This is a genomic window from Salinicola halophyticus (assembly GCF_003206695.1).
Taxonomy (GTDB): Bacteria; Pseudomonadota; Gammaproteobacteria; order Pseudomonadales; family Halomonadaceae; genus Salinicola; species Salinicola halophyticus.
Map to the genome: position 1 here is coordinate 115344 of NZ_PZJN01000004.1, position 57671 is coordinate 173014.

The following is a 57671-nucleotide window of genomic DNA, read 5'->3' on the forward strand; positions in this document are numbered from 1 at the left end:
CCAGAGTTTGGCGCCGCCCTCCTCGACCACGAAGCGGTCGCCGCTATTGGCCTGCTTGCGATACTGCGCCTTGCCGCTCTGACGCTCGCGCTGCTTGTAATGAATCTGCTCGGGCCGCACGTCCATCGCCACAGGGATGGCGCTCAACGCGTCCATCAGACGACGCTGCGCCTTGCTCGGGTCGACCGACTTGGGCGCAGCGTACTCCTGCACGTGGATCTGGTGGCCATAGACATCGATGGCCAAGGCGTATTCCGGCATGTCGGCGTCGTAAAGCCGGTAACAGGATTCGCCGGACTTCTTGAGCCACTTGTTCAACCGCTTGCGGTTCTTCTGCAGCCGATTGGCGAACATCTGCGCGCCCTCGCTCAGCGGCGCTTCTTTCGGCACCGCCCGAGATCGCGACTCCTCGGCTTCGGCGGGATCCCGTTCGTCGATGTCGATCAGCAGCAGCTTGCAGTCGAGCGGGCCATTCTTGAACGCGTACTGCTTGTGGGCTCGCAGCCCGAGCCGATGGCCCAGGTCCGGATTGCCGGTGAACAGCGCCAATTGCCAGCCCGGGAACTGCTGGCGCATGCGTTCGCCCAGATCGCTGTAGAGAGCGACCAGTTCGGGCAGCTCCCCCAGGCGTTCGCCGTAGGGCGGATTGGTCACGATCAGCCCCGTCTGCAAGGTTTCGCTGCCATCCGCCGCTTGCGGGCGCTCGAGCGACTTCACCGAGCCGCCATTCAGCGTGATCAACGCCGGGATGCCGGCACGCATGGCGTTGCTTTTGGCGGCACCGATCGCCTGCGGGCTCTGGTCCAGACCGAACAGATGCGAGCGGGCCCCACGCCTGCCGACATCGGCACGCGTCTGAGCCTCGCGACGTAGCGTGTGCCAGATTTCGGCGTCGAAATCGGCCAGTGTCTCCAGGGCAAAACGCTCGCGACTCATTTGCGGAGCGATGTCAGCCGCCATCATCGCCGCTTCGATCAACAGGGTACCGGCCCCGCACATCGGGTCGACCAACGGCTCTCCGCGTTTGGCCCGGGCCGGCCAGTCGGCCCGGACCAGCAGCGCCGCCGCCAAGTTCTCCTTCAGCGGAGCGTGGCCGGCATCGCGCCGGTAGCCCCGCTGATGAAGGCTCGCGCCCACCAGATCGATACCGACCAGCAGCTGGCCCTTGTGCAGATGGGCATAAAGGCGCACGTCCGCCTCTCGCGGATCGATGGAGGGCCTCTCCCAGCCCGTCGCGAGCAGCGCTTCCACCACGCCATCCTTGACGACCTGCGCGCCGAATCGTGTATGGCGAATGGCGGCAGACTGACCATGAAAATCCACGGCCAGAGTCTGCCCGGGCTTCAGCATCTTGGCCCACGGCTGAGATCTGACCGCTTCGACGATCGCCGCGGGCTCCTCGCAACCGGTTTCCCGCCCCAATGTCACGATCACCCGATTGGCCAGGCGTGACCACAGGCAGATGCGATAGGCAGTGGCCCGGTCGGCGCTCGCGTGTAGACCGGCGACCGTAGTTTTTTGTATCTCGGCTCCCAGAGTCGCGACTTCGTCGGCCAGCAGGGACTCGATACCCCAAGGGCAGGTGATGTAGAGATTTAACAGCAAGTTATCGTCCTTCATGGCGGCATCATCGGACCCGTGTATAGCGGTCATATTCCCTTGGAGGCAGTAAAAAAAAGGCTTTATGACAAAACGCCTATCGACATCGTTTCTCATTTCGACTAAAGATGACAGTCGTAGCTACGAAACAACGCATGCGGTTTGCCTGTCCGGACGTTTTCGCGGGCAGCCTGTCGAATTTGGCCTTGTGCCGATCGACTGGCTGTGGTTTTCCCCAGGAGATGCACTTGTTCAGACAAGAGGCTACTACACGATGAAACGACAGAAACGTGATCGCAACCAGCGGGCATTTCTCCACGGCTACAAGGCTGGCATCGTCGGTCGCTCACGCGATGAGTGTCCCAGCCAGGAAGTGAATCTGCGTGAAAACTGGATGAGCGGATGGCGTGAGGGTCGCGGAGACCAGTGGGCCGGAATGACAGGCGTTTCGGGTATCCATAAGAACCCCGCGGTGATGACGTAGCTGCCGCTTACCTCGGCATGATCAAGGCTCGCTACTGGCGGGCCTTTTTATTGCCCGCTTTTTGGCTCGAGTCGGTCGCTTCATTCACCGCCTTACCGCGTACTCCTACCCGTCTCGCTCTTGAAACGCTCTTATCATCGCGTGCCCTTGCCGTCGAACGTATTCGCCCGGGGCTCACGCTGGCTGGCGGTCGTCGTTCTGGGTCGCCCGTACGCACTCGCCGATCAGTTCGGGACCGCGATAGATGAAGCCGGTATAGAGCTGGACCAGATCGGCCCCGGCCTGACATTTTTCGCTCGCCCGAACGCCGCTGTCGATACCGCCCGCACCGATGATCGGCATCGTCGGCAACAGGCGCCTCAATTCCCGGACCACCGCCGTCGAACTCGCGAACAGCGGCGCGCCCGATAATCCTCCCGCCTCGTGGGCGTGCGGCATGCCCGTCACGTGCTCCCGCGACACCGTGGTATTGGTTGCGATGACGCCGTCGATGTCGTTGGCCTGAAGCGTCTCCGCCACCAGGGCGATCTCGTCTCGGGTCATGTCCGGGGCAATCTTGACCGCCAGCGGCACGCGACGGCCGGATTCGGCATCGAGCCTGGACGCCTCGGTCTTCAGCGCCCCGAGCAGGCCGTCGAGATGATCACCGAACTGAAGATTGCGCAGCCCCGGCGTGTTGGGTGAGGAGATATTCACCGTCACGTAGTGTGCAGCGCCATGGGCCTTGCGCAGGCAGGTCACGTAGTCATCCACTGCGCGCTCGACCGGTGTCGTCAGATTCTTGCCGATGTTGATGCCGATGACACCGTTGTAGCGGCTCTTCCGCACATTGGCGACCAGATGGTCGACGCCGGCGTTGTTGAATCCCATCCGGTTGATGATCGCCTGCGGCCCGGCCAATCGAAACAGACGCGGCCTGGGATTGCCCTGCTGCGGCTTGGGGGTCACCGTACCGACTTCGACAAAACCGAAGCCCAGCGCCCCGAGGGCGTCCAGATGGTCGGCATTCTTGTCCAAGCCCGCTGCCAGTCCGACCCGATTCGGAAACGCCAGCCCCATCAACTCGGTGGAGGCCGACGCCACGTAGGCATCGCCCAGCATACTGGTCAGACGCGCCCGATGCGCGGTATCCAGCGCGGTCAGCGTGAGTCGATGAGCGGTCTCGGGTTCTAACCGAAACAACAGGGAGCGAACGAGGGCGTACATGGAAAAATCTCGTCGGTAACGAAAGGGGGCAGTAGCGGCGGGCGAGTATATCCCAACTCGACGCGGCGACACGAATTCGACGCCCAGCAACGACAAGGCCCGGCGACGATGCACCGGGCCGTGTCATGGCACGAGCCGTTATTGCGTGTCGAGTTGCTGAACGCGCAAGGTGTAGTTGTTGGCGCCGTTCATGGCTGAACCGAACCGCTGTCCCTTGACCCAGACGCGATAGCGACCCGGCTGCAGCACGCTCTCGATATCGAAATCGCCGTCGGCAAGAGAGCCCTCGTCGCTGGCCACCGTATTACCATTGGCATCGAGAACCTTAGCCTGGAGGCGATACGTGCCCTCGTTGCCAGGGAACGTCGAGCTGGCGATCGAGACCGTGCCCCGGTCGACGACATCAAAGCTCAACACCTGGCCTTCCTGGCGAATCTCGATATCAGCCACGACCTCGTCGAAAGCATCGGGCAAGTCCGGCTGGTTGTTGCGGGCCCTACTGCTCTCGGAGGCGCTCGAGGCATCTGTCGCAGAGCTCGGTTTTGCCGCCGTGCCGGTGTTGGTGGTGCCGAAGGTGGCGTCATCCTGTCCTGCCGAACCACCCTGCCCAGTCGAACTGCGCTGCCCTGTCGAAGCGCTTTGGGAAGCCGCCCCGCTGGCGCTGACGCTGCTGGCCGCCTTACGTCCCGGCGCGCTCAAGGTCGCGACCTGGTCGCCTTCATCGACGAACGCCGTGGTCCGGCCACTGGGACCAGGCCCGCCGAACATGATGCCGCCGCCGTTGTCGACCCCGCCATCATCGCTGCCGACCACGTTGCCGCTGGCATCCAGTCTCGCGACATCGACGTTGAAACTGTTCCCGCCCGTCTTGGTGGTCCCGAACTTCTGCCCGGAAACCTGCAGCGAGTAATCACCCGGCTCGAGTTCCTGCGTCAGCTTGAGCCCCCCGGTGGAGCCCAATCCCGAACCGCTGGTCAGCACCTTGCCGTTGCTGTCCACGAGTTTGGCCGAGATCTTGTAATCGTCGGACTCCCCCGGCAGCGTCGAACTGGTGAACCGATAGCGTCCCGCCTCGTCGACCGTGAACGGATGCTGGTGGAGGCCCCCGAAGAAGAAGCTCCGGCTGCGCGCATCGGAATCGGATTTGAAAAAGTGGGTCAGATCGACCTTGCTGGCTGCTTCCTGAGCATCCTTCAATGCTTCGCTCTGAGCCAGAACCTGAGTGCTGGCGCCCGCCAGGCTCAACGCCACGAATAAACTGGACAATACGCGATACTTCATGGGGCCTCTCTGCATTCTGCGACCGAATCGGAGCAAAGCATAACAGAGACGCCCACCGACGCACCTTAAAAGGCTGCCGACAGACGTCTTGTCGTCTTGCTACCAGAAAACCTGTGGCCTGACGCGCAGCGAGCAACATCGCTGTTGCTCGTCACGATCATCCAGAGCGGGCGGCCTTGCCGCCCGCCTGCCTGTCGCCACCTTATCCCTCGCTTTCACTCTCGGCAAGGTCGACCAGTTCGCGGATCGCCACTGCCACCAGCGGGAAGCTGATCGATGCGCCCGTTCCGATCTCGGCCAGCAACGCATTCCAGCGCTCGAGCAGCGGCGAGTGCTGTTCCTGCCAATGTTCGACCCGCGGCTCAACCTCACGCGGCGCATCCGTCATCCCCAGCACTTTCACCGTCAATGCCAACTGCTGACGATCCAGATCGTCGCGGAAGGTCTCCCGCGCCTGGGCCTGCCAGCTATCGCGCACCTCGAGGCTATTGATCTGCTGCATCACCCACGGCAGCTCCAGACGCTGACCGATGGCGTAATAGGTCTCGGCAACCCGCTGGATTTTATCGCCACTGGTGCGGGCGGCGCGAATGATCCCGAGTCCGGCGTACAGATTGGACGCCGCGGCAACGATCGAAGCCAACGCTTCCGGCACCTTGGCCTCGACCAGCGCTTCGCAGCGCTTGGCCCAGGCTTCTCGCTCGTCGCCATTGAGGCGATTGCCGATATCTTCCTGCAACTGTGCCAGCTGGGGCGCGTACTGCTCGACACACTCCTTGATGCTGAGCGAGCCTCGGTGACGCAGAAACCAGCGCGTCGCGCGGCGCAGCAGGCGCATCAGGTCGAGCATCATGGCGTACTGCGTCTGACTCTCGACACGATGATCCAGCGCTTCGATCTGCTCCCACAGCTGATTGAACCCGAAGCTGTCGCGCGCAATCACGTAGGCCTGAGCGATCTCCACTCGCGAGGCGCCGGTGGAGTCGCGTAGCTGCCGCACGAAAGTGATACCCATGTGGTCGACCAGGTCGTTGGCGATCTGGGTCGCGACGATCTCGCGCTTGAGGCGGTGCTGGTAGAGATCGTCCGGGTAGCGCTCCGACAGGGTGGCGGGAAACGCCTTCGTCACGTGCTGCTGCAACTGCGGGTCCGCCGGCAGCTCGGCGGCGATCAGATCGCTCTTGAGCGTACTCTTGGCGTAGGAGATCAGCACGCTGAGCTCCGGCAGGGTCAAGCCGCCATCCGCATTGCTGCGCTCGATCAGCTGTTCGTCGCTGGGCAGGAACTCAAGTTCACGATCGAGACTGCCGGCCGCTTCGAGCTCGTTGATGAAGCGACGATACGGGCCAAGCCCCTCCTTGGACTGCAGCTCGGAGAGCGACAGCGCCTGGGTCTGGCGATAGTTGTCGCGCACGACCAGCTCGCCGACCTCCTCGGTCATCTCGACCAGCAGCTGGTTGCGCTGCTTCTCGGTCATGTCGCCACGCTGAACGATACCGTCCAGCAGGATCTTGATGTTGACCTCGTGGTCCGAACAGTTGACGCCACCGGCATTGTCGATGAAATCGGTATTGACGCGGATGCCCTTCTCCGCCGCTTCCATGCGTCCGCGCTGGGTCAGACCCAGGTTGCCACCCTCGCCGACCACGCGGCAGTTGAGATCCCGGCCATCGATCCGCAACCCGTCGTTGGCCTTGTCGCCGACATCCGCATGGCTCTCGCTGGCTGCCTTGACGTAGGTGCCGATGCCGCCATTCCAGACCAGGTCGACCTTCGACTTGAGCATCGCGTTGATCAGATCGTTCGGCGACAGCTTGTCGACCTTGATGCCGAAGACCTTTTTCATTGCCGCGGAGACAGGAATCGACTTGGCATCGCGGGAGAAGATGCCGCCACCTTCGGAGATCGTCTTGTCGTCGTAATCCGACCAGCTCGACCGCGGCAATGCGAACAGGCGCTTGCGCTCGGCAAAGGACTTGGCGGCATCCGGCTTGGGGTCGACGAAGATATGGCGGTGGTTGAAGGCCCCGACCAGCTGAATCTTGTCGGACAGCAGCATGCCGTTACCGAAGACATCGCCGGCCATGTCGCCGATACCCAGTACGCTGAAGGTATCTTCCTGGGTGTTCAGGCCCATCTCCCGGAAATGGCGCTTGACCGACTCCCAGGCACCGCGCGCGGTGATCGCCATGCCCTTGTGGTCATAACCCTGGGCCCCGCCGGAGGCGAAGGCGTCGCGCAGCCAGAAGTCATACTCGATCGAGATCGCGTTGGCATAGTCGGAGAACGTCGCCGTGCCCTTGTCGGCCGCCACCACCAGATACGGGTCATCCGGATCGTGACGGACGACGTTGAGCGGCGGTACCACGGTGGTGCCGTCGAGATTGTCGGTGAGATCCAGCAGGCCCCGGATCAGCGTCCGGTAGCATTCGATCCCTTCGGCCTGGATAGCATCGCGGTCGGCATTTTCCGGCATCCGCTTGCAGATGAACCCACCCTTGGCGCCGACCGGGACGATGACCGAGTTCTTGACCTGCTGCGCTTTCATCAGCCCCAGAATCTCGGTGCGGAAATCCTCGTTGCGATCCGACCAGCGCAAGCCCCCGCGCGCGACCTTGCCGCCGCGCAGGTGAACGCCTTCCATCCGCGGCGAGTAGACGAACACTTCGAACATCGGCCGCGGCTTGGGCATGCCCGGCACCTTGCTCGGCTCCAGCTTGAACGAGATGTAGGCCTTGGTACTGCCGTCTTCGCCCGGCTGGAAGAAGTTGGTCCGCACGGTGGCCTGGATCAGATCGACATAGCGGCGCAGCAGCAGGTCGTCGTTGAGGCTGGCCACCTGATCGAGCATCGCGTTGAGCTCGTCGATGCAGGCCTGGCACTGTTCGTCGCGCTGCTTGGTCGTTTCCGGCGAAAACCGCAGCGAAAACAGCCGCGTCAGACCCCGGGTGATATCGGCGTGGGCAGCCAGCGTGCTGGCGATGTAGGCCTGCGACAGCCCGATCCGCAGCTGCTTCATGTAGTGCGCATAGGCGCGCAGCACCGCCACCTGGCGCCAGTCCAGATCGGCGCCGATGATCAGCCGGTTGTAACGATCGTTCTCGGCATCGCCGACCCAGATCCGGGTGAACGCATCGATGAAGTTGTCGCGCATGTCGCGCAGATCGACCTCGCCCACGCCGCGATATTCAAAGGTGAAATCATGGATCCAGTAGGTCTGGTGTTCGGTGGCGATGCGATAGGGCCGCTCGCTGATGACGCGCAGACCGAGATTCTCGAGCACCGGCAGCATGTCCGAGAGCGGAATCGGGGTCTCGAGATGGTAGAGCTTGAGATTGACGCTCTCCGCCGCACTCTCGGCCAGATGATAGAGGCTGACGCCGATCGGCGCGCCGTCGTCGAGCGCCTCGAGATGACGGATGTCATTGGCGGCAGTGCGTGCCGCGAAGTCGTCGCGATAGCTGCCGGGGAAGGCGTCACGGAAGGTCTGGACCCGGCGGTTGCCCGCCTCCTCGCCGAGGCTTTCGATCAGCGCGCCGTGCAGCTCCTCGCGCCAGTTGCGCGCCAGATTGATGATCTTCTTTTCCAGCGCGCGGCCGTCGAACGCCACCGGCTTGTCGCCATTGAAGCGCAACGTGAACTGGATCCGCGCCAAAATCGACTCGGAGAGGTACGGGTTGAAGTCGGCGAAGGTCGCGTCGAGCTCTTCGCACAGCAGATTCTGAATGCGCAGGCGCAGATCGGTGGAAAAGATATCCCGCGGCACGAAGACCAGGCAGGAGTAGAACTGACCGGCACGATCTTCGCGGACGAACAGACGCACGCGGCGGCGTTCACGAATATTGAGGATGCCGAATGCGGTCCGGCTGAGCTCCTCGGTGGAGCTCTGGAACAGGTCGTCGCGCGGGTGCACTTCCAGCACCTGCAGCAGCAGTTTGCCGTTGTGGCCCTTGGGATTGACGCCGGCGGCGTCGATCACCGCCTGTACCTTGCGCCGCAGAACCGGAACCGTGCGCGGCGACTCGTTGTAGACCAGCGAGGTGAACAAACCGAAGAAACGCCATTCGCCGATCGCCTTGCCCTTGGCGTCATGCCGGGTGATGGCAATGTAGTCCGGGTAGGTTGGACGATGGACGCGTGCATGATAGGCGCTCTTGGCAAAGTGCAGCAGCGCGGAACCCTTGTCCTGCTCGAAGCGCACCGGCTCCCGGTAGCGCGGCTGGTCGAGCTTCAGCACGCCCAGCTCGCTACCGCTGACACGCTCGCCATGGGCCTTTTTGCCACTGCCGACCTGGCGGCTTTCGGCATAGCCCAGAAAGGTGAAGTGTTCGTCCAGCAGCCACTTGAGAAACGCCACGGTCTCCTGCTGATCGTCCTCGGCAACCCCTTCCGAACGTCGTTTTTCCAGCTCGGCGATGATCTCGCGAGCCTTGTCGCGCATCGGATCGAAGTCGACGACGGCCGTGCGTACGTCGAGCAGCACGTCGCGCAGGCCCTGCTCCAGATCGATCAGCGTATCGCTGTCGGTATGGCGGTCGACCTCGATCAGGATGATCGACTCGCGCGCTTCCGGCGCCTTTTCAGCCCGAGTCCCGGTAATCCGCGTGGCGTGGTGGCGCGCGTCTCGTTCGACCGCCAGCACCGCGTTATGGATCGCGTGCAGGGTCAGCCCGCGGCGGTTGAGCTCCATGCGCACGGAGTCGACCAGAAACGGCATGTCGCGATGAAGTACGGCGACGACGGTGTGTGGCGACTGCCAGCCATGCGCTTCGAAATTGGGGTTGAAGACCCGCACCTTGGCCTCGTCGGGATCGAAGGTCCGCATGAAGTGCCAGGCTGCCAGTGTGGCGCCGTAGATGTCATCGAGCTGCCGATCCGCGGCCTCTTCGAAAGGCGCGGTGGCGTAAAGATCCTCGGCGAACGCCGTGATCCGCTTGACCTTGTCTTCGGGGAGGCGCTTGGACAGCTTTTCTTTCAGCTGTTCCAGAAATTCCGTTTTTCCCTCGATCGCGACGTGTTGCATCTATCACCTCGGCTGGCATCGACCGTCAATATGGCGGCCGCATTCAATAGGATGGGAGCTTACGTCAGCGTCACACGGCGCCCCACTCAATTGAAGCTTCGTCATGACGCATGTCGGTTATGCATCGGCGGCGACCCTGCTCGACAGCACTAACGATTGACAATATCGGCCGTCGAGGTTTGATTGCCGGGTTTGGCGGCTATCGACGCTCGAGCAGCACCCCGCACTCACAGTGGTCCGTCCACGGGAATTGGTCAAACAGTGCCATTCGCGTCACGCGATGGGTCTGGCTCAGCTGCTCGAGATTGGCGGCCAGTGTATCGGGATTACAGGAAATATAGACAATACGCTGATAACGCATCAGCGGCTCGCAGCTTTCGGCGTCCAGCCCGGCCCGCGGCGGGTCGACCAGAACGGTCGAGAAATGGCATTCGTCGAGCTGCATGGCGGTGACTCGGCGACCCTGCTTTTCCCCGCTCAGCGCCTGGGCGAACTCCTCTGCCGCCATCCGGGCGACGTGCACGTTGTCGATCGCATTGGCCTCGAGGTTGGCCTGGGCGGAGGCGACCGAGGTCCGCGAAATTTCGGTGGCGACCACGCGGCGAAAGTTCTCTGCAAGCGCCACCGTGAAGTTGCCGTTGCCACAGTAGAGCTCGACCAGATCATCCTGGCCTTCCTGTGTCGCGTCACGAGTCACATCCCGCGACCAGTGCAGCATCGAACGGCAGATCTCGGCATTGGGCTGGGTGAAGCTGTTCTCGACCTGCTGATAGCGAAACTCGCGACCATCCACCTCCAGTCGCTCCCAGACGTAGTCCCGATCCAGCACCAGCCGCTGCTTGCGGGAACGCCCGATCAACGACACGCCGAGCTGGGCCTGCAGTTCGCGGGCGCGCGCCTCCCACTCCTCGGTCAGCGGCTTGTGGTAGATCATGGTGACCAGCGCCTCGCCGCTCAGCGTGGTGAGGAACTCGACCTGGAACAACTTGCGACGCATCAGCGGCTCGTCGCGAATTGCGTCCAGCAGTTGCGGCATCAGCGCGTTGATCCGCTCGCTGGCGACCGGGAAGCGATCGACCCGCACGACGCGCTGGGCGACCCGGCCTCGCTGCAGGGGCGCCTCCGGATCAGCCTCGAACATGGCGTAGTAGAGATCATCTCCCTCGTGCCAGATCCGAAACTCGGCGCGCATGCGATAGTGCGATGGCGGCGACGCGAAGACTTCCAGAGTCGGCGGCGAGAACCGGGCGAACTGCCGTTCGATTCGCTCGCGCTTGGCTTCGAGCTGGGCGTCGTAGCGGGAAGGGTCTATATCGAAAATCACCACACCATAAGTCCTTGAAGATAAGTCCTTGGAAGATAGATCCTTGGAAGATAGGTCCTTGAAAATAAGCTCTGGAAATACGTTCTTAAAAAGAAGCCTTTGAAACCCTCGAAAATCGATTCCCAAACCCAGGATCGGAAAAGACGAGCGCCTAAACCGAGACATGAAATCTGGAGCAATCTACCCTGACGGCGGTGAATCGACCTCGAGCATCGTCGGCGGCGCGTAGCCGAATCGTGCCAACGCCAAGGCCAGCCCTACCGCCGAAGCAGCCGTGGCCCAGCTGGCCGCCCCGGGCTCCGCAACGGATGCCTCCGGGAGCCCTGAGACCTCCGGTGGCCACGGGGGTCCGTCACGATCGCCCGCGACGCCAGGTTCGTACAGCACCGCACTCAGGCGTCTGGCAATGGCCTGGCCCGAGTCGATCCAGCGAACGCCCCTCGGCAACAGAGCCTCGAGCGGCTCGCGCAACAGCGGAAAATGGGTGCACCCCAGCACCACTACGTCGAGACCCACCGCGGCCCTCAGCGGCGCGATCGCGGTCGCCAGTGCCGAGGCGTCGATGGGCAGCCCCCGCAACAGACGCTCCGCCTCGATTACCAGCGGGTCCGCCGCCACGCGCACGACCTGGCAATCGACGGCAAACTCTTCGATCAGCCGATCCAGATAAGGCCGATGAACGGTAGCGCTGGTGGCCAGTAATCCGATGATCCGATGCTCGCTCATTGCAGCGGCCGGTTTGATCGCCGGCACGGTACCGATCACTGGAATCGACAGGCGTTGGCGAAGTGCGTCCAGCGCCAGCGTACTGGCCGTGTTGCAGGCGATGACCAGCGCGCGCGGCCGGGCATGTTCGTAGGCGCGTTCGCAGACGCTGACGATTCGCGCCACCAGCCAGGCGTCTTCCCGGGTACCGTACGGCAGCGCCGCGTTGTCACAAACGTAGCCGAGCGAGAGCTGCGGCAGATGTCGGCGAATCTCGGCGCTGACGGAGAGACCGCCGACGCCCGAGTCGAAGATCAGTGCATCAACTCTGGCCCTCGCCGGGGAAATCGGCATCTCATGCGATCGATCCATTCCGCCCTCGCGCGTCGATTCAGCGCCATATTCTACGCAAACGACGACGATCGCGCAGTGGCGATCGTCGTCGTGAGGAGAGGCTGGAGATCGAGGATCCGTGCTGGCAGACGGCCGGGACGATTGCCACCCCGGGGCGCAGCGTCGAAAACGACTATAGCCAAAACAACTATAACGAACACGACTATAGCGAAAACGACTAGAGCGGAGAGGGAGCCTCGCGAAATTCGGTGTACAGCTCCGGATAGGCCTCCTGCAGCCGCGCCAGTTCGGCGCCGGCCTGGGCAGGCATCTCCTCGGCCAGGCGCGCCAGGTCTTCCTCGTCGAAGTGCTCACGTATCAGCGGGAACAGCTCTTCGCGTTCGGCGCGCAGATAGGCGCGATGCGCCTCGAGATAGGAGCGGAGATCTTCGGCAAACTTGTCCATCGGCATGACGCCATCCATCAGGATCATGTCGATATCCTGAGACAGCTGCATCAACTGCTGATGGAGATGCTGGTAGTCATCGGCCAGCCGACTGCTCAGCTCATGGATGTGCGACTCCTTGGCCACCAGCTGTTCGCTGCAGATGCGCTCCAGGGGAATCGTGAATCCGTTCATGTAGTCGAGGATGTAATCGACCACTTCCCGAATCAGCCGAAAATCGGGACGATCTCCAGCGGCCAGTGTCTTGTGTTTGAGTTGCAACACATGCAGCAGGCGCGCCATGTTGGCATGGTCCTGACGCAATTGGGTCAGCATGGGCATGGTGAGACTCCTGTCCGGGAAGCGTGATCTCGATCACGCTGCCTTGTCAGCCTGATGTAATACCAGGTTGGCGCAATGCCAGAATAGCGTACCGCAAGCCAAGTGTAGTTCCAGACTCGTCGGGTGTCAGAACAATAGCGTGATGCCAGAATAGCGTGTTGTGCGAAGACCGTGTTGTGTGAAGAACGTGTTCTGTGAAGAACATGTGTGCGAGGAAACGGTACCCGTGAAGAACCGGATCCAATCGACAGGCAATTGGGCGTATCGCCAACGGCACGCTAGAATTTCCTACCCTAGCGGTTTTCCGAATAAACGCTCTACGCCTAACGTCTGAATCGCTGTAGCGAAATGTACGGTTTCGTTGCCCTCAGCCAGCCTGGATGATGCCATGGATCTCTTCACCGACGATGCCTCGCGAGGCGACACCCAGCCGGATAGCGCGCCTCTTGCCTATCGCATGCGACCGCGCCGACTGGAAGACTACGTCGGCCAGCAGGCACTGGTCGGCCCCGGCAAACCGCTACGCCGAATGGCCGAGACGGCGAGCGTTCGCTCGATGATCCTGTGGGGACCGCCGGGTGTCGGCAAGACGACGCTGGCCGAAATCCTCGCCGAGGCCTCCGGTGCCCGGCTCGAGCAGCTCTCCGCGGTGATGGCCGGGGTCAAGGATATCCGCGCGGCGGTCGAACGCGCCCGCGAAGGACAGATGCGCGAGCGCCAGACTCTGCTCTTTCTCGACGAGATTCACCGTCTCAACAAGAGTCAGCAGGACGCCCTGCTGCCGCACGTCGAATCGGGCCTGCTGACGCTGATCGGCGCGACCACCGAAAATCCCTCCTTCGAGGTCAACTCGGCGCTGCTCTCCCGCGCACGGGTCTACGTGCTCAAGACGCTCGACGACAACGAGCTGATCACGGTGCTGAAGCGCGCCCTGGCCAACGAGACGCTGGGCCTTGGACAGCGCAACATCCGCGCCAGCGACGAGACGCTCTCGATCCTGGCGCGAGCGGCCTCCGGCGACGCCCGGCGCGCCCTGGGCCTGCTCGAAACCGCCTGCGATTTCGTCAAGACCGACGAACACGGAGAGCATCTCGATCGTGACGCGGTGATCGAAGTCATCGGCCACCAGGCCGCCGCCTTCGACAAGCAGGGCGAGCACTATTACGACCTGCTGTCCGCCATCCACAAATCGATTCGCTCCTCGCGCCCCGACGCCGCCCTTCTGTACATGGCCCAGTTCATCAGCGGTGGCGGCGATCCGCTGGATGTCGTCAGACGTCTCGCGGCGATCGCCTCGGAAGACGTGGGCAATGCCGACCCGCGCGCGTTACCGCTGGTGATAGCGGCGTGGGATGCCTACCTGCGACTCGGCGATTACGAAGGCCAGCGCGCCATTGCCCACGCCGCGATCCACCTGGCGATCGCGCCGAAGAGCAACCGCATCGATCAGGCCTGGAGCCAGGCCAAGGCGTACGTCGCCGAACACCCCAACCTCGAAGTGCCGGTCTACCTACGCAACGCCCCTACCAAGCTGATGGCGTCGCTGGGCTATGGTGACGGCTACCGCTACGCTCATGGCGAGCCCAACGGCTATCCAGCCGGCAGTGCCCACGACTGCTGGCCACCAAATCTGCCCAGAATGCACTTCTACGCCGCCAGCGAGTTCGGCCATGAAAAGCGTTTCCAGCAGATGCAGGCGTGGCGCGAGGAGCTGGATCGACAGGCCGATGGCGCGGCCTGATCGAAGAGCTCTGATCGACGGCCCTAATCAACGAGATCCGGTTACCGAACTCTGATTGACGTCCTTGCCTGGCGGAACCAACTCCCTCGGCCCGTTCGGCCGAGCCCGCTGCCGCTGCAGAAAAAATTCGCCCCCGACGTGGGAACCACGGCAGGGGCGAATCAATCGACGAACGAACCGCTTACGGGGTCGCGGGCGACTGCTCGCGGATCACGTCGGCGCCTTCGGGAGGCTGGAACTGGAACTGCGCCGGATCGATATCGGTATTGGTCTCGGCATTGTCGAAGTCGATCGCCGTGCGCTGCCCGGTGCTGTCGGTCATCTGCAGCGCGTCGAGCTGCTCGCTGTAGAAGGTCAGCTTGAGCTGCTCGAACAGGGTGTCATTAGCCTGCGGCACCAGGGTGAAGGTCTCGCTGGCGCCCTGCTGCTGACGTGACACGTCGTAGTTATCGGCCAGCTCCGAAGCGCTCCCCGACAATAGCAGTGCCGGTGTGTGCGTGACGCGGTCATCCAGCGGCTGGATGGTGACCTGCTCCAGATCCGGATCGTACAGCGAGACTTCATCGCCATCGGAGACGACCAGCTGGCGATAGGGCTCGTTCACTTCCCAGCGGAAATGCCCCGGCCGCGACAGCCACATGTGACCGCTGGTGTCCTGCAGGCTCGACCCCGACGCATCCAGAATCTGCTGTTCGAAATCCGCCGAATAAGTCTTCAGCGGCTCCAGCAGATGTGTCAGGCGATCGGCAGAGGCCTGATCGGCCACTGCCGCCTGGGTCATCAATGCCGGCGCCAGCAACACGGCTCCGGCGATAGCCAACGTCTTCATCTTGCGCATGGATATTCCTTTCTTGAAACAGCGAGTCTTGGAACGACGAGCCTCGAACGGCGAGCCTCGAACGGCGAGTCTTGAAACGATGAGTCGTGAATTGGCGAATCTCGGCCGACGATCATCTACCAGTTGTCTTCATTCCCGGTAGCTTTCATCCGGCATGTTGAAGCGTTGGACAGCAAAACGGCCACGGGGTTTAACGCTGCCCCGTGGCCGTAAGCGATCGTTCAGTGGCCGACGGGGGGCGGGGCCAGCACTTCGCGTGAGCCGTTGTTACCCATCGAGGTCACGACGCCGGCCTGTTCCATCGCCTCGACCAGTCGCGCGGCGCGGTTGTAGCCGATCTTGAAACGACGCTGCACAGCGGAAATCGAAGCCCGCCGCGTCTCGGTGACGAACTGTACGGCCTCGTCGTAGAGCGCATCCTGCTCGGCATCGTCACCATCGCCGCCGTCGGCTTCGAGCCCTGCCAGTGCGTCGGCGGAAACGCCGCCCGAAAGAATCTCCTCGATATACTCCGGCTCACCACGACGTTTCCAGTCCTCGACGATACGATGCACTTCATCGTCGTCGACGAACGCACCGTGGACCCGCTGCGGCATGCCGGCACCGGCCGGCAGATATAGCATGTCACCGTGGCCCAGCAGGTTCTCGGCGCCCCCCTGATCGAGGATCGTGCGCGAATCGATCTTGGACGAGACCTGGAACGCCATGCGCGTGGGGATGTTGGCCTTGATCAAGCCGGTGACCACGTCGACCGAAGGCCGCTGGGTCGCCAGGATCAGGTGGATACCCGCCGCTCGCGCCTTCTGGGCCAGACGCGCGATCAGCTCCTCGACCTTCTTGCCGACGATCATGAACATGTCGGCGAATTCGTCGATCACCACCACGATGTAGGGCAGCTTCGCGAGCGTCGGCGGCGGCTGGTGCATCTCCCACGGCTGGGGTTCCCACATCGGGTCCTGAACCTGCGCCCCGTGGCTCTCGGCTTCATCGAGCTTGGCGTTGAAGCCGGCAATGTTGCGCACGCCCATCGCCGCCATCAGCTTGTAGCGCCGCTCCATCTCGGCGACACACCAGCGCAGCGCGTTGGCCGCTTCCTTCATGTCGGTGACGACCGGTGCCAGCAGATGCGGAATGCCGTCGTAGACGGAGAGCTCGAGCATCTTGGGATCGACCATGATCATGCGAACTTCGTCCGGCGTCGCCTTGAGCAACATCGACACCAGCATGGTGTTGATACCCACCGACTTGCCCGAGCCGGTGGTGCCGGCCACCAGGAGATGGGGCATCTTGTTGAGATTGGCGACCACCGGGTTGCCGCCGATATCCTGGCCCAGAGCCAAGGTGACCGGGGACTCCGCGTTCTGATAGACATCGGAATCCAGCACCTGGCGAATGCGAATCATCGCCCGGTTGGGATTGGGAATTTCGATGCCCACCGTGGGCTTGCCGGGAATGATCTCGACCACGCGTACGCTCTTGACCATCAACGAACGCGCCAGATCCTTGGCCAGGTTGCTGATCTTGGAGACCTTCACGCCCGCCGCCGGACGGATCTCGAAGCGGGTGATGACCGGGCCGGGCCAGGTCTCGACCACTTCCGCCTTGACGCCATATTCACGCAGACGCATCTCGAGCAGTTCCGCCATGTCTTCGAGTTGCTCGGGGGTGTAGTTGGGCTGCTCGGGATCGGCGGGTGTGGTCAGGCGAATCGACGGCAGATTGCCACTCGGCTCAGGCATGTCGTCCATCACCGGGCGCTGGCTCTGCAGATGTTCGACCGTCCACAGCGTCGGCTGGTCGCCGGCCGCGGCCCTTGCCTGCGCGGCGGTGGCCACGTTGGGCACGGATGCCGATTCTGACGCTGATGGCGAATGCTGAGGTGCCGGCGCATGCTGAAACGATCGCGCCCCTCCGGCGAGCTCGCTATCGTTGTCGTCCACAGCCTCGGCGTCATCCTCAATATCGAAACGCGGCTCCTGACGTCGGGCCGGGCTTTCGGTCGCGGATCGAGCTGGCCTATCGCTCGGTTCATCGACCGGCTCATTATCCGGGAAGGCCGAAAGCGCCGGGATCTCGCCACCCTCGGCTTCGGCCTTGCGCCAATCGATGCCGGACCGATCTCGCGAAGCGTCCTGCTGCCAGGAAGGCGACGTTTCGAGGGGGCCGGCGACCGATTCGTCATCGGCGTCGTCCTCTGGCTGCCAGGTCGACGCGGGCTCATGACGATCGGCGCTAATGCCCCACTGCTGCGTGGGTGCGTCGTCATCGTCTGCCGCGAGGCCGGAGAAGTGCGGTTCATCTGCCGGTGATACCTGGCGCTCGTCATCCCGAGACGGCCACGACGTCGCTACCGAACTGCGGCCTGCTTCAGGCACCGGATGCCGGTCGGCGTCAGAGCGTCTATCGGGGCCTGAAGTCGTGTCGAAGGTCGCTTCAGCGCCTTGCCTTTCATCAACGCCCCTTTCATCGATGCCCCTTTTATCGATGCCCCTGCCATCGACATTCCTCTCATCAACATTCCTCTCATCGACACCGAGGGAAGCGTCGCCTTGCGAGGAAATCTCAGGATCGACTCTGCCGGCGAAGCCAGAAGGAGCACCAGCAGGGGCCTGAAAGGCGTCCGGAATACGTCGCCGTGTAACGTCGGCACGGAATGCTGAACTGTCCGACTGGGGCTCCGACGACACTCTATCGTTGGCACCGGCTTCGTTCCTGGCGCCTGCCGTTGTCACCGAACTCGCAGCAATACCTGAAACCGGATCGTGGGCGGAGATGCGATTCGACGCCGGCTCGACACCGGACGAACGTACGCCAGCGTCGGTGACCGGACGCGTTGCCGCCGAAGCGCGCCGCGGCGTCGGCTCGCTATCTTGCGCCGGGGTGGCATCCAGCGGTACGGAGCCCAGGGTCGGCTCACGGCTCTCGTCGCGCTGCTGGCGAGCGGTATAGGACGCTTCCGGCCGTTTGGCCGACGGCGTGCGCGCCGGAATGTCCCACGGAATGTCCGTGCGACCATCGTTGCGCCAAAGGGAGGATTCATGACGCTCGCCGCCGTCGGTCACGCCGACGGCGTTTTCCCAGGCGGGTTCCTGACGGCTCTGCCGGGCATAGCCGGCGTCGTCGTCCCACTGCTCCAGATCCGGCGCCCTGTTCCAGGATAACCAGTGCCAGGGCAACCAGCGCGCCCACCACGCCGTCTTGCGTGGCGTGTCATCTTCGCTGACCGAATCTTCCTCATCGTCACGTTCGACACCCGCAGGCTCGATGGACGCTTCGCGACGCGCCTCGGCCCTGTCGATCCGGCGGGTCTCGCGAACCTCACGTCGCTCGCCGGCGCGCGCTTTCGACCAATGGAAGAGGCGGCTGAGCGAACTGCCGAGTTCGTCCATCACCGTCAACCAGGACATCCCGGAAAACAGCGTGAAGCCCGACATGAAAGCGGCAATGGCGATCAGCGTGGTCCCCCTCACCCCCACCAGCGAGGTGAGAGAGCCGGCGATACCCCGCCCCAGAATACCGCCGGCCTGATTGGGCAGTTCGCTGGCCGCACTGTAGAAGTGCAGATCGCCAAGCGTCGTGGTGCTCATCAACAGCAGCAGCAGACCACCGGTGTGAACGGCCAGGGCGACCGGATCCCAGGCGATCTGAACCTGCGCCTGACGCATCAGGCGCCATGCGCCGAGGCCGAACATGCCCGGCCACCACAGCGCGCTGGCGCCGAACAGTGAGTAAAGAACGTCGGATAGCCAGGCGCCGATCGGGCCCATCCAGTTGGAAACGGATTGATCCGGTCCGCTGTGCGACCACCCCGGATCCGTCGGCGTGTAGCTGAACAGCGCCAACAGCAAAAAGACGCAGATGGCGAGCAGCAGGATCACCGCGCCCTCGCGAGTCACACCCTGGAGGCGCATGATCACGTGGCGGGCCTGCTCCCTGGCTTGCGCTTGCGTTGATGAACGACGGCTCTTCTTAGCCGAACTCTTGGCACTCAAATGATCAACCCCCTCGCGCCAGATCTGGCGTGGCGTAGCACAATCAACTGCCACGCCGCTGGCGGCATTCCATTCCGCTCGCGGCATTGGCGATCAGCGGCCGAACCCACTGGCGGGTCCGGCTCTTTCGATTCGCCATCATACCGGGGGCGGGGCCGACATCACAGGGGGCGCCGCGAGCTCGCGGCGTTACGATTGTCGCCCTATCTTGCAGCCTTATCTCGTAACCCTATCTCGCAACCCTATCTCGCAACCTATCGATTCAGGCCGGCAGCGAATCCTCGACCACCGTTCGCTGCCCGGTGCCGGATACCCGCGGAGCCGTCTCGGATTCGTCGGAACCGACCTGAGGCGCGTGACGCAGACGAAACAGGGCGACGGTATCGGCCAGCCCGCGACTCTGCTCGCTAAGCTGCTGGGTCGAGGCGTGGGACTGGCGCACCAGCGCCGCGTTACTCTGCGTACTCTCGTCGATCTGTGAAATCGCCACGTTGATCTGCTCGATCCCGTGGGACTGCTCATCGGAGGCCAGACGGATTTCCGAGATCAGCGTACTGATGCGCTCCACCTGGGAGACGATTTCGGCGACACGTTCGCCTGCTTCGACGGCTCGCAGATTGCCGCTATCGACCTCGTCGACGGTGCGGCCGATCAGCGCCTTGATCTCCTGCGCCGAGGTCGCGCAACGCTCCGCCAGACTCCGCACCTCCTGGGCAACCACGGCAAATCCTCTGCCCTGCTCGCCGGCCCGAGCGGCCTCGACGGAAGCGTTCAAAGCCAGCAGATTGGTCTGAAACGCGATGCCATCGATCACTCCGACGACCTCGGATATCTGACGAGCCATGGCGACGATACGCTGCATGGCGTCGGCCGTGGCCTCGACCGTACTCTGCGCCTCGCCGGCAGCCTGCGCCGTGCGTCGCGCCTGCTCGTCACTTTCCTGCGCTCGCTGCGCGTTCTGGCGCACCGTGGCATTGATCTCTTCGGTACTGGCCGCGGTCTCTTCGAGGCTGGCCGCCTGGGATTCGGTGCGCGATGCCAGTTCGGCATTCCCGGATGCCAGTTCCCGAGTATGATTTTCCGTCAAGGCGACCGCACCGCGCACCTGGCCAACGATACGTTCGAGCCCGTCGCCGATGCCGTTCATGGCGGCGATCAGTTGGCCGATCTCGTCACGTCGGCGTGTATCGATACGCTGCGACAGGTCCCCCTGCGCCAGCGCCTGTGCCAGACCCACCGCACGGTTCATCGGTCGGGTCACCAGCTGCTTGACGATCCAGTAGAGCGTCAGACCCAGCGCCGCGGCCAAGCCCAGTGCGATCAACAGGAAGCGGTCCCGCGCGGCAATGACCCCGGCCTGGATCTCGTCCACCGAGACCGAGCCGGCCACGATCCACTGCCACTCCGGATAGCGGGAGTAGGAGACCAGGCGCTCGTCACCGTCGCTGGCCTGGTAGTCGATCTCACCGGTTGTCTGGTCGAAGAGCGGCGCATAGGTATCGGCCAGCTCGCCGTCCAGCAGATTCTGCCCCTCGTAAGGTCCACCGGCTATGACCTGGCCCCGCGCATCACCTACGGCCGAGATCAGCATGGTGTAGCCGGCATCGCCGATGCCCATTTCGCGAATGCGATTCTGCACCTGTGCCATCTCTGCGCTGACATCGACCCCGACGAAAAGCGCCCCGACTACGTTGCCATCGCTGTCCTGAATCGGCTGGTACTTGGTGATGTAGGAGGTCCCGAATAGATTGGCCAGGCCGATGTAGGGCTCATTCGCCATCAGTTTGGCGTAGCTCTTAGAGTCACGCTTGAGCAACGTTCCCATTGCCCTCTCGCCCGCCTCGTTCTTGAGAGAGGTGGAGATCCGCACGAAATCGTCTCCGTCGCGGGCGAAGATCGTCGCCGGCGTCCCGGTCTGGGCGGTAAAGCGATCGAGCTTCCAGGTGTTGTCGTTGAGCACCTCCAGCCCATCTTTCAACGTCGGAGTCTGGCGCCCGGAGACCTCCACCTGCTGATCCGGACTCAACGAGAACCGGCCCGAATACTGATCGGAAAAGATATTCAGGAAGCGATCGGCCTGCTGCTGCAGGCTGTAATCGAACAGCGACAGCATGTCGGTGATGGAGTCCTGCTGGGTCTGCAGTTCGTGCTGGGTGGCCGCACGCAGCTGCGTCGTGCTTGACTGGGCCATGGCGAAAGCCAGCCCCATCAGCACGGCGACCTGTAACAAGGCAACGATGGAAGCCAGCTTGATACCGATACTGGCATGGCGAAGACGCTGTCGGAGTGCAGCCATGAGTCTTTCCGCGAGTTGAGTAGTCGGACAATCTATCGGCGGCGACAGTGACAATCTTGATAACGCCCACGAGAAAAAATCCGCATCGCGCAAGATGCGACCAGCATTGATATGATGGCTGGCGTTTTCAGCCGCCTTCTCATTCGGTCGTGATGCATGCTCCCCTGGCTACCGCCCCATATCGTCGCTTTTCCTCCGGTCACTCACGCTCTCGATGATCCCGATGGGCTGCTCGCCGCCGGCGGCGCGTTGACGCCCGAGTGGCTGCTGAACGCCTACCGTCATGGCATCTTCCCCTGGTACGCCGAAGGCCAGCCGATTCTGTGGTGGTCGCCCGATCCGCGCATGGTGCTGTTCCCCGAAGAGATTCGGATCCGGAGAAGTCTATCCAAGCGGCTACGCAACGGGGGGTTCAGAGTGACGTTCGACGTCGCCTTCGAACGTGTCATCGCCGCCTGCGCCGAGACTCGCGCCGACACCGATGGCACCTGGATCGACGATGCCATGCGTCGGGCCTACGAGGACCTGCACCGGCTGGGACACGCGCATAGCGTGGAAGTCTGGCACCAGGAGACGCTGGTCGGTGGGCTCTACGGGCTGTCGATCGGTCGGATCTTCTTCGGTGAATCGATGTTCAGCCGCGCCGCCGATGCCTCGAAGATCGCGCTGGTTCATCTGGCACACGAACTCCATCAGCGCGACTTCGCGTTGATCGACTGCCAGATGCACACGCCGCACCTGGCCAGCATGGGGGCGAGAGACATCGCCCGCGAGACGTTCATCAACTATCTTGAGAAAAACGTCAACGCACCCAACCCGGCCGATCTCTGGCCAACGGAGCCAACGTGAGCAGCGACAACGCGAATGGCCCGCAGCGTCAGACACGTGACCTTCGTTTCTTCCTGACGGTGCCACATCCCTGCAGTTATCTGCCGGGACGAGAGGCAACGACGCTGTTTCTCGACCCTCAGGAGACCGTAGCCCCGGAAGTCTACGACGCGCTAACCCTGCTGGGATTCCGGCGCAGCGGCAGCAATCTCTACCGCCCCCACTGTGAGGCCTGCAGCGCCTGCACGTCGGTCAGGATACCGGTGGATGACTTCGTCCCGTCTCGAACGCAGCGCAAGCTGATCAACCGCAACCGGGACCTGACGCTGAGACTGCGGCCGACCGAGTTCGACGAGCAGCACTACGCGCTCTACGCCCGCTATATCGGCGCCCGCCATGCCGATGGCGACATGTTCCCGCCCAGCCGGGAGCAGTACCGGATGTTTCTGACCCAGGCGCATCCGTTCGCCAAGCTGCTGGAGTTTCGACTCGGCGGTCATCTGATGGCGGTGGCCGCCACCGATATCTTGAGTCATGGACTTTCGGCGATCTACACCTTCTTCGACCCCGATCCGATATTCGAACGACGCTCGCTGGGTAGCTTCGCCATCCTCAGCCAGCTCGAACTCGCGCGTGAACGCCATCTGCCCCATGTCTACCTGGGCTACTGGATCCGAGAGAGCCAGAAAATGCGTTACAAGCAGGATTACCAGCCGCTCGAGTACCTCAACGGCGGACGCTGGCAGCGCATGGTTCCGACAGCAGCGCTCTCCTGATCCGACAGTAGCGCCCTCCTGATCCGACAGTAGCGCTCTCCTATCAAAAGCGCCCCAGCGAAACCGGGCTCGGCCATGATGACAAAGCGGTCCGGTCTGGCATTCGCCAGGGGCTTCCGGCTCGATTTCAAGCGTATTTTTGCCTTCCCCGGCGAGATGGCCCATAATATCGCGCACTTCAGAGGCCCAATGGCGGGCTGGCACGATGATAACGTGGACGGCGACACTGCTGTTCGCGTCATATTACGTCGATTGCCGACCGCGAGGCGCCATGCCAGGCCCTCACCAAGCCCTAGCTCAAAACGTCAAGAGGGATCGCCTATATGGCACGAGAAGATCACATCGAAATGGAAGGCGTCGTCGTCGACACGCTTCCCAACACCATGTTCCGCGTCGAACTGGAAAACGGTCATGTCGTGACCGCCCATATTTCCGGCAAGATGCGCAAGAACTACATTCGTATCCTGACCGGTGACAAGGTCAAAGTGGAACTGACTCCTTACGACCTCTCCAAAGGCCGCATCGTCTACCGCTCTCGCTGATATCGCGACTCGCTCGGCCCATCGCGCCAGCGGCCGCTCGCCTCCCTGAACGCATCTGACACGCTGGTTCCACGTCAGGCAGGCGACGCAAACGACGACAGAATCAAAAACGCCTCGCCATGTCGACCATGGCGAGGCGTTGTCGTTTGCCGCTGCTGCGTCAGGCGATTTCGGCTTCGGTCTCGAGCTGCAGCTCGTCGTTTTCGACGCGCACATGCACCAGGCCGCCGTTCTCGGCCAGCTCGCCGAACAGGATCATCTCGGCCAGCGGCTTCTTGAGCTTCTCCTGGATGACGCGGGCCATCGGACGCGCCCCCATCTCCGGGTCGTAGCCCTTCTCGGCAAGCCAAGCACGAGCGTCGTCATCGACATCCAGCTGCACCCGCTTCTCGTCCAGCTGCGCCTGCAATTCGACCAGGAACTTGTCGACGACATTGCGCACGATGGACGGCTCGAGACCATGGAACTGAATGATCCCGTCGAGACGGTTGCGGAACTCCGGCGTGAACGTGCGACGGATCACTTCCATGCCATCGGTCGAATGATCCTGAGTCTGGAAACCGATCGAGCGACGCGAGATCTGCTCGGCCCCGGCGTTCGACGTCATGATCACGATCACGTGACGGAAATCCGCTTCACGGCCGTTGTTGTCGGTCAGACGACCATGGTCCATTACCTGCAGCAGCAGGTTGAAGACTTCCGGATGCGCCTTCTCGATTTCGTCCAGCAGCAGTACGCAGTGAGGCTGCTTGGTGATCGCCTCGGTCAACAGCCCGCCCTGGTCATAGCCGACATAGCCCGGAGGCGCACCGATCAGCCGCGATACCGTGTGGCGCTCCATGTATTCCGACATGTCGAACCGCACCAGCTCGATGCCCATCAGCAGCGACAGCTGCCGCGCCACTTCGGTCTTGCCGACGCCGGTCGGGCCGGAGAACAGGAAGCTGCCCACCGGCTTGTCCGGGGACTTGAGCCCGGCGCGTGACAGCTTGATCGCGGCGGAGAGACTGGTGATCGCTTCGTCCTGACCGAACACCAGCATTTTCAGATCGCGCTCCAGATTGGAGAGCAGTTTGCGATCCGAGCTGGAGACGCTCTTCGGTGGAATGCGCGCGATGGAGGCCACCACGGCCTCGACCTGATCGACATCGATCGTGGCAATGCGCGCTTCCGGCGGCAGCAGACGCTGGTGCGCACCGGCCTCGTCGATGACGTCGATCGCCTTGTCGGGCAGATGGCGATCGTTGATGTAGCGATCCGCCAGCCGCGCGGCGCTCTCCAGCGCCGCATCGGTGTACTTCAGCTGGTGGTGCTCCTCGAAGCGCCCGCGTAGCCCCTTGAGAATATGGATAGTGTCCTCGACGGTCGGCTCCGGCACGTCCACCTTCTGAAAACGCCGTGCCAACGCGCGGTCCTTCTCGAAGATGCCGCGGAATTCCTGGAACGTGGTCGAACCGATACAGCGCAGCTCACCCGAGGAGAGCAACGGCTTGAGCAGATTCGAGGCGTCCATTACCCCGCCGGAAGCGGCGCCGGCGCCGATCACCGTGTGGATTTCGTCGATGAACAGAATCGAGTTGTCCTGCTTGCGCAGATCGGCAAGCAAACCCTTCAGCCGCTTCTCGAAATCGCCGCGATACTTGGTGCCGGCGAGCAATGCGCCCATGTCGAGCGAGTAGACCACTGCGTCGGCGATGACGTCCGGAACGTCTTCCTCGACGATGCGCTTGGCCAGACCTTCGGCGATGGCGGTCTTGCCGACGCCGGCCTCACCTACCAGCAACGGGTTGTTCTTGCGTCGCCGCGCCAGGATCTGCACCACTCGCTCGAGCTCGTGATCGCGGCCGATCAGCGGATCGATCTTGCCCAGGCGCGCCTGATCATTGAGATTGGTGGCGTAGTTGGAGAGCGGGCTCTGACCGTTCTCGCCGGCCGCTTCCTCGCCCTCTTCGGACTCCGGCGACGGCTGCTGTGACTGGCCGTGGCCGGCCACCTTGGAGATGCCGTGGGCGATGTAGTTCACCGCATCCACGCGAGCCACGCTCTGCTGCTTGAGGAAATAGACCGCCTGGCTCTCTTGCTCTGAGAAGAGCGCCACCAGCACATTGGCACCGGTCACTTCGCTCTTGCCGGAGGATTGCACATGAAAGACCGCACGCTGAAGCACACGCTGGAAGCCCAGCGTCGGCTGCGTTTCCCGATCTTCCTGCTCTTCGGGAATCAGCGGGGTCGTGGAATTGATGAAGTCCTGCAGATCGGCACGAAGCTTTTCCAGGTTCGCGCCGCAGGCGTTCAGCACATCGGCTGCCGAGGCATTATCGAGAAGCGCCAGCAACAGGTGCTCCACGGTCATAAACTCGTGTCGCTTCGAGCGCGCCACGGTGAAGGCCGTGTTCAGGGTGAGTTCAAGTTCTTTACTCAACATGGCAGTCCCCTTTTAGCCACTGAGGGCGTCGGTCGGCACTTTCACAATCGGGCACAATTGGCGGTTTCGCAAGTCCTCTGGGACAAATGCGTCAACGATATGTGACCGCTATCGGTTTCTCTACTCTGCGGCATCCACATCACACATGAGGGGATGCTCACACTCTCTGGCATATTCGTTGACCTGATGACACTTGGTCTCCGCGATGTCGCGGGTGAAGATGCCGCAGGTCGCCTTGCCCTGGGTGTGAACGGCAAGCATGATCTGCACCGCTTTCTCGCTGTCCATGACGAAGAATCGCTGCAGGATCTCGACCACGAACTCCATGGGTGTGTAGTCGTCGTTATAAAGCACGACCTTGTACATGGGCGGTGGCGCCAGCTGCGGGTCGGAAACCTGCTCGGCGACGTCGCCCTGCTCCTGATGGTCGGGATCAGGGGGCCGCGTCATACCCATAATCGATGACCTCCGAAACGGATAGGACGATAGTTTTTCTACGATCTCTGACATACGGTTCTTGGCACAATCTGGATGAAGCCCTGGATGCATCGGCTCGGGTACGAGTTGGGACTGAGGTCAGGTATTGGATACCATCGGAGCCCGGAGGTTCCTTGAAGATGCGGCCGACGGGGTTCGTATGCAAGCCCTCGTTCAAACAAGTCCCTATTCAAAATAGTCACGACAGCCCTCGACCGCCACGATGTCGCTCTGTCGAAGGTCATCAACCCATCCGCTCAGAGGCGCGTCGGCGACCGGAATGAGTCGAATCTATCTACTGCACAAGCCCTATCACGTTCTCTGTCAGTTCACTGACGGCCAGGGCCGACCCACCCTGGCCGACCATCTGGATGTGCGAGACGTCTATCCCGCCGGACGCCTCGATTACGATTCCGAAGGCCTGTTGCTGCTGACCGATGACGGCGCCCTGATACACCGCATCAGCGATCCGCGCCACAAGTTGCCGAAACAGTACTGGGTCCAGGTCGAGGGCGAGCCGGACGAGGCCGCCCTCAAGGCACTGCGCGAGGGCGTCACTCTGAAGGATGGCCCGACCCGGCCTGCCCGAGTCAGGCGCCTGGCCGAACCGGAGCCGGCACCGCGCGATCCGCCGGTGCGTTATCGTGAATCGATCCCCACCACCTGGCTGGCGATCGAGCTACGCGAGGGGCGCAATCGTCAGGTTCGCCGGATGACGGCCCACGTGGGCCACCCCACGCTGCGTCTGATTCGTGTCGCGATCGGCCCATGGCGTCTGGACGGCCTGCAGCCCGGTGAGTCGCGCTGGGAAACCGTCAACGTTCCTCGGAGCTCGCCACGTCAGCCCCCGACCGGACGCTCGAGGCCGGGTCGAAGACGCTGACCATATTCGATCCGGCAACGGCTTATCCGCTGGCGGACTTTCGAATTGGCGCAGACCGGGTATGATCGGCGTGAGCCCCGCGGCCCGGTGTCGAGGGCCGCGTATCGAGTTGGGCGTACCAAGTTGGGAGAAATCACATGAATCGCTGGACACCCCGCGTGACCGTCGCCGTGGTCGTGGAACGGGCCGGTCGTTACCTGATGGTGGAAGAGGATCGCGGCGGGCCGTTCAGTCTGTTCAACCAGCCTGCCGGACACCTGGAGCGCGGAGAGCGCCTGATCGCGGCTGCCGAACGTGAGGTCCGTGAAGAGTCGGCCTGGCAGGTCGCCATCACCGACTACCTGGGCCTGTATGTTCACCAGACGCCCGATGGGCTCACCTTCCACAGCCACGCCTTTCTCAGCCTGCCGCTGGCTCATCTGGGCAACACCCTCGACAAAGGCATCATCAGCGCACACTGGCTGACCTTCGACGAGATCGACGATCTCGACCGCGGCCGCCGGCTGCGCACTCCCGTCGTGATGCAGCGCTTGCGCGATGCCCGCGACGGCCGCCGCTATCCCCTCGAGGTCATTCGCGAGCGCTGAGACCGGCTACGCCGTCCGGGCAGGCCGCTCCCGCCAACTGGCTCGTCGCACTCCATCGGATGGACTCGATGCGACAGCCCGCTTTCGGCTATAATCGCCGGTCATTTATTCAGGCAGCAGAAATGCGCCGGGCGCCGATTCCGGCGCTGCCTGCTCATTGTCGTCGGGGAAGTGCCATGACTACAGCCAGCTCATCCAGCGATACCGCGCGCTCGCCCAGCGAAGGCTCTGCGTCGCCGGCTCCCCGCCAGGACGCCCGAAAAGTCATCGTCGGCATGTCGGGCGGCGTCGACTCCTCCGTGACGGCGTTACTGCTGATCCAGCAGGGCTATCACGTCGAAGGCCTGTTCATGAAGAACTGGGACGAGGACGACGGCACCGACTACTGCACCGCGATGGCCGATCTGGCAGACGCCGAGGCGGTCTGCGACACGCTCGGCATCAAACTGCATACGGCCAACTTCGCCGCCGAATACTGGGACAACGTCTTCGAACATTTTCTGGCCGAGTACCAGGCAGGTCGGACGCCCAATCCGGACATCCTGTGCAACCGCGAGATCAAGTTCAAGGTCTTCCTCGACTACGCCGAGATGCTCGGCGCGGACCTCATCGCGACAGGACATTACGTTCGCAAGGACGACGACGGCAATGGCCAGGCTCGGCTGCTCAAGGGGCTCGATGGCAACAAGGATCAGAGCTATTTCCTGCACGCCGTGCCGGGAGCCGCGATCGCCCGTACGCTCTTCCCCGTGGGCGAGCTGGAGAAGCCGGCCGTCAGGGCGCTGGCCGAGCGTCACGGCCTGGTCACGGCGCGCAAGAAGGACTCCACCGGGATCTGTTTCATCGGCGAGCGCCGCTTCAGTGATTTCCTCCGGCAGTATCTGCCGGCGCAACCCGGCCGCATCGAAACCCCGGAAGGCGACGTGGTCGGCGAGCACATGGGGCTGATGTACTACACCCTGGGGCAGCGGCGCGGACTGGGCATTGGCGGCCTCAAGGATCACAGCGAGGACCCCTGGTTCGTTGCCGCCAAGGACCTCGAACGCAACGTGCTGATCGTGGTTCAGGGTGAGCATCCGCTGCTCTACAGCGATGTCGTCTACTGCGAACCGGCGGCCTGGATTGCCGACGAAGCGCCAGCGAAACGCCGTCTGAGTGCCAAGACCCGTTATCGCCAGCAGGATGTCGCTTGCGAGGTAACGCTGCTGGACGACGGCGAACTCGAAGTTCGCTTCGACGACCCGCAGCGCGCCGTCACCCCAGGGCAATCACTGGTGCTCTACGACGGTGAGGTATGTCTTGGCGGCGCGGTCATTCGTGCCACGACCACGGCCGACACGGCGGCCGTTGCCGAGCTGACCGGCACGTCCACCTTTGCCGCTTCCTTTGCCACTTCATTTGCCACTACGGCTAGCGCAGCGACGACCGCAACGACAGGGAGCCAGCGCCCGGCATGAACCCGACGCCCATCCAATCGGCACCGCTCGACAGCACCAGTCGCCAGGCACTTGCCCTGGCCGGCGTTTTTCAGGCCGCTGCCGTGGTCGATCAGCTCGCCCGTACGGGACACTGCGACGAACGCGCCTGGAGCACCTTGATCCATGCCACGCTGGATACCGATCCACCTAGCTTCGAGTCGATCTATGGCGGTCATCACAACAACCTGCGACAGGGCATCGACACTCTGTTGACGGTGATGTCACGACAGAATGCCCAACCGGCGGTAATGCGCTACGGCTTCTCGATGGTTCTGCTGATGCAGAAACTGCGCCAGGACGATGCCATGATGAGTACCCTCGGGCAGCGCCTCGGCCGCGTGCAGGGCCAGGCCGAACATTTCGGCGAAAGCCACGAGAACGTCATCGCCAGCCTGGGCGAGCTCTATCAGGAGACCCTTTCCACTTTCCGCTACCGGATCGTGGTGCAGGGCGAACCGAGCCTGCTGCAGAGCCCCGGCATGCCGGAACGTATCCGCACCGCGCTGCTCGCCGGGGTTCGCTTCGCGCTGCTGTGGCACCAGCAAGGTGGCCGCCGCTGGCGGCTAATATTCCAGCGCGGCGCGATTAAGCGCACCCTTCGCCAGCTCGACACCCATTGACTTCGAGCCGCACGACTTTCTTCACCGCGAACTCTCTGCTCGCGCGACGTTTCGGGAACCCACGATGATCGAACTCTCTGCACTGACCGCCCTCTCACCCGTCGACGGTCGCTATGCCGCCAAAGCCGCGCCGCTGCGTGAACATTTCAGCGAGTTCGGCCTGATCCGCGCCCGTGTGACCGTCGAGGTGCGCTGGCTGGAACGGCTGGCGGCTCACCCGGGCATCGCCGAAGTGCCGCCGCTCTCCGCGTCGTCGCAGGCGTTTCTGGATGCGCTGGTCAAGGATTTCTCGATCGCCGACGCCGAGCGGATCAAGACCATCGAGCGCACCACCAACCATGACGTCAAGGCGGTCGAGTATTTCATCAAGGAAGCGATCGCCGATCAGCCCGAGCTGCACGCCATCACCGAATTCGTGCACTTCGCCTGCACCAGCGAAGACATCAATAACCTTTCCTACGCACTGATGATGCGCGACGGCCTGACCACCCTGCTGCCGACGATGCGCCAGGTGCATGACGCCGTCGCCAGGCTGGCCCACGAGCATGCCGAACAGCCGATGCTGTCGCGAACTCACGGCCAGACCGCCAGCCCCACCACGCTGGGCAAGGAGATGGCCAACGTCGCCTATCGCCTGCAGCGTCAGTTGAAGCAGATCGAATCGGTCGAACTGCTGGGCAAGATTAACGGCGCCGTGGGTAACTACAACGCGCATCTCGCTACCTACCCGGAAATCGACTGGGCCGAAAACGCCGCGGTGTTCGTCGAATCCCTGGGGCTCACCTTCAATCCCTACACTACCCAGATCGAACCTCACGACTATGTCGCCGAGCTGTTCGATGCGATCAGCCGCTTCAACACCATCCTGATCGACTTCGACCGCGATGTGTGGGGCTATATCTCGCTGAGCTACTTCAAGCAGCGCACCGTCGCGGGCGAGATCGGCTCCTCTACGATGCCGCACAAGGTCAACCCGATCGACTTCGAGAACTCCGAGGGCAACCTGGGGCTGGCCAATGCGCTGCTGGATCATCTGGCTCGCAAGCTGCCGATCTCTCGCTGGCAACGCGACCTGACCGATTCCACCGTACTGCGCAATCTGGGCGTCGGTCTGGCGTACGGCCTGATCGCCTATGAAGCCGCACTCAAGGGCATCGGCAAGCTGGAGGCCAACCCGCAGCGCCTCGCCGACGATCTGGATCAGAACTGGGAAGTGCTGGCCGAGCCGATTCAGACCGTGATGCGCCGTTACGGCATCGAAAAGCCCTACGAGAAGCTCAAGGAGCTGACCCGCGGCAAGCGCGTCGATCAGGCCGGCTTTGCCGCCTTCATCGAGACCCTGGCGCTGCCGGACGAGGTCAAGGCCGAACTCAAGACGCTGACCCCGGCCACCTACATCGGCAACGCCGTCGATCAGGCCAGGGCGCTCTGATTCCTCTTACACGAACCTTCCAGGCAGGAGAACGGACATGACGTCGGCCAATACGCCCCGCACGCTGCTCGGCGGCCTCACGCCCGCCCAGTTTCTCAGCCAGCACTGGCAGAAATCACCGCTGTTGATTCGCGGTGCCCTCCCCGATTTCGGCTCGCCGCTCGAGCCGGACGATCTCGCCGGGCTGGCCTGCGAGGAAGGGATCGAGGCCAGGCTGGTGGAAGAGAACGGCCCGGACAAGGCGTGGCAGGTCAGCCATGGCCCGTTCGACGACGAGACGTTCTCGCGCCTGCCCACCAGCGGCTGGTCGTTGCTGGTGCAGGCGGTGGATCACTATGTCCCGGAAGTCGCCGAACTGCTGGAAGCTTTCGATTTCGTGCCGAGCTGGCGGCTCGATGACGTCATGGTCAGTTACGCGCCGCCCGGCGGCAGCGTCGGTGCCCACGTCGATCAATACGATGTCTTTCTACTGCAGGTCAGCGGCAAGCGCCGTTGGCAGCTAGGGGGCAGCCCCGGCGACGAGGCCAGCCTGATCCCCGGAATCGATCTGCGTATCCTGGAAAACTTCAGTGTCGAAGCCGGTCAGGAGTGGGTGCTGGAACCGGGAGATATGCTCTACCTCCCCCCCGGCGTCGCCCATCACGGCGTCAGCGAATCCGACGACTGCATGACCTTCTCCATCGGCTTTCGCGCTCCGTCCGCCGACGAGGTCGTGACCTCTTACGCGGACTATATCGGGGAGCAGCTCGGCGATAGTCAGCGCTACGGCGACGCCGATCTGCAGCCGCCCCTCGATGTCGGAGAACTGGACGATCAGGCCATCGCACGAGTCCGAGATCTGCTGCTTAGCGCCATTGATCGTCCGGAGCAGATGGCCCAGTGGTTCGGCCGCGCGATGACTCAGCCCAAGTATCTGGATCAGGTCGTACCGGCGGAGTCCGCGACGACGCCGGAGGATTTGCGCGCTTCGCTAGAACGCGGTGAGCAGCTGGTTCGCAGCCCGGGCTCGCGCTTCGCCTGGCGGCGCCAGGACGACGCCCGGGCCACGCTGTTCGTGGACGGCGACGCGGTTGTCTGCGATCCAGCGCTGGCCCGGTATCTGGCGGCGAAGTCTCTCATCGATGCCAACGTGCTGGCTTATCCCGACAGCGAGCGCGTGCTCGCCGCACTTCTCGACAGCGGCAGCCTGAGCGGCATCGATGACGAGGAATGACTCGCGGGATGGTAAAGCAAAATCTGCCGGCGCCCCCTACACTCTAGACGGGCAAGATAACCGGACGTGACTCCGTTCCCGATGAGCCAAAAACGCTGGATTGGTTTTAAAACACCGTTTTAGTATGCTGGCTGTCAACGCCTACCTGGATGTTAAGGAGAATTCGATGATGAAACGACTCATTGCCCCCGCACTCGTCATGAGCCTGCTGGCCCTGGCCGGTTGTACCAACACCTCCACGTACTCAGGAGATGTCTATCGCGGGGATCAGGCTGGCACCGCGCAATCCGTCAGCTACGGCACGATCCAGTCGGTGCGCCCGGTACAAATTCAGGGCGGTAACGGTGAGAGCGTTCTGGGCAGCCTGGGCGGCGCCGTTATCGGTGGTCTGCTGGGCAATCAGGTCGGTGGCGGCTCCGGACGCACCATCGCCACGGCCGCTGGCGCTCTCGGCGGCACTATCGCGGGCAGCAAGGTTCAGCAGGCTACCGATCGCGTCGATGGCTACGAGCTGGAGATTCGTCAGGACAGTGGTCAGAGCGTGGTCGTGGTTCAGAAAGCCGATCGCAACTGGCAGGTGGGCCAGCGCGTCAAGCTGGTCGCGAGCGGCTCCAGCGTCAGCGTCGCGCCTTACTGAGTCGACTGCGACGTTTCCGGAGCTGCGACACGGCGACGGAAATGACCATCCCAGAGTCACTACAACGGTATCACCTTCGAACGGTGCCCCTCGGGCGCCGTTTTTTTTGTTAGCGCGTTACCAATTTCGGATGCATCGACACTTTACGTACGTTATTGTATGTTTCAAGTGTCACATCATTCGTTTAAGGGAACAGAACGATTCATGAAAGGGAACCTTTGGACGCACACCGGGTTGGCCATTGTCATGGCTGCGATCTCCAGCTCTGTCTGGGCAGACGGCATTCTGACCCTGAAAACGGAAAACGACATATTCGCCAGCGGTGACGACGGCCATTACACCAACGGCTTCGAGGGAGACTGGTCTTTCAGACCTGGCCCTGATCACTGGACACGGGAGCTGGCCGGCGTCATTCCCGGATGGAGCGCATCCACGCTCGACGGAGCCGCCTACCGCGTAGGCCAGCAGATCTACACGCCGGAAGACATCAGTGAGCGTGGTCTGATCGAGGATGATCGCCCCTATGCCGGCGTACTCTACGCAGGGTTATCGCTGTTCGACGATCAGCAGCTGACGGGATGGAGACGAACCAGCGGACTCTTCTTCGACGTGGGTCTCGTCGGCCCGGGTGCCGGCGGCCATACGGTGCAGCAGAATTTCCATCACTTGATCGACAGTGACGAGCCCAAAGGCTGGCACAATCAGCTTCGCAACGAGCCATTCGTGAATGTCGCCTATCAGACGGCATGGTGGAAGCAGGGTCAGTTGGGCGCTCTGGAAGCGGAGTACGGCCCTTCCGTCGGCGTCGCGGTCGGCAACCTCTATACCTACGGTGCAACGGGGCTCGGTCTGCGCCTGGGCCAGGGACTCGACAAGAGTTTCGGTATCCCTGCGGTGGCGCCCTCCCAAGGCAGTCGGATCTTTTTCGAGAAAAACAGCGGCTTCAACTGGTATCTCTTCGCCAACGTCGAAGGGCGCCTCATGGCTTACAACATGCTGCTCGATGGCAATACGTTCGAAGACAGCCATTCGGTCGATCGCCGTCCTTGGGTGGGAGACGCTCAGCTCGGCCTGGCGCTATCCTGGAACCGCTGGCAGCTGACCTACAGCTCGGTCTGGCGCACCCATGAGTTCGAAAGCCAGGACAATGGCGATCAGTTCGGTTCTCTCACCCTCTCGACCTGGCTCTGACACTTCGTCGGCCGTCGCCTTCATTCCGAATCGGATGATCGAGGCCATGAAAACAGCAGCGGGCGGTGCCTGAAGCACCGCCCGCTGCCGTATCGAGCTGACCGCGAGGGCTCAGCACTACCTTCAGTGCAGCTTGGCTTTGCGCATGCCCCAGCAGGCAAGGCGCTTGCCGACCCACACCCCCAGCGCCAGCAGAATGAGCGTCAGCAGCATGGAAACCGGGTTGATGATGAAAGTGGCGCCCAATACGCCCAGGGCAACGGCCATCACCCAGCGATCCTGAGCGGGATCACCGCGCAGCTGGACCGGCAGCCAACGCATGATCGCGCCGCCGAGCGCGCCATCCCAAGCCTTGAGCGCCAGAAACGACAAGACGATAAAGGCAATCAGCCAAACGATAAAAACGGTCATGACGAACTTCTCCTCAACCGCAGAAAAGAGGGGTTATCCTCGAGGCAGGTTAACCACACCCGAAGGGCTTCGCAACCGCCGCACCCGGCGTTTCCGGCAGCAGATAACCTCGTGTCAGTCGAACTTCTGCCGCATTGCGACCTGACAGAATCGTCTTGGCACGTTAGGATATGGGAGACATGCACAAACGCAAAGGTTTCGAGATGCAAATTGCCCAGAACTCCGTGGTCGCGTTCCACTATACATTGACCAATGATGCGGGAGAGGTACTGGACAGTTCAGAAGGTCGGGATCCCCTGACCTATCTACACGGTTCGGGCAACATCATCCCGGGTCTCGAGAAAGAGCTCGAGGGTCACGGTAGCGGAGACAAGCTCCAGGTCGCGGTCGCTCCGGAAGAAGGTTACGGTGAAGTGCAGCCGGCGCTGGTGCAGGAAGTGCCCCGGGACGCCTTTCAGGGTGTCGACGAAGTGCAGCCCGGCATGCAGTTCCAGGCTCAGACTCAGGAAGGACCGCTCATGGTCACGATCACCAAGGTCGAAGGTGATACCGTAACCGTCGACGGTAACCATCCGCTGGCTGGCGAGAAGCTGAATTTCGACGTCGAAATCGCTGAAGTTCGCGAAGCGACCGAAGAAGAAGTCTCTCACGGTCATGTCCACGGCGAAGGCGGTCACGAGCACTGATCTCCGGACCTTGTCCGGCGAGATCGTTCGTCGATACGCAAAAGGGCAGCCTCTCGGCTGCCCTTTTTAGTGCTACTAGTTAGTGCCACTCTCAGTAACACTTGTTAGTGCCACTTGTTGGTCCCACGACCCACCATCAATAGACTGACTCTGCCCCTCGCTTCAAAGCCTCGACGCTGTCGATACTGAAAAAGTCTGCAAGCGGCATCAAGCTCCCATCAGCGGTTCCGGCTCGATTTCGGCGACCCTCAACCCTCGCTCGCCAGCATCACCCGCTGGGCAAGCTGGGTGCGCTCGACGGGCCTGCGCGCCTGCCAGTAGTATCGCTTCCAGAAGACGTTATCCAGACGCGACAGTTTCACGCCCTGAGACGACGAGGCATGCAGGAAATAACCTTCTCCCACATAGACACCGACATGGTTGTACGGGCCGGGCGGGCGAAAGAAGACCAGATCTCCGGCCTTGAGATTCGACTCGTCAACCCGGTTTCCCTCCAGCACCTGTTCTTCGGTCGTGCGCGGGAGCTCGAGAGCAAAGGCTTCCCCGTATACGTGCTGCATCAACGCCGAGCAATCGATACCGTGATGCGTAGTCCCGCCCAGCACGTAGGGCGTTCCCACCCAACGTTGGTGCTCGTTCAGCAGCGCCCGGCGAATCACCGTCGGCGACACGGGCAGCGGCTTGAAATCGCGGATGGTCTGCGGGGCCGGGGGCGCATTCCGAGGAATATCGACTGCCACGGAACGCGAATTGACCAGTGGAAGTGAATACTGCGCGTTAACCTGTTGTTGTTTTACGGGGGCGGTACAGCCGGATATGGCCATTACCAGTGCCAGCCCCATGGCCGTGCGTCTTAGCATTCAGCGCAACCTCTTTCGCCTGTGAGCCATCACGGGCACGCCTCTCCCGACGACGAAACTGCGGTCGCCCGGCGAAATGAGTCGCTGTGGTGGTGACACTACCGACTTAAGGTGTCACCGCCATAACGGCCAGTTTTCGGCTCGAATTATCGACTAGATGGACAGAAAAAAGCCACGCCCGTCCCAACGGCCGGCGTAGCACAGCGGAGATCATATGTCATCGAATAGTGTTTGGCGAGCCCATCGTGTTATTGAACAGCGTTAATGTAAATGCTGCGGCTCACCGGGAAGTATATCGATGTGAAGCGAGGTCCAATGACCCATGGAGCTACCGGGGAAATCGAGGCTTGCCCAGGCGCCGGCCAGCAGCGGCGAGGCCTCGAGCCAGGCGTCGAGCGCCTGCCGGAAGCGAGCCAGAAACGCGTCTCGCTCTGGCGTATCGTCCATGAAAAACCCGAAGCCACTGTACAGCCCCTCGGCATAATCCTGCCAACTACTGTAGTGACGTTCGGCCAGACGCAGCGCGGCGTCGAGATAGTACGAGAGTCGGTTTTCGTCCAGCCAGTCGAGCTGACGCCCGGCCAGCGCCAGATCGACCAGTTGCGCGACGTCCCAGGCGGTCATGTCCTGATCGTTGCAATGGCAGGCGTTATCCCGAACGTGTTTCAGCCGCAGGAGATGAATTCGCTCCTCGTCGGCGCAGTCGCCCGACTCGAGGATCGCGATCTCGGCATCGAGTCTTGCTCGATTGAGCGTGTAGGGCGCGTAGTTGATCAGATAGTCCTGTCGATCGCCCGACCCGACCAGAAAATCGAGAAAATCCACCAGCCCGGCAGCGCCCTGCAGCGCATACTGGTGTTCTACCCATTCACCCAGATCGGCCCGATCCTGCGGCGACAATGGCTGCGGCGCCTGCCACAACGCTTCATTGAGCGGCCCCGCCAGCGACATCGCGGTGAAACGCGTCAATGTCGGCCTGACGCCAGGCTCTCGCCAGGTGATTGCCCGTGAAGGTGACAACCAGCGGAATGGCGAACCGGGGTCGGCAAGGTGCCAGTCGATGTCATCGGCCAGTGATACTTCCTCCGGCGCCTCATCCTGGCTCAAGACCGTTTCCCAGGCATGCCAGGCGGACAGCAGCCTCAGCGGGCTACTGTAAAAGCGGCTCAGAACATCGCACAGCGAGCGAGCTAGCGCCTCGATCTCTGCCGGCGGATAACGGCCGCTGTCCGCCGCCATTACCAGATAGAAGGCATACTTCTCCGCCATCGTGATCGTCGCCGCATGCTCCGCACAAGCGGCTAGCTGACGCCTGGAGCGTCCGGCGGCTCGGCGGCTCGACGACTGACGGGCATCCGCCGCCAACTGGTTGAGGTGATGAACCTGGGCAGGCATCCAGAAGCGCGACAGTCCGGCGACGCCCTCTTCCTGATGGAGTCCCAGCACTTCGCTGAGATAGCGTTCCGCATCTTCGAGCCTGGACTGGCCTATCGGTTCGGCAAGATGTCGACGGTGAACCAGATCCGGATCCCGGATCGCGGCTATGGCCAACACCCAGCTATCAGCCGCGGCCCGGTGTTGCTGGACGAACGCTCGTGACGAGTCACGCTGAGACGGCTTCAGCGTATCTCGGAGTGATACCTGCCACGGGCTCGCGCTGCCAGCCAGCAGAGGTTCCCAATCGTCCTCGAACGTGTCGCGAAGATCCCTGCCCTCATAGAGGCTGCGCCCTCGCTGATAGGCCTGGACTACCTCCCGCCAGTCCGCGTAGCGCTGCTGCAGAAGATCGACGGCATGGGCGGCGAAAGTCTCCGCCTCGGATGCCGAAAGCCAACCGGCGCAATAGCCGAGAAAGGCTTGGTCGACAAGCCGCAACCAGTCCCACGCCGCCCATTCCAGCGGCTCGCCGTCAGCCAGCAAGCGCAGCAGAACCTGACCGTAATCCCGCTGGTCATTGAGTGACTCAAGCCACTCGACCTGCGCCGCCGGCCCCTGACGGCCAACCCGGGTCGCATCCATGTCCCATCCATATCGATGTCCTTGACCGGCAAGCCAGAACAGCAGCGAGAGCAGCTCATCGCGCCCGCCGACCTCGCCCTGCTCACGCAGCACCGCCTGGCGCTGACGACGTTCATCGGCGGAGCACTCGAAAGGCCATGCCAGCACTGGCGCAATCGCGGCTCTCGCCCGCCAAGGTCCAGCCGACCAGAGGTTGCCCGACCCCGACGGCGTGGACGACTCGATCGGTCGCAGGTCATGTCGAAGCCGGGACCAGGAAACGCCCCGCTGCTGGCGCTCGCGGCTCAACAGTTCGCGGCCCGCCTCGTCCGGAATCGGCTCACCCGCGCGCGCCAATGCCGTCACCCAGCCTCTGAGCGTCGGAAAAGTCGTCACGATGTCGCGAGCCAGCAAGCACAGCCAGGTGTCATCGGACTGGGGATCGGCCCACCCGGCTCGACTGCCGAGTGCCAGCAGCTCCAGGGCCTCGAGACGCGACGATGCCACCTCTTGGGTATTCGTCGCACTGTCCCAGAGTCGCCACGCGAACTCATCCCGATCACCGATCCCCAGGGACTGCAGGCGCACAAATACCTCGTCCGCGCCGAGCGCCTGACGAGGATCGCTGGCAAAGGGCCAACCTCGGAGCGTCAGTTGCTGGGCCCACCACGGGAAAAGAAGTTCGCTCAAGAAAGACCTCGTGACACGGAAGCGGCTAGCGCCGGTCGGCTTGAATCGCGCCGCAGACAGCAGACGCGGCGGCACAGTATACCGGAAAGCCGACCTCACGCCGATGGCCCGAGGACCGACCGCCCCGGCGAGAGACAACCGATCGAACCGAGGCTAGCTCAATTTCTCGGTGTGGGAGCGCGTGGCTTGCCCCAGCAGATGGCGCAGCAGGAATTTTCTGACTCTGACCACGAACTGTTCCTGGAACAGAACGCAGAGGAGCACGGTCATGGCCAGAAACAGCGGATATAGCCACAGATGCAGCTCGCCCGCCGCGGCCAGACAGCCCTTGAAGTTCGTGGAACACAGACCGGGATCGCCGGACAATACTCGTTCGACCCGCGAGAACACGGCGTATAGCGGCACGTGCAAAGCGAACATCGGCAACGACGCGCCCCCTAGCCTGGTCGCCCACCGCATCAGCCGGGGGCTCCGAGGCTCCCCCCAATGCGCGGCGACATAGATCAGTGCCAGCTGCGCCCAGAGCAGCAAACCGTTGTGCAGCGCGTAGTACCAGGCGTGACCCAACCCCAGCAGATAGACCGCGACAACCACGCTGAGCGCCACGATCAATAGCGTCAGGCAGCATTGAGGCAGCGACATCAATCGTCCCTGAGCCTTGCGCTGGGCATAGAAGACATACAGCAGGATCCCGGAGGCGAACTCCGGTAAGCGGATGAGCGGATTGCGATGCAGGATACCGGTTTCCGGTACGCCATAGTCAGTGGTCAGGATGACGTAGAGCGGTGGAATCAGATAGAGGATATTGACCAGCAGGATCGCGCGACGCGGGTGCAATACGCGACGTAATCGCGGCGCCAGCCACGGGAACGTCAGGTAGAAGAAGAATAGCGCGGAAATCGACCAGGACGGCGGATTGAACGTCAGATAAAGCGGGTTCCAGGCGTGCAGCAATGTCAGATTGAGCAGCAAATTGATGCCCGTCTCCACCGACCCCATGGTGTGGTTCAAGCTCTCCCAGTCCAGCTGTCCGACATCGTTATTGACGTCGTAGACCACGAACTGCAGCGAGATATCGCTGTCCCCCGGCGCTATCGCGAGGTAGCCGACCAGAGCCGACACCGCCATGGCGAGAACCAGCGAACCGATGTGAATGGGATAGAGATTGGAGAAGCGTTTGAGCCAGAAGCTTCGGGGCGGTTCCCGCATCTGATGCGACGCATCGAGATAGACGTGTGTCAGCAGAAAGCCCGATAACGCGAAGAAGGCGCTGGTCGAGAAGAATCCGATATCGGTCACATAGTGCGACCAGTCACGAATCGACGGGTAGTTATGCAGCGTGTGGAAAATGACGATGTACAGGCCGAGCAGAAAGCGTAACCACTCGAGCCCGATAAAGCGTTCTTTGCGCATGGCGGTCGTTGAATCAGGCATCCGTTGCAGATCTCTGGCCGTCAAAAGGCGCTAGTGTACCCGATTCTTGCCCGCAATATTCTCGCTTGCCGCCGTCTTATTCGCGCCCTGTTTCCCGAAAGCTGTTTCCCCAAAAGCGGCTTCTCCGAGACTCGGCACCCAGCGGCCTCGCTTTTTACGACATTCTTTTCGGCGGCTTACTTTTCTGGGATCCGCTTTGAGGGCTTGCTTGTCAAAGCCCCATACAGGAAAGCCGCGCATCAGCGCGGCTTTCCGTTTCAGAACCTGGCGCCACGAGACGCGCCTAGGCTTTCTTGACCTTGGCAACGATCCACAACAGGATAATCGCGCCAATGGTCGCAACGACCAGTGAACCGATAAATCCGTTGGAGGACAGCCCCAGCAGGCTGAAGAGGAAGCCGCCGAGCACGGCACCGATGATACCGACTACGATATTTCCCAGAACGCCAAAACCGCCGCCGCGCATGACCTTCCCGGCGATCCAGCCAGCGATCCCGCCAATGATCAGCCACAAGATAAAGCCCATAGTGTTACTCCTTGATTCCCTTCTGCATGGATAGCGCGGGGATAACGTACCGTCATCCCCCTCTAAGCATAGACTCCAATCGAACAATCTTCGAAGTCCTGGAACACGTGAACGACGTCCATCGTGGCACGTTTTTATCGCGGGCCGACCTGCCGCCTCGATCAGGCGAATGCCGGTACTCGGAAAGAGGCCCTGGTCGGCAACCCGTGCTGATGCCACGCTGCATGGGCATCAGCGTCTTCCCAGACTCGCCAATGCAACTGGGACAACATCACCGGATCGTCCAGAAACGCTAATCGCTCCAGGTTACTCATTGATGACGGCCCCTGCCTGACGGCCTGGGTCACCCGCTCGTGGCGGCGGCGCTCGAGCGGCTCGGCGCGAGCATGGCGCGAGGTGCCCAGCGCCGTCGCCAACGCATTGGAAACCGGATCCAGAACCACCTGGACGAAAGTCGGCGCGGGCGCCGCGGCGTTCATCCGGCCCAGATGACGCACCATTCGACGCAGCACTCGTGGTGGATGCGTCTCTTCGGGGATCCGGAACAGGCGCGCCCGGAAGCAGGCTCTGCCGAGCGAGACCCGACTCGATAGCGTCGACACCGGGATCGATATCATCATGGCCCCCACGATCGGCGACAGCCACCACAGGAAAGTCGGTTCCATGCGATAGACCCCCACTGCCCAGACGGCACCGATCAGCGTCTGACTCCAGTGGTTGCGGACCGCATCTCCCCAGGTGGTATCACTGTTCTCACGCGATGGCGATCGCCATTGAATGGCCCAGCCCATGACCGACGTCAACACGAAACGCGTGTGGAACAGCATGCGTACCGGCGCCAGCGCCATCGAGAAAAGTGACTCCAGCACCATGCTCAGCAGCACCTTGAGCGGCCCGCCGAACTGACGACTGCCCTGAACCCACACCAAGATCACGCTCAATACCTTGGGCAGGAACAGCAGTGTCGCCGTGGCGCCGAACAGACCCACGGCAAGCGTCGGGTTCCACTGGGGCCATACCGGAAACATCATTCCCGGTTCGGGGAAGTAATTGGGCGTACTCAGGGTGTGCACCGCCAGTAGCGCGGTCGACAACACAAGGAACAGGAACCAGAGCGGCGCCGAGATGTAGGACATCAGACCGGTCAGGAACACGGCCCGGTGTACCGGGTGGATCCCTTTGGACAAGAACAGCCGGAAGTTCATCAGGTTGCCGTGACACCAGCGCCGGTCGCGACCGAGCTCTTCCAACAGGTTGGGCGGCATTTCCTCGTAGCTGCCTTCCAGCTCGTAGGCGATCCATACCCCCCAACCAGCGCGGCGCATCAACGCGGCCTCGACGAAATCGTGGGACAGGATCTCGCCGGACATCGATCCCTTGCCGGGTAGCGGCGCTAGCATGCAGTGGCGCATGAACGGCGCCATCCGGATGATGGCGTTGTGCCCCCAGTAATGCGACTCCCCCAACTGCCAGAAGTGCAGCCCGGCGGTGAACAGTGGGCCGTAGACGCGCGTGGCGAACTGCTGCATGCGCGCGTAGAGATTCAGGCGCCCGGAAGCCCGCGGCGCCGTCTGCACGATGCCGGCCTCCGAATGCGCTTCCATCATCTGAACCAGGCGAGTCAGGCAGCTCCCCGTCATCACGCTATCGGCATCGAGCACGAGCATATAGCGGTAGAGCGCCCCCCAGCGTCGGCAGAAGTCGTCGAGATTGCCGCTCTTGCGCTTGACGCGTCGCTGACGACGGCGGTAGAAGACCTGGCCGAAGACATCGAGATCCCGACACAGCGCCAACCACGCGTGGGTTTCCTCGATCGCGATGTCGGGATCGAAGGTGTCGCTCAGGATAAAAACGTCGAAATGACGATCGTTACCGCTCTGGCGCAGCGATTCGATCGTTGCCCGCACGCCGGCGAAAACCCGTGGCACATCTTCGTTGCAGATCGGCACCAGCAGCGCGGTGCGTGCGTCGTCCGGAATCGGTTCGTCACCCACCTCGGAATCGATGGCGTAACGGTCCTTGCCACGTAGCAGCTGGAAGAACCCCATCAAGGCGGTCCAGAAGCCGGCCGACACCCACGCGAACAGCAGCACGAACAGCGCGAGAATGGCGATCTCCAGCCACTGCTGCCCCTGATAAGGCAATACCGTGCGCATCTGGTTGGCCGCTACGAAGCTCTGACCGAAGATCAGCACCAGCAGCACCCAGCGGCGAACGGACGCCACCCGCTGCCATCGCGGCGCCGGCCGGGTTTCCCGCTGTCTGCGGCGGAAACCGCGACCCACCCAGTTCTTGAAGCGTTGCCCGTAACGCACGAAAGGGTTGGTCGACCACTGCTCGGGGGCCAGCGCCGTACGCTGCATCGGCGGCGCGGTCCGCAGTCGCGTGACACCGCGCTCGTCGCTGCTCAGGAACTCGGGCGGCGCCAACGGCGGCTGGGCATATGCCAGGGCCAGGCGACGGCCCACCGAACTGGCCGCCGGGTCGTCGCCTTCGACCTCGCCGCCGCCCAGCGCGGCATGCAGAGATGCCATGTCATGCGTATCCAGATCACTGGCCAGCAGCCTGCGCCGCTCCTCGCGATCCTGGGTCTCGAGCGCCAGCCGTTCCAGGTAGTGATCGGCTGACGTCATCCTGGAAGTGGACGTCGCTTCAGCCATTGGCCGGCAGCCGGTAATACCAGGTCTCGGAGACTCGCTTGTCGCCCTGGTTCAGATGGGCGCGAATATCCAGCGGCTGATTCTTGTCGCTGCGCTTGATCTTGACGAACACGCGCCAGCCGCCGGTCGCCGGGTTACGCTCGGCATGACTGTCCACCAGTTCACCGTTGTCACCGACACTGGCTTGAACACTGATGTTGGCATCGTCGCCCAGACCGGACAGCGAAGGTCCGACGAAGTCCAGTACGAAGGCCGTCGAGCCGTCGGCTTCCCGAACCAGGTCGTCCTTGCGAACTTCCCCGCGAGAACGCCGCGTCTGATCCACCCAGGCGAGCGAGGAATCGAGGTAACGACTCTCGTCCTTGGTCACGGTGAGGCGGTAGTCGTAGTCCAACGTCTTGTCGGGCTGGGGTTCGGGCGCAGTTTCCGGCAGCCACATGGAGACGATATTGTCGTTGGTCTCGTTGGGAGTCGGAATCTGGATCAGCTCTACCTTGCCCGCGCCCCATTCGTTCTGGGGTTCGATCCAGGCGCTGGGACGCAAGTCATAACGACTATCGATGTCCTGGTAATTGTCGAAATCATGATCGCGCTGCATCAGACCGTAGCCCCGCAGTCGCGGCGTGGCCTGCTCGTTCATCATCAACTTCGCCGGGTTGGCCAGCGGCCGCCAGGTCCAGCCGTTCTGAGAATCACTGATCAGCAGGCCATTGGAATCGTGGATAGCAGGCCGATAGTTCAGCGTCGAAGACGGCTGTTCCGGGCCGTACAGGTACATGCTGGTCAGCGGCGCCACACCCAGCTTCTCGACAGGGCGGCGCAGGAACAAGCTCGATTTGACGTCCACCACAGTGTCATCGCCCGGACGCAGCACGAAACGGTAGGCGCCGGTGAGGCTGGGCGAATCCAGCAGGGCAAAGATCGTCAGATACTGACTCGCCTTGCTTGGCTTGACGATCCAGAACTCCTTGAAGCGGGGGAACTCTTCGCCGGAGGGCAAGCCGGTATCCACCGCGAGACCACGGCCGGAAACGCCGTAAACCTGATCTTTACCGATGACGCGAAAGTAGCTCGCCCCGAGGAAGACCATGGTTTCGTCCTTGCGATCGGACTGATTGAGCGCGTAATTGACCTTGAACCCGGCGATGCCCAGGCCATCGTTGTTCTTGACGTCATCCGCCAGATCCAGATTGCCATAGGTGAAATCGTCGGCGTTGAACGCGAAATCGTGGACGCCTTGGTCGTCGACGCTATGCAGCTGAATGGCGCTGTCGTAATGCATGCCTTCATGGAAGAAGCTGAGAGTGAAAGGGACTCCTTCATCTCCACTCCAGACATCACGGTCACGCTTATACTGGATCTGCTCGTACTGACCATAATCCAGATTGCGCAGCGCCTCCGGCAAATTTCTCTCAGGTTCGCTGTAACCCTGCTTTGAAAGGTCTTCGGCTTTCTTCGCGACATCATCGAAACCAAAAGCCAACACATTTTGGGCGATACCGCTGAGTAGCAGCCCGGTCAGGGCTACCACCGGAAGAAGCGCCTTGCGTTTTTCAAGGTTACTCCGCCGGATCAATGCACTCACACTCATACTCCTGTCATAGCTATCTTGCCCAATAACCAAGGGCCCGAATCGTTCAAGGCCATGCACGCCATACTGTAAACGGTAAGCCAAGCCAAGCTGAAAAAGCGCCACCGTAGGACGGCGCAACGACACAACTTGCGATGAATAATGACGGGATAGCGAAGCCTCCATGCTTCGTACTCCGTAAGTCTAGCATACGCTACACTGAGGCACGGAAAGTCCTCCTGGCCGGCCCGCGCCGTATCGACGCTTGCCATCTGAATCATCGTTGGATGAGGCCGATGAATGCGTATCGAATCGCACCCCGATCGGATGATCATGCCAGCCGACTTGCCCCGTTGGCTGGGCATAATGGCGTATCTGGCGATTTTCAGCTACCCCCTGGTCCAGGCCGACCAGCTGTATCGCGACGATATCTGGCGAGCCTTTCACGGAGAAATGGGCTGGGTTTCCAACGGTCGTCCGCTCTCCAGTCTGCTCGTTCTGCTCGTCAACGGCGGCCCGCGCCTGGCCGATCTCTCGCCACTGCCATTATGGTTGGGCCTCGCCGCCATCGCGTTCTCGCTTCTGCCATGGCGGCGTCGCCTGCGGCCATTCGACCCGGGTTACGCCTGGTTGGCGATGCTGATTCTGGTCGTACAGCCGTTTTTCCTACAGAACCTCTCCTATCATTTCGATGCCCTGCCCATGAGTCTGGCGCTGGCCTGCGCCGTCACCGGTATCGCCTGCGCGCTGGATCCACGTGAAAACCATCGGTGGCAAACCGGATTTCGCTGGCTGGCGGGTGGCGGGGCGATGCTGGCTTCGCTGTTTTTCTACCAGCCGGCCGCCAACGTCTACTTCGTGCTGCTTGCCTTTCACGTCGCCCTGAGCATAGCGCACCGCGGACGCCCGAACTGGCCCCTCCACCTGGGGGCGCTGGCGATCGGGAGTCTGGCGCTGGTGATATCAAAGATCGTCTCTTCCGGGTTGATCGATGGCGCCTACAGCATGCAGCACAGCAGCCTGGCCCCGCTGGACCAGTTGCCCGGCCACTTGATCGAACAGACGAGACAATTCTGGCATTACGCGGCAGCGACCCTGGACAAGCCGACCTGGTGGCTCGTGATCGGGCTGGCGGTGGTGACGCCGGTCGGGCTGACGGTCGCAGCCTGCCGTCGGCGCAATCCCGCGGGGCTGGCTCTGATGATCGTGATACTGCTCTGCCTGCCGATGAGCGGGCTGGGGTTTCTGTCTGCGCTGGCGAATCCGATCTGGCAACCCCGAGTCATGACGGGGTTCGGCGCGCTGTACGCCGGCCTGCTGTTCTGCGCCCTAGCCGGGCTGGGGCGGCTGCCTCTGTCGCCGATCGGCAGGCGCTGCTTCAGCTGGCCGCTGATCGCCGTGGCGCTCGGCACACCATTGAGCCTGGCCTACGCCTACGGCAACGCCCAGCGTCAGCAGGCACTGTTAACCGACAACGTCTCCATGACGCTGATCGACGATCTCGCCACCCAACCGATCGCCGCACCGTTGATGATCGATGGCGCCCTTCCCTACTCCCGACCCACCCGCAACGCGATTGCCATCCATCCTTTTATCGGTGAACTGATCTCACCCTATCTCGACAACGGCTACTGGTGGGGTTATCAGGACCTCTATCGCCAGGGGCTATCGTCGGCCTTCGAGCTCAACGACGATCCAAAGCTGCGCCAACGATTCGAGGCTCGGTGCCGACAGCTCCAGCCTTTGGCCCGCCACGCCTGGTACACGCTCTACGCGTTCGAGGGGAACTACGTTGCCTCGTTCAACGCCGAGTGCCATCGCGGCCTGACCGCGAGCGAACTTCCGATAGACGACTGAAACGCCGCCGGTGCGCCATCCGGGGCTATTTGTCCGTTTTTGAACTGCCGATCAGCGTCGACATTGTCCAAACGCCTACACATTGGTTTAGCTATGTCAGACAAATGGCGAATAGCGGTTTGATCCGAGTTGTCTGAAACTGCGCGGGTAATGTGGCGCAACCCCAAACAGCGGCCGCCACTGGGATGCATTCAACTAGGACACTCTCTATGCATGCATGGACTCTAATCTCGTTTCTGTTCTTCACGGGGTTGGTCGCCTTGATCACCTGGCGCATTACCCATCGTGACGATCTCAGCAATACTCGCGGCTACTTTCTCGCCGGGCGCAGCCTCAGCTTCCCGCTGATCGCGGGCTCTCTGCTGATGACCAACCTCTCCACGGAACAGATGGTCGGGCTGAATGGCGCAGCCTTCTCCGACGGCTTGAGCGTCATGGCCTGGGAAGTCGTTGCCGTCGTCGCTCTGGTGCTGCTGGCGCTGTTCTTTCTGCCGCGATTTTTGCGCAGCGGTATCGCCACCGTGCCGCAGCTGCTACAGGAACGCTTCGGCCCGACCACCCAGTTGATCTGCAACGTCATCTTTTTGGTCGCCTACGCCGTCATCCTGCTGCCGATCATTCTCTACTCCGGCGCCGTGGGGCTTCAGGGTATGCTCGACCTGCCCGTGCTCACGGGGATCGAATCCAGCACCACGCTGCTGTGGATGACGGTGTGGATCGTCGGCATCATCGGCGCTATCTACGCCCTGTTCGGTGGTCTGCGCACGGTCGCCGTGTCCGATACCATCAACGCCATCGGCCTGTTGGTCGGTGGTTTCCTGATCGTCTACCTGGGGCTCGATGCCGTAGGTGACGGCAACGGCATGGCTGCCGGCTGGCATGCCATTCAGGAAGCGCAACCCGATCGCCTCAACTCGCTGGGCCGTCCGGATCAGCAAGTGCCGTGGCCGGCGCTGTTCACCGGCGTGTTCCTGATCAATCTGTTCTACTGGTCTACCAATCAGCAGATCATCCAGCGTACTTTCGCCGCCAAGAGCCTCTCCGAAGGCCAGAAAGGCGTGCTGCTGACCGGCTTCCTGAAACTGCTGGGGCCGCTTTACCTGGTACTGCCGGGCATCATCGCCTATCAGCTCTATGCCGATGACGGCATTGCCGGCGACCAGGCCTACGGCTATCTGGTATTCCATCTGCTGCCGCCGTGGCTGACCGGCTTCTTCGCCGCCGTCATGGTCGGCGCGATCCTGTCGTCCTTCAACTCGGCACTGAACAGCACCACGACGCTCTTCAGCCTGGGCATCTACAAAGGCATATTCAAAAAGGAGGCCAGCGAGCAGCAGGTCGTCAACGCCGGCAAGATCTTCGGCTGGATCATGGCGGTGGCAGCCATGACGATCGCCCCGCTGCTGGCCGGCCAGGACAGCCTGTTCGACTACCTCCAGACCATGAACGCGATCTACTTCATCCCGATCCTGGCCGTGGTGATCGTGGGTCTGCTGACCAAGCGAGTGCCGGAATCGGCCGCCATCTTCGGTCTTGTCGGTGGGATCGTGCTGATCGCTGCCGGCTACTTCGTACCACCGTTCAACGGCATCTTGGAGATCACCAACCAGTATCACTTCGTTGCCGGCGTGTTCGTGCTGCTCGTGGTGGTCATGCTGCTGATCGGCAAGATCGCGCCGCGCCGCGAAGCCTGGGTCCACGAAGACGTCAAGGCGGTCGACCTGACGCCGTGGAAAGGTGCCGTGCCGGTGGGTATCGTGCTGCTGATCTTGGTCTTCGCGATCTACTTCGCTTTCGCGGGCTGAGGCTGAGTCGACCACAGCATCACTCATCGAGAACGACGCGACTCGACGCGACCCTGACGGCGCCTCGCCACCGTGCGAGGCGTCTTCGTTTCTCGACCCCTCCCTTTTAACGCTCGCGCGCTGTCTCACCGCCCTCACACCCGCTCATATCGTTTACCATGCGCGTAGGCTTTCTTCGGAAAAGAGGCGATGCGCCGACAACTGACTCATGAATTCCAGAATCTGATCGATCGCGGCCGGGATCGCCAGCTACGCCTGGCCGTCACCGGGCTTTCCCGCGCCGGCAAGACGGCGTTTCTGACCTCGCTGGTCAATCAGCTGCGACACGCCGGCATCGATGCGCGCCTGGATCTGCTCAAGTCCGCCCGCGAAGAGCGCCTGCTCGGCGCGCAGCGCGTCTCCCAGCCCGATCTCGGCATCCCGCGGTTTCCTTACGACGAAGCGATGACCTCGCTCGAGGCGTCACCGCCTCAGTGGCCGGAGCCGACGCGCGGCATCAGCGAACTGCGCCTGCAGCTGCGTTACAAGACACGCCGTGCCCGTGGTCTGCTGGGCGATACCGCCACACTGACGCTGGACCTGATCGACTATCCCGGCGAGTGGCTGCTGGATTTGCCACTGCTCGAACATGATTTCCTCAGTTGGAGCGAAGCCCAGCTCAAGGGCATGGGGCCGGCACGCCAGCAGTACGCCCAGGCCTGGCAGGACGCCGTCGCCAAGCATTCAGCCGACGAGACGGTGGAAGAATCTCGGCTGGCCGAACTCGCGGCGCACTACGCCGACTCTCTGCGCCAGGCGCGGGAAGCCGGATTCTCTCATCTGCAGCCGGGCCGATTCCTGTTGCCCGGCGAACTTCAGGGCGCGCCGGTCCTGCAGTTCTTTCCGCTACCCGGCGTCGGCGAAGACGACCGCCAAGCGCTGGAAGCGCTGCCTGCCTCGAGCCTCTATCAGGTGCTCAAGAAGCGCTTTCGCTTCTATCAGCAGCACGTGGTCAAACCCTTCTACCGCGAGTATTTCCGCCGCTTCGATCGGCAGATCGTACTGGTCGATGTGCTCGGTGCGCTCAACGCCGGTCCCGAACGCTTCGAGGATCTGTCTCAGGCCCTCGCCACGTTGATGAGGAGCTTCAACTACGGCAAACGGAGCCTGATGAATCGGCTGTTTTCGCCACGCATCGATCGTCTGGCGATCGCCGCCACCAAGGCCGATCACGTCACCCCGGATCAGCACGCCAACCTGGTGACCCTGCTGGAGTCGCTACTGGCCGAACCGATCAAGGATCTGCGCTTTGCCAACGTGCCGGTACGCGCCTTCTCGTTGGCATCGATTCGAGCGACCGAACCGCGCGAGGTCGAAAGTGATGGCAAGCGCCAGGCCGCCCTGCGGGGTCACGGTCTCGACGGTGAGCCACTGCTGGTCTATCCCGGCGACGTACCGGCCAAGCTGCCGGAACCCGAGTTCTGGCGACGCCAGGGCTTCGCCTTCACGCCTTTCCGACCGGCACCCGCAGGCCCGGAGGCGCTACCCCACATCCGCATGGACGCCGCACTGGAGTGGCTGATGGGAGACAAACTTCGATGAGCGACCCTCGCCCCGGACAACGTTTCACGTTCGATGAACCGCCCACGCCCGCTGAGGATGCTTCGCTACAGGCGGCACGGGCCTATCTGCCGACCCAGGCCAGCGACCCCTACACCGCCGCCGACGATCACGACTCGCCGGCGCTCGACGCCGCGATCAAACCGCCGCGCAAGCGCCGCTGGGGGCTAATGGCGGTCCTGGGCGGCACGCTGGGCCTGGGAACGATCGAGGCGGCACAGTCGCTTTATATCTCCACGCTCGGCGGCGACTGGCTCGCCGGTGCCTGGAGCCTGGTCGGGCTGCTTGCCGTCGGCCTGGGCGCCAAGGCGCTGTGCCGAGAGCTGTGGCGACTGAGAAAGCTGCGACGTCACGCGCGACTGCGCCAGCAGCTTGATGACGAATGGGTCGGTGGCGAAGCCGCAACGGACTCGAACCCGATGACCCTGGCCGATGAGCTACGCAGCCAGATGGGACTCTCCAAGGATCATCCGCACTGGCAGTCCTTTCTCCACGCCCATCAGACGCATCACACCGCGCAGGAAACCCGCGAGCTGATCGCGCACTATCTTCTACACCCGCGCGACCAGGCCGCCCGTCGGCTGGTCACGCGGATGTCGGGAGAAACCGCGGTCATGGTCGCTGTCAGCCCGTTGACGCTGGTCGACATGGCACTGATGGCGTGGCGCAACATCGCCATGCTCGATCGCATCGCCGCGCTTTATGGTCTGCAGCTCGGCTATGCCAGTCGCCTGCGCCTGTTTCGGGAAGTGTTGCGCAACATGGCGTTCGCCGGCGCCAGCGAAATGGTCAGCGACGCCGGCATGGACCTGCTGTCGATGAACCTGGCCGCCAAGCTGTCGACTCGCGCCGGACAGGGCCTGGGCGCCGGACTGCTGACGGCTCGCCTGGGGCTGCGGGCCATGCGCACCACCCGGCCGGTGGCCTTCGAACGCGACGAACAGCCCAAGCTCGCCGACCTGCGCCGCGAAGTCTGGCAGCAGCTGCGCAGGCTGGACGATTCCGCGGAAAAGCGCTGAGCGCTCTCAAGACGGCGTCATCAGTACAGGCTCAGCAAGACTGAGTCAGCGGAACAGCCTCAGCGAAACAGAATACGTCTTGGCGTGTACCGTACCACCGCAGCTCGAATGAGGCCGCGCCGAGATCAATCGAGCGCAAAGAACGTTCGCAGCGTATGCGCCACGGCCGATTCGTGATGAGCGCCGACCCTGTTGGCGCGGGGCAGTTGCTCGATGACTTCCGGGTGAGCGTTGGAGACCACGTAGGCGTTGCCCGCCAGCGTCAGCATCTCGACGTCATTGAAGTTGTCGCCGAATGCCAGCGCCCGCTCGATGGGGAGATCGAGCGCCTTGAGCGCGCGACTCAGCGCGGTGCCCTTGTTCACGCCGCGCTGCATGAGCTCAAGTGAGTTGGCCGCTGAATAGGTGATATGCAGTGCGTCGCCATGGCGTTCCCGCAGGGTTCGCTCCAGCGGCTCGAGCATCGCCGGCTCGCCGATGTAGAGCACCTTGCCGACGCGTTCACGCTCCAGATCGCGCATGTCGTCGACCTGATAGGTGAAGCCGCTCATCGCGTGAAGCGGCAGCAGTTCGGGCGCTTCGGCATCGATCAGCCAGCGATCGTGAGTATAGATGTTGAGTCTCACCGAAGCCGGGCGCGGCAATGCCACCAGCGCCTGCACCTGATCCGTCGGCACCAGTGTTTCACTGACCAGGCGATCGTCGGGATCGTGAACGTGAGCCCCATTGCTGCTGATGATCCAGGCTGGAATCTCCAGTTGCCGACGAATGGCCGCGATGTCGTGATAGTGCCGTCCGGAGGCCAGCACGATCACATGCCCCTGGCCCGACAACGTCCGCAGCGTTTCGCGGGTCAAGGCGTCGACACGATGCTCGGCATTCAGCAGAGTGCTGTCGAGATCGCTGGCAATCAGATACTGGGGCATGGAGTCACCTTGGCTGGACGGCTTGCTTCGAGAGGATTAGCTGGACGGCTTGTTTCAAAGAGCTTGTTTAGAAGTAGACAGTGTCGGGCGGGGACCCGCGGGCGTCAATCGCCCGCTTCCCCGCACCGGATCCTGCGCTCGTCATCAGTGGCCTATGGCTAGCTTCTGCCTCAGGAGCAAACGCTCAGGCCTCGAGACTGTTGGCCACCGCGCCGGCCTGGCGCCCGACGACCAGGTGAACGACCCTGTCGCCCAAGTCCTGAATGCCGGCAGCGCCCAGTGTCTGAAGTGCGGATTCATCGATCCGGCTGCGGTCGCCCAGCTCCACGCGCAGCCGGGTCGCCGCCACGGCAGCGAGGGTGCGAATGTTATCGGCACCACCCAACGCCGCCAGCCACGCCTGACGGGATTCATCGTCGAGCCTGGCATTAGCTAGTGAGGCATCGCTCAGGGCCGCATCGCTCTCGACCGCCACCGGTACTTCCAGCGTCTTGCCGTGATCGCGCACCGCCACCCGAATGTCGTCGGCCACCGCGTCGGCGATCGGCCCCACGATCACCTGCAGGCCGCCGCCGCGCAGATGCAGGATCCCCCGGGCCCCGAGCGCCTTGAGCGACGGCTCGTCGATCGCCGTGTCATCGTTCATCACCAGACGCAAGCGCGTGGTACAGGCACCGACGCTGACTAGGTTGGCCACGCCACCCAGGGCGGTCACGAAGGCAGGCCCCCGTTCACCGGGATCGCGATTGACGTTTGGCGCTGCCACTTCCGGTTCGCGGCCCGGCGTCGGCAGGTCGAAGCGCACGATCGCCCAGCGAAAGATGCCGTAGTAGAGCACGAAGTAGCAGAGCCCTACCGGGATCATCATCCAGCCATTGGTCGAGAGACCGTAGGAGAGCGCGTAGTCGAATGCGCCGGCGGAGAAGGTGAACCCAAGCTTGACGCCGAGCATGTTCATCACCGCCATCGAGATGCCGGTGAGCACCGCGTGAACGGCATACAGCGCCGGTGCCAGGAACATGAACGTGAACTCGATCGGCTCGGTGACGCCGGTCAGAAACGCAGTCAGCGCCAGCGACAGCAACAGGCCGCCGACCTGGGCACGACGTGACGGCGGCGCGGCGCGATACATCGCCAACGCCGCTGCCGGCAGCCCGAACATCATCACCGGGAAGAAGCCGGCCATGAACGAGCCAGCCGACGGATCGCCGGCGAAGAAGCGATTGAGATCGCCGGTGGCGCCGTCGAAGCTGCCGAACACGAACCATACGAAACTGTTGAGCACGTGGTGCAGCCCGGTCACGATCAGAATCCGATTGAGTACGCCGTAGACGAACAGGCCGAGATCACCGGCGTCGATCAGCCACTGCCCCAACTGGTCGATGCCCTGCTGGACCGGTGGCCAGATCAGCCCGAAAATACCGCCGAGTACTACGGCGGAGAGTCCGGTGACGATGGGGATGAAGCGGCGCCCGCCGAAGAAGGCCAGATAGTCCGGCAGTTTGATCGATTTATAACGGTTGTAGAGTATCCCGGCCACACTGCCGATGATGATGCCCGCCAGTACCCCCATATTGATGTCGGGATTCAACGTCTCCAGTACCGCGGTGAGCACGAGATAGCCGATCACCCCGGCCAATCCGGCAGCGCCATTGTCGTCATCGGCGAAACCGACCGCCACGCCGATGGCGAAGATCAATGCCAGGTTGGAGAAGACCGCGTTGCCGGCATTGGCGATGAAGGCAATATCGAGCAGATCCGGCTGGCCCAGCCGCAGCAACAGGCCTGCGACCGGCAGTACCGCAATGGGCAGCATCAGTGAGCGCCCGAGTTTCTGAATGCCGGCCATGAGCCGGGAACCGAAGGTTGTGGTCATGACACGCTCCTCAAGATCTTGTTGTCGTATTGGAGGGACCCGAAGTCGTGCGGCCGACGGTATCGGCGCCTTTCCCGATGTCTTTATCGACGCCTTGCTCGACGCCTTTCTCGATGTCTTGCTCGATGGCTTTCTCGATGCCTTCTGCGCTCGAGTCCGCCACGCCGGGTTCATGTCCACGTTCAGGTTCCAGTATTGTCTTCAGGGCCTGCCTCACGGCGGCGCCATCGGCCAGCGCCAGCAGCGATGGCAACTGCGCCGCAAGCGCCCCGGCATCAAGCCGACGCAGGCCCGCCTTGACGGCGGCGATACGTCCAGATTCGACGGAAAGTTCGTCGACACCCATGGCCGCGAACAGGGCCCCGGCCAGCGGATCCCCCGCCGCCGCGCCACAGACGGCCACCGGACAGTGACCGGCAGCCCCCTGGAGACAGGCGGCGATGAGCCGCAGCACGCCGGGATGGAGCACGTCGCTGCGTAACGCCAGCGACGCCACTTCGCGGTCCATGGCCAGAGCGTACTGGGTCAGATCGTTGGTGCCGATGGAGAGAAAATCGGCCTCGCGAGCGAGGCTGTCGGCACACACCGCCGCCGTCGGCACCTCGATCATCACCCCCAGCGCCGGCAGCCGCTCGATACCCAGCGCGCCAGCGCGCGCCTCGAGCCGCTCCCGCACCCAGCGCAACTCGCCGACATCGGCGACCATCGGCACCATCAGCCGCAACGTCGACAGGCCGTCTTCGCCGAGCGCCAGCTCGCGGCCCGCTTCGAGCAGCGCATCGAGCTGTGTTTCAAAAAGCGCCGGGTGCGTCTGCCACAACCTCACGCCCCGCTCCCCCAGCGCCGGGTTGGGCGATGCCGGTAGCGATAGATAGGGAAGCTGCTTGTCGCCACCGATATCCAGCAGACGGACGATGACCGGCTTGCCCCCCATCGCTTCGACCGCGGCACGATACTCGGCCTGCTGTTCGTCGAGCGACGGCGCCGACTGTCGCTCCAGAAACAGGAATTCACTGCGCATCAGCCCGACGCCGTCGGCGCCCGCCTGGGCAGCCGCCCGGGCGTCTGCGCTTGAGGCAATGTTGGCCCCGACGTGGAGATGATGACCGTCTCGGGTCACTGCGGGATTCTGGGCTTGCGCATGCTCCGCCACCGCCTGCCGATGCCGTCGCGTCCTTTCTTCGTCGATCCTCGTCAGGCGTCGATCGTCGGGTGCCAGCTCCAGCGCTCCGTAAGGCTCGTCCGGGCCGATATCGAGACACGCCTTGTCACTGGCGGCTTCCATCAGCGCATCGCCCATGGCCACCAGACACGGCAACCCCCGCGCTCGCGCCAGAATCGAGACATGCGAGGTCAGCCCGCCGGCGGCCAGACATAGCCCGGCAACTCGATCCGCCACCTCGACGAACTGCGAGGGTGTGAGTTCCTGCGCGATCAGTATGGCCCCGTCGAGGCCTGAGAGGATCGCTGCCGCCTCGACGGCGAAAGGCTGCATGACCTGGCGCTGCAGATCGCGCAGATCGTCCGCCCGCGCCGCCAGCAGCGTATTGGCCCCGCCACGTAGACGTTGAATCTCGCGCTCCAGCGCCAGATACCAGCCACGCCCGGCGCTACGCCCGGCGGCAATTTCCGTCTCGGCCGCCGCACGAAGATCGGGGTCGTCCAGCCACGCCCGATGGGCCTCGAAGATGTCCGCCTCAGCCTGCTGGCCGCGCGCTTTCGCCGCTTGAGTCGATCGTTCCAGCTCGGCATCGACCTCGGCGATGGCAGCGACCAAGGCCCGCTTCTCCTGCTCGGGATCGCTCGCGGTGTCGGCGACACTGGGCAACGCCACTTCGTAGCGAACCAGCGGCCCCACCGCCAATCCCGGACTTGCCGCCAGACCGTTCAACCGGCCGGGCTCGGCAGCGGGCATCCGTGACGCTAAGGGCAGCCCGCTCGCCTGCGCCTCGGGCGGCGTTTCGCGGGGCCGGTCAGCCCCCGGCTCGGGCGTTTCGAGCAATGTCGTTGCCGCCTCGATCGCGGCCTGCGCCCCGGCGCCATGCGCCGAGAAAGTGACCCGGTCGCCCTGAACCAGGCCCAGATTCAGCAGCGCGCTCAGACTGGCGACGTTCGCGGTGGCGGCATCGCGGCTCCCGCCGGCCTTCTCGCCGATTCGTGTCAGCGTCAGCTCGACCGCGTGCTCTCGAGCGATGGCTCGCAGCCGCGCCGCAGGACGCGCATGGAGACCGCTGGCCGCCGCGATGGTGGCATCTCTGCTGGCGCTGGCACGCGGAGCCGAGTCTGCTCGACCGGCTTCGTCGCGACGATCCGCCGCGGCCTGCCACTGCAACAGATTCTCGCCCATCTCGACGATCGTGCCCGGCGCGACCAGCGTTTCCAGGTCGGTATCGGGGCCATTGGTCAGCACGACGGGAGTCACCAGCGCCTTGACTCGCTGCGCCAGACGATCGGCGTCGAACCGGCACAGCGGATCACCGGCGGAGACACGCTCGCCGGTCGCGACCAGCAGCTCGAGCCCGTCACCGTCCAGATCGACGGTGTCGAGTCCGATATGCAAAAGCCATTCATGGCCGCCGTCGTCGCGCAGCGTGATGGCGTGTGCGGTTCGCGCGCAATGGATGATCTCGCCGTTGCAGGGCGCATGCAGCGTCTCCCCCAACGGATCGATGGCAATACCGGGTCCCATGGTGCCTTCGGCAAAGACCGGATCGGGCACTTCCGCCAGCGGAACCACCACCCCGCGCATCGGGGCTCTGAGAAATCGTAATGTGGATGACATGAAGACTCCCAACTTGTTGTTGTTTCGATCCTGTTTCATTCGGCGCGCCAGTTTTGAACATCTGGACCTGGCGGCGTCCCGTCACATCGACTGAGGCGGCTCGCGGCTCGCGGCTCGTGGCTCGTAGCTCGTAGCTCGTAGCTCGTGGTTCGCGCTCAGAGCGTTCGAGTCACCTTCTGCAGATGGCGCGGCCGATCCGGATCACCACCGCGGGCGACCGCGAGTCTGGCCGCCATGACGTAAAAACTCTGGACCACCGATAGCGGCTGCAGAT

At 62.8% G+C, this 57671-nt stretch carries 41 protein-coding genes (2 of these 41 cut by a window edge); 18 read left to right on the plus strand and 23 right to left on the minus strand.

What is annotated here, in order from left to right; all coding sequences use genetic code 11:
- Positions 1 to 1620, minus strand: partial view of a bifunctional 23S rRNA (guanine(2069)-N(7))-methyltransferase RlmK/23S rRNA (guanine(2445)-N(2))-methyltransferase RlmL gene (rlmKL, locus tag DOM58_RS05820; protein ID WP_110692139.1) — the 5' portion only. Its footprint begins 573 nt before the window's first position; 1620 of the gene's 2193 nt are visible here — the first part of the coding sequence; the start codon lies at positions 1618 to 1620; its stop codon lies off the left edge, out of view.
- A 253-nt stretch (positions 1621 to 1873) separates the two neighbouring features.
- Here rlmKL and rmf point away from each other — a divergent pair, with 253 nt between their 5' ends.
- On the plus strand, positions 1874 to 2083 hold the full coding sequence (rmf, locus tag DOM58_RS05825; protein WP_075562540.1) for a ribosome modulation factor: 210 nt from the start codon (positions 1874 to 1876) through the stop codon (positions 2081 to 2083).
- 174 nt (positions 2084 to 2257) lie between these two features.
- Here the strand turns inward: rmf and DOM58_RS05830 are convergent, their stop codons facing one another.
- The 6 genes from DOM58_RS05830 to DOM58_RS05860 form a co-directional block, all read right to left on the minus strand.
- Positions 2258 to 3289, minus strand: coding sequence for a quinone-dependent dihydroorotate dehydrogenase (locus tag DOM58_RS05830; protein ID WP_110692140.1), 1032 nt, complete (start codon positions 3287 to 3289; stop codon positions 2258 to 2260).
- Positions 3290 to 3427: 138 nt separating this feature from the next.
- A complete protein-coding gene (locus DOM58_RS05835; RefSeq protein WP_110692141.1) occupies positions 3428 to 4570 on the minus strand; it encodes a hypothetical protein in 1143 nt (380 codons plus the stop codon).
- A 202-nt stretch (positions 4571 to 4772) separates the two neighbouring features.
- Positions 4773 to 9593, minus strand: a complete 4821-nt coding sequence (locus tag DOM58_RS05840) for an NAD-glutamate dehydrogenase (RefSeq protein WP_110692142.1) — start codon at positions 9591 to 9593, stop codon at positions 4773 to 4775.
- Between the two features lie 199 nt (positions 9594 to 9792).
- Positions 9793 to 10920, minus strand: coding sequence for a tRNA (uridine(54)-C5)-methyltransferase TrmA (trmA, locus tag DOM58_RS05845; protein ID WP_110692143.1), 1128 nt, complete (start codon positions 10918 to 10920; stop codon positions 9793 to 9795).
- Positions 10921 to 11097: 177 nt separating this feature from the next.
- A complete protein-coding gene (gene murI / locus DOM58_RS05850) occupies positions 11098 to 11994 on the minus strand; it encodes a glutamate racemase (protein WP_245392172.1) in 897 nt (298 codons plus the stop codon).
- Between the two features lie 199 nt (positions 11995 to 12193).
- Positions 12194 to 12736, minus strand: coding sequence for a hemerythrin domain-containing protein (locus tag DOM58_RS05860; RefSeq protein ID WP_075562625.1), 543 nt, complete (start codon positions 12734 to 12736; stop codon positions 12194 to 12196).
- A gap of 394 nt (positions 12737 to 13130) precedes the next feature.
- On the opposite strand from DOM58_RS05860, the gene DOM58_RS05865 reads away from it, so the two are divergent.
- The gene (locus DOM58_RS05865; protein ID WP_110692146.1) at positions 13131 to 14483 is read left to right on the plus strand and encodes a replication-associated recombination protein A; all 1353 of its coding nucleotides are present in this window, start codon (positions 13131 to 13133) and stop codon (positions 14481 to 14483) included.
- 181 nt (positions 14484 to 14664) lie between these two features.
- Here DOM58_RS05865 and lolA read toward each other — a convergent pair whose 3' ends face one another.
- The 3 genes from lolA to DOM58_RS05885 all read right to left on the minus strand — a co-directional run bounded on the left by lolA (position 14665) and on the right by DOM58_RS05885 (position 21609).
- The gene (gene lolA / locus DOM58_RS05870; RefSeq protein ID WP_075562547.1) at positions 14665 to 15321 is read right to left on the minus strand and encodes an outer membrane lipoprotein periplasmic chaperone LolA; all 657 of its coding nucleotides are present in this window, start codon (positions 15319 to 15321) and stop codon (positions 14665 to 14667) included.
- Positions 15322 to 15542: 221 nt separating this feature from the next.
- A complete protein-coding gene (locus DOM58_RS17685) occupies positions 15543 to 19238 on the minus strand; it encodes a DNA translocase FtsK (RefSeq protein WP_245392173.1) in 3696 nt (1231 codons plus the stop codon).
- A 337-nt stretch (positions 19239 to 19575) separates the two neighbouring features.
- A complete protein-coding gene (locus tag DOM58_RS05885) occupies positions 19576 to 21609 on the minus strand; it encodes a methyl-accepting chemotaxis protein (RefSeq protein ID WP_110692147.1) in 2034 nt (677 codons plus the stop codon).
- Between the two features lie 156 nt (positions 21610 to 21765).
- On the opposite strand from DOM58_RS05885, the gene aat reads away from it, so the two are divergent.
- From aat to infA, 3 genes are all read left to right on the plus strand, one after another.
- On the plus strand, positions 21766 to 22458 hold the full coding sequence (gene aat / locus DOM58_RS05890) for a leucyl/phenylalanyl-tRNA--protein transferase (RefSeq protein ID WP_110692148.1): 693 nt from the start codon (positions 21766 to 21768) through the stop codon (positions 22456 to 22458).
- Positions 22455 to 23213: an arginyltransferase gene (locus DOM58_RS05895; RefSeq protein WP_110692149.1), complete on the plus strand. Its 759-nt coding sequence runs from the start codon at positions 22455 to 22457 to the stop codon at positions 23211 to 23213. Before aat ends, DOM58_RS05895 begins: the two co-directional genes overlap by 4 nt.
- 323 nt (positions 23214 to 23536) lie before the next feature.
- Positions 23537 to 23755 (plus strand): translation initiation factor IF-1, encoded by a 219-nt coding sequence (gene infA / locus DOM58_RS05900; RefSeq protein WP_013332816.1) that lies wholly within the window; start codon positions 23537 to 23539, stop codon positions 23753 to 23755.
- A 160-nt stretch (positions 23756 to 23915) separates the two neighbouring features.
- On the opposite strand, the gene clpA is transcribed toward infA, so the two are convergent.
- On the minus strand, positions 23916 to 26180 hold the full coding sequence (gene clpA, locus DOM58_RS05905) for an ATP-dependent Clp protease ATP-binding subunit ClpA (RefSeq protein WP_110692150.1): 2265 nt from the start codon (positions 26178 to 26180) through the stop codon (positions 23916 to 23918).
- 120 nt (positions 26181 to 26300) lie between these two features.
- A complete protein-coding gene (clpS, locus tag DOM58_RS05910; protein ID WP_425353387.1) occupies positions 26301 to 26630 on the minus strand; it encodes an ATP-dependent Clp protease adapter ClpS in 330 nt (109 codons plus the stop codon).
- A gap of 307 nt (positions 26631 to 26937) precedes the next feature.
- Between clpS and DOM58_RS05915 the strand changes: the two genes are divergently transcribed.
- The 8 genes from DOM58_RS05915 to DOM58_RS05950 all read left to right on the plus strand — a co-directional run bounded on the left by DOM58_RS05915 (position 26938) and on the right by DOM58_RS05950 (position 34698).
- On the plus strand, positions 26938 to 27540 hold the full coding sequence (locus DOM58_RS05915) for a pseudouridine synthase (protein ID WP_110692151.1): 603 nt from the start codon (positions 26938 to 26940) through the stop codon (positions 27538 to 27540).
- A gap of 137 nt (positions 27541 to 27677) precedes the next feature.
- Entirely contained in the window at positions 27678 to 28127 is a 450-nt protein-coding gene (locus DOM58_RS05920; protein ID WP_075562554.1) for an NUDIX domain-containing protein, read from the plus strand.
- Positions 28128 to 28303: 176 nt separating this feature from the next.
- Positions 28304 to 29584, plus strand: a complete 1281-nt coding sequence (mnmA, locus tag DOM58_RS05925) for a tRNA 2-thiouridine(34) synthase MnmA (protein WP_110692152.1) — start codon at positions 28304 to 28306, stop codon at positions 29582 to 29584.
- Complete coding sequence (gene hflD, locus DOM58_RS05930) at positions 29581 to 30225, plus strand: high frequency lysogenization protein HflD (protein WP_075562555.1); 645 nt, start codon at positions 29581 to 29583, stop codon at positions 30223 to 30225. Before mnmA ends, hflD begins: the two co-directional genes overlap by 4 nt.
- 67 nt (positions 30226 to 30292) lie before the next feature.
- Positions 30293 to 31657 carry an adenylosuccinate lyase gene (gene purB, locus DOM58_RS05935; RefSeq protein ID WP_110692341.1) on the plus strand — a complete coding sequence of 455 codons (1365 nt, stop codon included), beginning with the start codon at positions 30293 to 30295 and terminating at the stop codon, positions 31655 to 31657.
- 37 nt (positions 31658 to 31694) lie between these two features.
- Positions 31695 to 32870, plus strand: coding sequence for a cupin domain-containing protein (locus tag DOM58_RS05940; RefSeq protein ID WP_110692153.1), 1176 nt, complete (start codon positions 31695 to 31697; stop codon positions 32868 to 32870).
- 169 nt (positions 32871 to 33039) lie between these two features.
- Positions 33040 to 33507 (plus strand): outer membrane lipoprotein, encoded by a 468-nt coding sequence (locus tag DOM58_RS05945; protein WP_075562627.1) that lies wholly within the window; start codon positions 33040 to 33042, stop codon positions 33505 to 33507.
- 204 nt (positions 33508 to 33711) lie between these two features.
- Positions 33712 to 34698, plus strand: a complete 987-nt coding sequence (locus DOM58_RS05950; protein ID WP_188113784.1) for a lipid A deacylase LpxR family protein — start codon at positions 33712 to 33714, stop codon at positions 34696 to 34698.
- A 123-nt stretch (positions 34699 to 34821) separates the two neighbouring features.
- Here the strand turns inward: DOM58_RS05950 and DOM58_RS05955 are convergent, their stop codons facing one another.
- Positions 34822 to 35109, minus strand: coding sequence for a hypothetical protein (locus DOM58_RS05955; protein ID WP_075562558.1), 288 nt, complete (start codon positions 35107 to 35109; stop codon positions 34822 to 34824).
- 203 nt (positions 35110 to 35312) lie between these two features.
- On the opposite strand from DOM58_RS05955, the gene slyD reads away from it, so the two are divergent.
- On the plus strand, positions 35313 to 35795 hold the full coding sequence (slyD, locus tag DOM58_RS05960) for a peptidylprolyl isomerase (protein WP_075562628.1): 483 nt from the start codon (positions 35313 to 35315) through the stop codon (positions 35793 to 35795).
- A gap of 248 nt (positions 35796 to 36043) precedes the next feature.
- Here the strand turns inward: slyD and DOM58_RS05965 are convergent, their stop codons facing one another.
- The 6 genes from DOM58_RS05965 to DOM58_RS05990 all read right to left on the minus strand — a co-directional run bounded on the left by DOM58_RS05965 (position 36044) and on the right by DOM58_RS05990 (position 45719).
- Complete coding sequence (locus DOM58_RS05965; RefSeq protein ID WP_075562559.1) at positions 36044 to 36655, minus strand: C40 family peptidase; 612 nt, start codon at positions 36653 to 36655, stop codon at positions 36044 to 36046.
- Between the two features lie 261 nt (positions 36656 to 36916).
- On the minus strand, positions 36917 to 39343 hold the full coding sequence (locus DOM58_RS05970) for a DUF1266 domain-containing protein (protein ID WP_110692155.1): 2427 nt from the start codon (positions 39341 to 39343) through the stop codon (positions 36917 to 36919).
- 153 nt (positions 39344 to 39496) lie between these two features.
- Complete coding sequence (locus DOM58_RS05975; protein WP_110692156.1) at positions 39497 to 40777, minus strand: acyltransferase family protein; 1281 nt, start codon at positions 40775 to 40777, stop codon at positions 39497 to 39499.
- Positions 40778 to 41060: 283 nt separating this feature from the next.
- Positions 41061 to 41303, minus strand: coding sequence for a GlsB/YeaQ/YmgE family stress response membrane protein (locus tag DOM58_RS05980; RefSeq protein WP_110655685.1), 243 nt, complete (start codon positions 41301 to 41303; stop codon positions 41061 to 41063).
- Between the two features lie 161 nt (positions 41304 to 41464).
- Positions 41465 to 43936 (minus strand): glucans biosynthesis glucosyltransferase MdoH, encoded by a 2472-nt coding sequence (gene mdoH, locus DOM58_RS05985; RefSeq protein WP_245392175.1) that lies wholly within the window; start codon positions 43934 to 43936, stop codon positions 41465 to 41467.
- A gap of 19 nt (positions 43937 to 43955) precedes the next feature.
- Positions 43956 to 45719: a glucan biosynthesis protein G gene (locus DOM58_RS05990; RefSeq protein ID WP_245392176.1), complete on the minus strand. Its 1764-nt coding sequence runs from the start codon at positions 45717 to 45719 to the stop codon at positions 43956 to 43958.
- Between the two features lie 114 nt (positions 45720 to 45833).
- On the opposite strand from DOM58_RS05990, the gene DOM58_RS06000 reads away from it, so the two are divergent.
- From DOM58_RS06000 to DOM58_RS06015, 4 genes are all read left to right on the plus strand, one after another.
- Positions 45834 to 47390: a glucosyltransferase domain-containing protein gene (locus DOM58_RS06000; protein ID WP_110692159.1), complete on the plus strand. Its 1557-nt coding sequence runs from the start codon at positions 45834 to 45836 to the stop codon at positions 47388 to 47390.
- A 209-nt stretch (positions 47391 to 47599) separates the two neighbouring features.
- Positions 47600 to 49195 carry a solute:sodium symporter family transporter gene (locus DOM58_RS06005; protein ID WP_075562566.1) on the plus strand — a complete coding sequence of 532 codons (1596 nt, stop codon included), beginning with the start codon at positions 47600 to 47602 and terminating at the stop codon, positions 49193 to 49195.
- A 189-nt stretch (positions 49196 to 49384) separates the two neighbouring features.
- Positions 49385 to 50776 (plus strand): YcjX family GTP-binding protein, encoded by a 1392-nt coding sequence (locus DOM58_RS06010; protein WP_110692160.1) that lies wholly within the window; start codon positions 49385 to 49387, stop codon positions 50774 to 50776.
- Positions 50773 to 51813, plus strand: coding sequence for a YcjF family protein (locus tag DOM58_RS06015; RefSeq protein ID WP_075562568.1), 1041 nt, complete (start codon positions 50773 to 50775; stop codon positions 51811 to 51813). Before DOM58_RS06010 ends, DOM58_RS06015 begins: the two co-directional genes overlap by 4 nt.
- Positions 51814 to 51938: 125 nt before the next feature.
- Here DOM58_RS06015 and DOM58_RS06020 read toward each other — a convergent pair whose 3' ends face one another.
- The 4 genes from DOM58_RS06020 to DOM58_RS06035 all read right to left on the minus strand — a co-directional run.
- The gene (locus DOM58_RS06020; RefSeq protein ID WP_110692161.1) at positions 51939 to 52739 is read right to left on the minus strand and encodes a Cof-type HAD-IIB family hydrolase; all 801 of its coding nucleotides are present in this window, start codon (positions 52737 to 52739) and stop codon (positions 51939 to 51941) included.
- Between the two features lie 184 nt (positions 52740 to 52923).
- Entirely contained in the window at positions 52924 to 54615 is a 1692-nt protein-coding gene (nagE, locus tag DOM58_RS06025; protein WP_110692162.1) for an N-acetylglucosamine-specific PTS transporter subunit IIBC, read from the minus strand.
- 10 nt (positions 54616 to 54625) lie between these two features.
- A complete protein-coding gene (locus DOM58_RS06030; protein WP_110692342.1) occupies positions 54626 to 57397 on the minus strand; it encodes a glucose PTS transporter subunit IIA in 2772 nt (923 codons plus the stop codon).
- A 155-nt stretch (positions 57398 to 57552) separates the two neighbouring features.
- On the minus strand, positions 57553 to 57671 hold the final stretch of the coding sequence (locus DOM58_RS06035) for an SIS domain-containing protein (RefSeq protein WP_110692163.1). The gene runs 901 nt beyond the window's last position; only the last 119 of its 1020 coding nucleotides appear in the window; the start codon falls outside the window, past its right edge; the stop codon is at positions 57553 to 57555.

What these genes read in the sequence shown, in the direction of transcription:
- DOM58_RS05840 (WP_110692142.1), bottom strand. Translation starts at nt 9,593, where the DNA reads ATGCAACACGTCGCGATCGAGGGAAAAACGGAATTTCTGGAACAGCTG.
- mnmA (WP_110692152.1), top strand. Translation starts at nt 28,304, where the DNA reads ATGACTACAGCCAGCTCATCCAGCGATACCGCGCGCTCGCCCAGCGAA.
- DOM58_RS05940 (WP_110692153.1), top strand. Translation starts at nt 31,695, where the DNA reads ATGACGTCGGCCAATACGCCCCGCACGCTGCTCGGCGGCCTCACGCCC.
- clpA (WP_110692150.1), bottom strand. Translation starts at nt 26,180, where the DNA reads ATGTTGAGTAAAGAACTTGAACTCACCCTGAACACGGCCTTCACCGTG.
- DOM58_RS06015 (WP_075562568.1), top strand. Translation starts at nt 50,773, where the DNA reads ATGAGCGACCCTCGCCCCGGACAACGTTTCACGTTCGATGAACCGCCC.
- slyD (WP_075562628.1), top strand. Translation starts at nt 35,313, where the DNA reads ATGCAAATTGCCCAGAACTCCGTGGTCGCGTTCCACTATACATTGACC.
- DOM58_RS06010 (WP_110692160.1), top strand. Translation starts at nt 49,385, where the DNA reads ATGCGCCGACAACTGACTCATGAATTCCAGAATCTGATCGATCGCGGC.
- DOM58_RS06020 (WP_110692161.1), bottom strand. Translation starts at nt 52,739, where the DNA reads ATGCCCCAGTATCTGATTGCCAGCGATCTCGACAGCACTCTGCTGAAT.
- aat (WP_110692148.1), top strand. Translation starts at nt 21,766, where the DNA reads ATGCTCCCCTGGCTACCGCCCCATATCGTCGCTTTTCCTCCGGTCACT.
- mdoH (WP_245392175.1), bottom strand. Translation starts at nt 43,936, where the DNA reads ATGACGTCAGCCGATCACTACCTGGAACGGCTGGCGCTCGAGACCCAG.
- lolA (WP_075562547.1), bottom strand. Translation starts at nt 15,321, where the DNA reads ATGCGCAAGATGAAGACGTTGGCTATCGCCGGAGCCGTGTTGCTGGCG.
- DOM58_RS05980 (WP_110655685.1), bottom strand. Translation starts at nt 41,303, where the DNA reads ATGGGCTTTATCTTGTGGCTGATCATTGGCGGGATCGCTGGCTGGATC.
- DOM58_RS05945 (WP_075562627.1), top strand. Translation starts at nt 33,040, where the DNA reads ATGAAACGACTCATTGCCCCCGCACTCGTCATGAGCCTGCTGGCCCTG.
- DOM58_RS05885 (WP_110692147.1), bottom strand. Translation starts at nt 21,609, where the DNA reads ATGGCTGCACTCCGACAGCGTCTTCGCCATGCCAGTATCGGTATCAAG.
- DOM58_RS05830 (WP_110692140.1), bottom strand. Translation starts at nt 3,289, where the DNA reads ATGTACGCCCTCGTTCGCTCCCTGTTGTTTCGGTTAGAACCCGAGACC.
- DOM58_RS05975 (WP_110692156.1), bottom strand. Translation starts at nt 40,777, where the DNA reads ATGCCTGATTCAACGACCGCCATGCGCAAAGAACGCTTTATCGGGCTC.
- murI (WP_245392172.1), bottom strand. Translation starts at nt 11,994, where the DNA reads ATGGATCGATCGCATGAGATGCCGATTTCCCCGGCGAGGGCCAGAGTT.
- rmf (WP_075562540.1), top strand. Translation starts at nt 1,874, where the DNA reads ATGAAACGACAGAAACGTGATCGCAACCAGCGGGCATTTCTCCACGGC.
- infA (WP_013332816.1), top strand. Translation starts at nt 23,537, where the DNA reads ATGGCACGAGAAGATCACATCGAAATGGAAGGCGTCGTCGTCGACACG.
- DOM58_RS05965 (WP_075562559.1), bottom strand. Translation starts at nt 36,655, where the DNA reads ATGCTAAGACGCACGGCCATGGGGCTGGCACTGGTAATGGCCATATCC.
- DOM58_RS06005 (WP_075562566.1), top strand. Translation starts at nt 47,600, where the DNA reads ATGCATGCATGGACTCTAATCTCGTTTCTGTTCTTCACGGGGTTGGTC.
- DOM58_RS05860 (WP_075562625.1), bottom strand. Translation starts at nt 12,736, where the DNA reads ATGCTGACCCAATTGCGTCAGGACCATGCCAACATGGCGCGCCTGCTG.
- DOM58_RS05835 (WP_110692141.1), bottom strand. Translation starts at nt 4,570, where the DNA reads ATGAAGTATCGCGTATTGTCCAGTTTATTCGTGGCGTTGAGCCTGGCG.
- DOM58_RS06030 (WP_110692342.1), bottom strand. Translation starts at nt 57,397, where the DNA reads ATGTCATCCACATTACGATTTCTCAGAGCCCCGATGCGCGGGGTGGTG.
- clpS (WP_425353387.1), bottom strand. Translation starts at nt 26,630, where the DNA reads ATGACGCGGCCCCCTGATCCCGACCATCAGGAGCAGGGCGACGTCGCC.
- DOM58_RS05865 (WP_110692146.1), top strand. Translation starts at nt 13,131, where the DNA reads ATGGATCTCTTCACCGACGATGCCTCGCGAGGCGACACCCAGCCGGAT.
- DOM58_RS05915 (WP_110692151.1), top strand. Translation starts at nt 26,938, where the DNA reads ATGAGTCGAATCTATCTACTGCACAAGCCCTATCACGTTCTCTGTCAG.
- DOM58_RS05950 (WP_188113784.1), top strand. Translation starts at nt 33,712, where the DNA reads ATGAAAGGGAACCTTTGGACGCACACCGGGTTGGCCATTGTCATGGCT.
- DOM58_RS05920 (WP_075562554.1), top strand. Translation starts at nt 27,678, where the DNA reads ATGAATCGCTGGACACCCCGCGTGACCGTCGCCGTGGTCGTGGAACGG.
- DOM58_RS06000 (WP_110692159.1), top strand. Translation starts at nt 45,834, where the DNA reads ATGCGTATCGAATCGCACCCCGATCGGATGATCATGCCAGCCGACTTG.
- nagE (WP_110692162.1), bottom strand. Translation starts at nt 54,615, where the DNA reads ATGACCACAACCTTCGGTTCCCGGCTCATGGCCGGCATTCAGAAACTC.
- DOM58_RS05955 (WP_075562558.1), bottom strand. Translation starts at nt 35,109, where the DNA reads ATGACCGTTTTTATCGTTTGGCTGATTGCCTTTATCGTCTTGTCGTTT.
- hflD (WP_075562555.1), top strand. Translation starts at nt 29,581, where the DNA reads ATGAACCCGACGCCCATCCAATCGGCACCGCTCGACAGCACCAGTCGC.
- DOM58_RS05990 (WP_245392176.1), bottom strand. Translation starts at nt 45,719, where the DNA reads ATGGAGGCTTCGCTATCCCGTCATTATTCATCGCAAGTTGTGTCGTTG.